This is a genomic window from Nocardia rhamnosiphila NBRC 108938, from assembly GCF_000720425.1.
Classification (GTDB): Bacteria; Actinomycetota; Actinomycetes; order Mycobacteriales; family Mycobacteriaceae; genus Nocardia; species Nocardia rhamnosiphila.
Genome location: NZ_JOAJ01000010.1, coordinates 1 through 56,365, shown reverse-complemented (window position 1 = coordinate 56,365; position 56,365 = coordinate 1). Strand labels below are relative to the sequence as shown.

Genomic DNA, 56,365 nt, shown 5'->3' with positions numbered 1-56,365 from the left:
GGAGTGACACCCCCGACGATGAACACGGTGCTCACCAACCTCGTCGACCGCGGCCTGATCGAACGCACCCCGCATCCGTGGCATAAGAACATGCTGGAAACGCGGCTCACGGAAAGGGGTGAATCGGTGATGGGGGAGGCCGACGCCCGCGCGATCGCAGTGGAGCGAACCGTCGGCGACGGGTTCACCGATGCCGAACGGGAAACGCTGTGCCGGCTGCTCACCCGCTGCGCCGATCTGTTCGATACCGCTCGGGTGGACGTACCGGCGGCTTTCGCCGTCGACCGCACCGAGAAGTAGGTCCCGCGATCACGATTCGGACGGCGGTGACCGCCGTTCCATCCCGGGCGCCCGGCGGGGCGTCGACAGTTCGACAGCCCGGTGAGGCCGAGTGCTGCTCACCGACGAACCGGCGGCATGGATCTCCGCGCCCCCCACCCGGCCTTCGGGCTTTCCGTACCGATCAGAGCGGGACGACGTGCGGCCGACCTTCGGTCGGCTCGGCGACCACCTGCGCGGCGAGACCGAATACGTCCCGCAGCACGTCCGGGCGCACCACGTGCTCGGGGGTGCCCTCAACCACGATGGCTCCGTTCTTCATCGCGACGAGATGGTCGCTGTATCGGGCGGCCAGCGAGATGTCGTGCAGCACCATGAGAACGGTCCGGTTGTGTTCGCGGTTCATCCGCACGATCAATTTCAGCAGATCCACCTGATGCGCCAGATCCAGATAGGTCGTCGGCTCGTCCAGCAGCATGATGTCGGTTTCCTGGGCGAGTGTCATGGATATCCACGCCCGTTGCCGTTGGCCCCCGGAGAGTTCTTCGAGCCTTGCGCCGGCCAGGTCGAGCATTCCGGTGCTGTTCAGGACGTGCCGCAGCGTTGTCTCATCGAGGACGGAGAACTGTTCGTACCAGCGTTGCCTGGGATGGCGCCCGCGCGAGACGAGATCGGCGACCGTGAGACCGGGTGGCGCGATGGGCGATTGGGGCAGGATGCTGACGTGCCGGGCGACCTGCCGGGTGGGCAGTGTGCCGATCGGCCTGCCGTCGAGCAGGACTCGACCGGCCCGGGGAGTGATCAGCCGGCCGAGGCCGCGCAACAATGTCGACTTCCCGCAGCCGTTGGGGCCGATGATCGACGTGACCGATCCGGTCGGGACATCGAAGGTCAGATCGGTGACGATATCGGCGCCGTCGTAGCCGAGGGTGAGATTTTCCGCGCGTAGTACGGACATCGTTTCCGGGTGACTCACGTCAGCTTCCTTTGGTTCCGCAGGACCAGAAAGAGGAGATACGGTCCGCCCAGCACCGCGGTGGCCACACCGACCGGTAGCGATACCGGCAGCGCGTTCGCGGCCAGGGTGTCGGCGACCGAGACGAATACGATGCCGACCAATCCGGAAGCCAGGATCGGTGGCACGGTCGACCGGGTGAGCAGCCGCGCGATCTGGGGACTCGCCAGCGCGACGAAGACCAGCGGACCCGCGACCACGACACCGGTGGAAGCCAGCAGCGTCGCGAGGGCCAGGGCGTACAGCCGAAGGCGGCCGATCCGGATGCCCAGTCCGAGCGCGATATCGTCGTCCACGGTGAGCAGCGTCAGCCGCCGCCCCAGCAGCAGCGCACCCACCAGCAGGACCAGCGCCAGCAGTCCCATCGGCCGGATCAGCGGCCAGTCCTTGCCGTTGAGTGAACCGGACATCCAGGTCAGCGCCTGGGCGGCGTTGCTGACATCACCGAGGGTCAGCATCCAGGTCGTCAGGCTCACCGCGAGGCCGTTGATGCCGAGCCCGACGAGCACCAGGCGGTAGCTGTCGAGAGTCGCGGAAAAGGCCAGCAGGAAGAGCAGGACTCCGGCCAGGATCCCGCCGCCGAACGCGGCGGCCGGCAGACCGACGCGGGCGGCGAACCCACTGAGCCCGGCGGCGCCACCACCGGCCAGCACCAGCACGGAGACCGCGCCGAGCGAGGCGCCGGCCGTCACGCCGAGGACATCGGGGCTGGCGAGCGGGTTGCGTGCGACGGTCTGGGTGATCGCCCCCGCCATGGCCAGACAGCCGCCCGCGATGACGGCCCCCACGGCGCGCGGCGCCCGGAATTCCGTCACGGCAAGGTGGAGGCGGGAATTCGAGTCGTCGCCCAGCAGTGCCCGGACGACCGCGTCGAGCGGTAGCGCGGACCCGCCGTTGGCGATATGGAACGCGGTGGCCGCCAAGGCCAGCAGGGACAACGCCACACCGACCCACAGTGTTCGGGGCGTGACGCGCACCGAGACCGGGCCCCACCGCACGACACGGGTGGGCGCGAGCAGGTTCGGGGCCGTGCCGCTCATACGGTCACCAGCCGGCGGCGACGAGCGAGAAGTACGAAGAACGGGGCCCCGATGACCGCGAGCACGACCCCGACCGACAATTCACCCGGCCGGGCGATGACCCGGCCGGCGGTATCGGCGATCAGGACCAGGAATATGCCGAACGCGGCCGCCGCGGGCACCGAACGACGGTAGTCGGCACCGACGAGTGCCCGGGCGATATGGGGCACCAGCAACCCGGCGAAGGCGATCGGCCCGGACATGGTGACCGCGGAGCCGGCCAGCAGCGTGATCGCCACGATGCCGGCACATCGCGCGATCGGTATGGAGGTGCCGAGCGATCGCGCCGCGTCCTCGCCGAGAGCGAGCGTGTTGAGTGCGCCGATATTGAGCACGGCGAGCACCAGGCCCGCGACCGCGAAAGGCCAGATCGCCTCGAGCGTGTGTGGACGCGCCGCGAGTGATCCCACCTGCCAGAACCGCAGCGTGTCCAAGGACGCGCTGTCGAGCAGTACCAGTCCGGTGACCAGGCCGCCGCACAGTGCGGTGACGGCCGCGCCGGACAGCACCAGCGTGATCGGCGTCGCCCCGTGACGGGCGGCGGTACCGACCGCGAAAACCACCACGCCGGCGATCAGGGCGCCCACGAAGGCCAAACCGGCCTGGGCATGCACCGGCAGGGCGCCGAACAGGAATGTGGCGGAGACGATCGCGAGCGCCGCGCCCTGGTTGATACCGAGCAGTCCCGGCTCGGCGACAGCGTTGCGCGTATGCCCCTGGGTCAGGATTCCGGCTACACCCAGGCACGCTCCCGCGGCGATGCCGACGAGGGTGCGCGGCCAGCGGAGTTCCCGGATCGTCACGTCCATATCGGTGCCGGTGGGGGTGAAGATCGCATGCCACGCCTCCGGCAGGGTCGACGGGCTGCTGCCGACGCAGACGCTCACCAGAACGGCCGCCACCACCGCGGCGACCGGCACGACCACCATGACCAGCGGCGAGCGGCCGAGACGAGGTGTGGCCCCGCTGCGCGGCGAGACCGACGATCCCGGCACCTTCGAGGTGGTATCGCCGGTCACCGGTTCGCTCGCACCGGCACCTGTCGCCATCTCGGTTCTCCTTGCTAAGGTTCAGCAACGCATTGGGCAGCCTATCCTTACCGGGATGTCGCGTGGTAGCCCACCTGAAGGAAAGGTGACCTCATGCGAGTGATGTCCCCGCGGTCGATAGCCCAGCGATCACTGGCTCCCCTGGTGGTGGGCGGACTGCTGTTCGCCACAGCGTGTGGTTCGGGCGAGCCGAGTTCGAGTGCGCCCGTGGGTGCGGAGGGCGCCCCGATTTCGATCGAGCACGCCATGGGAACCACGACCATCGAGGCGCCGCCGGAACGCGTTGTCGCACTGGATCCGAGCTTCTCCGACGCCGCGCTGCTGCTCGACGCCCCCCTCGTCGGTTACGTCCAGTATCGCGAGGACCGGGACAATCCCTTCCCGGACTACCTGGGCGATATCGACGATGTGGTGGCCGATTCGGTCAACGTCGGCACGATAGCCGAGCCGAACCTGGAACAGATTCTGGAACTCGAGCCCGACCTGATCATCTCGGCGAAAGTGCGCCACGAGCCGCTCTACGATCAGCTGTCCAAGATCGCGCCGACGGTGTTCTCGGAGACCACCGGCCCCACGTGGAAGCAGAACGTCGTACTCCTCGGCGAGGCGCTGGGCCGGAAGGACCGAGCCGAAGAATTGGTGACCGGCTATGAGGAGCGCGCCGCCGCGGTGGGTGAACAGATCCGGGCCGCGCATCCCGGCGTCACCTATTCGCTGGTCCGATTCGCCGGTGAGAACACCGCCCGGCTCTACTCCAGCAGTTCGTTCATCGGCGAGATCATGGCGGATATGGGTATCCCACGCCCCGCCGGCGCACCCGACACCGACGACAAGATCTTCACCCCGCTGTCGGTGGAACAGATCCTCGCGGCCGACGCGGGAATCGTCATGGTGTCGGCCTATACCCCGCCGGGCGCCGAAGGGGATTCCAGCCGGGATCAGCAGAGGTCCTTCGAAGCCAATCCGCTGTGGCACCGCCTCACCGGCGATGTCGTCCACGTCGACGACGAGCCGTTCGTCCTCTCGGTGAGTGTGCAGGGCGCCCACGCCTCGATCACCACGCTCGCCGAGCACTTCGGCGTCGATCCACGCAAGGACCTGATCCCCTGATCGATCGGGCGTCGATCATCGACTGCTGGGGAGTCGTAGGCACAAGGTCAACTCGCAGCGGCCTTGCCGAGGCGCCAGAAGCCGCTGAACATGATGTCGGACTTGTCCATTCCGCGGTCGCGTACCAGATGGCGGCGGACTCCGGACACGAGTTGCTGCTCACCCGCGACGAAGGCGTAGCCGGGCCCGTGCGGGAGGTCCGCCTCGCGTACGGCCTCGGTGGCCGGCGCGCCGATCCGGACGCGGGAGTCGGCGCGGGGCAGCCAGTGCACTCGCACGCCCGCCGGCTCACCGAGATCCTGGATGTCCGTGTGGTGGGGGACTTCGATATACGCCGCGCCGCACAGATCCCGCGGCGCCGATCGCAACACGCCGGCGATCGCGGGCAGTGCGCTCTCGTCGCCGACCAGCAGTGACCAGCCGGTATGCGCCGGGGCCTGATACATGATGCCTTCGTCGAGCAGGCCGACGGGCATGCCCGGGCGCACCCGGCCGGCCCATGCGGAGGCCGGGCCGGAATCCCCGTGGGCGACGAAGTCCACATCGATCTCGGCGTGCTCGCCGAAGAATCCGGCGCCGGCGGGGCGGAATCCACGCACGGTGTAGTTGCGGATCAGCGGCCGGGTAGCACTGCTCATCGCCAGACATTGCGCGTACCAGAGGGTGTTCTCCGCCGCGGTGGGCAGGCGCAGGCCGGTGCGCCGGTCCCGCGGCAGGAAGAGGCGTAGCCACTGGTCGTAGCCCATCGGCGCGAAATCGGCGAGGTCGGGCCCGCCCACCGTGACCCGGATGAAGCTGTCGCCGATACGTTCGGCGGCCAGGGTCTCGGCGGTGCAGATCCGCCGCTGCTCCGGTTTGACGTATTTGGTGCGCGTCGCCATGTCGGTTAGGTTAGCAAAGCCTAACCATCGGTAGTGGCGCCCGATTCTCGCGCATCCCGACCGGTCGACTGCCCGAAGGCGGCTACCTCGTTCAGTGCCCGGCATCGATCTTCGTGGTTAGATGAGGCCCCGGTTTCCCAGGGTTGTTTCCCAGTGTTGTAGAGGTGTGGGTCGATGTCGACGTGGAAGTTGTCAGCGGTCGGCTGTAGCGGTTCTTCCTTCGCTGAGATCGACCGGTCCACACCGGTCCCTCCTGGTTCGCTATCCGATACGAAGTTCGCCGCAGTCCAGGTCACGGCTGGATGCGGTCGAATTCGTGCTCGGAGATAGCCTTCAGAATCTGTGTGCGGCTGTTGGCAATAGATTGCGGGCAGTCACCGGCGGTTACGCGACGATATTCGCGACTGCGTCCGGGTCCGTCGGGCATGCTCTTCCGTCCGCAGTGTCCAAGCACATCGGTGCCGATCGATTCCGAAAGCCCACCCCCGGTGACCTCGGCGCGTCGCGCAGCGTGTCGCCCATGCATAGCACCACGAACGTCAGCGGTGGCCATGGCCACCGGAACGAAATGTCCGGTGGCTCCGGATCCGGTGGTGGTCCGCCAAGCCCAGGAATGCGGGGCGGGGATCGGCATCCTGGAGATTTCGTTGTCACTCTCCCCAACGGGAGCAGGTTGCAGTGCCGTGCCGAGGGGCCGGAAGGCGGAATACCGATAATCCAGATCCACGGAACGCCGGGCAGCCGAGTGGACACCGCTCCACCCGAGCTACTCGATCGTTTGGACGTCCGGCTGATCACCTACGACCGCGCGGGTTACGGCGGCTCCGATCTACAGCCGGGAGCGAGAATCGCCGATTCCGCCGAGCATGTCCGAGCGATCGCAGACCATCTGGGAATCAGGGAATTCGCTGTCGTCGGTAGGTCCGGCGGCACTCCCCATGCGGCGGCTGTAGCGGCCGGCCTGCCCGACCGGGTCACCAGGCTCGCGCTGCTCGTCCCACTCGCACCGCCTGCCGTGATGAAAAATGACTACTTCGCGGGCATGACCCAGCAGGCCGGATTGGATATATCGGCCAAGGGCATAGATACCAAGGTGGGGCAACTCATCGACGCGTGTGATTCCAAGATCATGAATTTTCGGGCCGCTCCGACCGATCCGACAACGATCATCGGTATTCCGAGAGATGAGCTCGGTGCGGCCGACAGAGAAACCGTGGAGAGAAACGCCGAGCATCTGTGCGCTGTGTACACCGAAGCCTTGACGAAGGGCGAGGTGGCATGGAAGGAGGATCTTACGACTTGCATGGGCAAACCCTGGGGTTTCGAACTCGGCGATATCAGCTGTCCGACGATGATATGGACCGCGAGCGGAGACGGACTCACACCTTCCGCCCATGCGCACAGAATCGCTGAACAACTACGGCCGGAGCAAGTTCGGATGTATACGGTGCCCGGCGGCGAGGTGGGGCATCTGGGTGCTATGGAGACCAAACCCGGCGCCTATGCATGGCTGTCCGGGCAGGAAGATCTGGCCCTCTTCCCGGCCAGTGCATCCTCCGATCATCCGCCCGGTGCCGCCATCCCCACCGGACTCGACCAGTGGACGAAGCTGGCCGAGCCCGGGGCCGCGTGAGTACGGAAGAGTAGCGCGGGCGGTGGCCTTCGCCGACCTGCGCGACGGCCGTGCGCGTGGGTGCGGCCGTGTGGGATCCGCCACGGTTCCGTACCGCCCGCCCGGTTGGGTGACAATGGTCGGATGAGTGGCGTACAGGACAGCGAAGCCGATCCCTACCTCTGGCTCGAAGAGGTCACCGGCGAGCGGGCACTCGATTTCGCCCGGGCGCACAACGAGGTCGTCATGGAGCGGTTCGCCGCGGCCGACCGGTTCGATGTGCTCCAGCGCCGGATCCTGGACATGCTGGATACCGACGCCAAGATCGCCTTCCCCGGGCGGCGCGGGCAGTGGCTGTACAACTTCTGGCGCGACGCGGCACATCCGCGCGGTCTGTGGCGGCGCACCACCTTCGCCGAATACGTGAAGGCGGAGCCCGAATGGGATGTGCTGATCGACCTCGACGCGGTCGCCGCCGCCGAGGACGAGAACTGGGTCTGGGGCGGTGCCGGAGTACTGCGCCCGGCCCAGAGCCGGGCGCTGATCAGTCTGTCGCGGGGTGGTGCGGACGCCAAGGTCGTCCGTGAATTCGATATGGAAGCCCGCGAATTCATCGCCCCGGAGAACGGGGGCTACTTCCTGCCGGAAGCGAAGTCGCGGATCAGTTGGATCGATATCGATTCCGTATATGTAGGAACCGATTTCGGCCCCGGCTCGCTCACCGGGTCCGGATATCCGCGGATCGCGAAACGCTGGCGCCGGGGTACCGCGCTCGACGCCGCGGAAACAGTTTTCGAGGGCGCGGTAACCGATGTCTCCGTCTCGGCGGGTTACGACCGGACCCCCGGCTACGAGCGGCACTACATCGCACAGGCGACCGATTTCTTCCACGAAGAGGTCTTCCTGCTGGAGGACGACGGTTCCCGGACCCGCCTGGAGACACCGTCGGACGCCGACGAGTCGTGGTACAAGGAATGGCTGCTGGTCCGGTTGAAATCGCCGTGGGAGGTCGGGGGCAACACCTATCCCGCCGGCGCCCTGGTCGCCACGAATTTCACCGATTTCCTCGCCGGCGGGCGCGATTTCGATGTGCTGTTCGAGCCGGACGCGCACACCTCGCTGCACGGATACGGCTGGACCGAGAACCATCTGCTGCTGGTGACCCTCGAGGATGTGCAGACCAAGCTGTACGTGCTCACTCCGGGTGCCGATGGCTGGCGCACGGAACCGCTCGCCGACACTCCCGCCATGGCCACCACCGGCATCATGAATCTCGACCCGCTCGAGGGCGGGGACGACTACATGCTGATGACCAGTGGGTTCACCACACCCACGACACTGCTCGCGGGGTCGGTCGGTGCGCCGGTGACCGAATGGAAACAGGAGCCCGCGTTCTTCGACGCGACCGGTATCGAGACCGAACAGTACTTCGCGCGCTCGGATGACGGAACATCGATCCCGTACTTCGTGATCCGGCACCGCGATACCCGGGATACGCCGGCGCCCACGGTGATGTCGGGCTACGGCGGGTTCGAGGTGTCCCGGACCCCCGGCTACGGCGGCGCTTCCGGTATCGGATGGCTGGAACAGGGCGGCACCTATGTGATGACCAATATCCGCGGCGGCGGGGAATACGGGCCGCAGTGGCATACCTCGGTGCAGAAGGAGAACCGGTACAAGGTGTACGAGGATTTCTCCTCGATCGCCCGCGATCTGGTGGCCCGCGGAGTAACCACCGCCGATCGGCTCGGCGCCGTCGGCGGCAGCAACGGCGGTCTGCTGATGGGCGTGATGCTCACCCGCTACCCGGAATTGTTCGGGGCGATCGTCTGCCAGGTGCCGCTACTGGATATGCGGCGGTACCACCGCCTGCTGGCGGGTGCGTCCTGGGTGGCCGAATACGGTGACCCGGATGTGCCGGAGGAATGGGCCTATATCAGCCGGTACTCCCCCTATCAGCGGGCCGCGGAAACCGGTGCGGGCGCGACCTACCCGCCGATCCTGCTGACCACCTCCACCCGTGACGATCGCGTGCATCCGGGGCATGCCCGCAAAATGGCGGCGCTGCTGGAGGATCAGGGACACCGGGTCTGGTACCACGAGAACATCGAGGGCGGGCACGGCGGCGCCGCCGACAACAAGCAGTCGGCATTCCAGGCGGCTCTGATCTACGAGTTCTTCACCCAGATGCTCATCGAGGGCCGGACCGCGAAGTGATCCGGCCGGTCACCGATCGTGTAACCACTTCTCGATACGGTCGACCACGTCGGCGGGTTCGGAGATCCAGCCGTTGTGGCCGAGCGGCCGGGGTGCGTGCCAGGTCGTCTTGTCGGCGTTCGGCAGTTTGTCCAGCAGATGCCCGGCCGACGTCTGCGGGGCCAGTTCGTCGCCGGTCAGGGTGATCGAGAGTACGGGCAGTTTCAGCCGGGAGAGACGTTCCTCGTAGTCGATATCGGCACCGGCCGGGTCGAACCGGCCGGTGCGGGCCAGCCGGGCCCAGTCGGAGACGAGCACCTTCGACTGGCGGCCGAAACCGTTGGGGCCGAGTTTGTCACCCGGCCACACCCCGGCCAGTCCGGCGGTCAGCGAGACCGCGGCGGTGCCGACCAGCATGCCCGGTGCGAGCAGGCCGCGAAAACCCCGGTAGTAGGGGGTCCCGGACGCGACGAGGATCAGTCCCGCGAGGCGGCCGCGGGCCCGCGCCGCGTACAGCGCCGACAGTTGCCCGCCCATACTGTGGCCCAGCACGTACGGGGTGCGGTCGGGAAAGCGGGTGCGTACCACCTCGAAGATCGCCGGGAAATCCACCGCGGCGAGTTCGTGGTATCCGTAGGTGCTGGCCGCACTCGGTTTCGGTGAGCTGGCGCCGTTGCCGCGCAGTTCGCCCACCGCGACATCGATGCCGCGCCGGGCGAGCGCACGAGCGAAATAGAGGTAGTACTCGCCCGGAACGCCGAGCCCGGGTATCAGTACGACCACCGGGCGAGGTGTATCCGGGGTGACCGGATGCCCGTCCGACCCCGTGGCGGGGACCAGCCGCACCGGGACGGTACTGCCGTCGGGCATCTGGATCGCAACGGTCTCCACCGGGTCAAGGCTAGCCGCCGGACGCCCGCGCCCGGCGGTGTGGTCAGGCCCGGATCGCGCCCACGATGATCCGGCTCAGCACCCGGATCACCTCGTCGAGCGGTTGCCGCGGTTCGGCCCCGCTCCATTCGTCCACCACATAGTTGACCGCGCCGATGATGGCGAGCATGCGCAGGTCGTAGTCACCGGTCGGGATTTCACCGTGCAGTGCGGCGTCCTCGGCGGCCTTGGCGAGCACCGAACTCCAGGCCCGGCGCGACTCCCCGCGCATCTTCTCGACTTTGGTCCCGGCACCGACCACTTCGACGAGCACGACCCGAGCCCGCCGCATATCGGTGCCGATGGATTGCACATAGGCGCGGATGGCGCCGTCGATCCGCTCCAGCGCGCTCTGGTCGGTGCTCTGGTCGAGGGAGGCGAGTACCGCGGTCCGCGATTCCCGGTCGATGAGAGCGAAGAGTTCGACAAGGAGCGATTCGCGGCCGGTGAACTCTTCGTAGAACTGGCGCGAGGACAACCCCGCGTCTTTGCAAATGGCCCCTACCGAGCTATTGGCATACCCGTCTCTCGCAAAAACCGTCAGGCCGGATTCGAGAAAACGAGCGCGTCGCTCGCGTTGCCGATCTTCTACGGGCTGCCCGGCATACCGTCGTCCCGAATTCGCTTCCTGTGACATCGCGCAGAACAATACCGAAAAGCCCGATCCTCACGTCATCGATCGTGCCTTTCGTAGCATACCGGTAGCACAGTACGGGTTTGCCGAAAGTTGGCTGCCCGCAACTCGGGTCACCGGCGAAACTGTCAAACCGGACAATACCCGGATCCCCGCTGGTCCAGCGGATTTTAGAGGGAATTTCTAGAATAATTTCCATCGGCCGGGCATGACCATTGCAATAACCCGGCAACACATAGGGTTCACCTTATGGGAACCGCACTGCTGTATGGGCTGGGTACGGCAATTCCATTGCTGATCGGTGCGGCCATCGGTTTGCGAACCACATTGCCCCAGCCATTGCTCGCTTCGCTGATGGCGTTCGGTGCGGGCACCATGATCGCCGCCGTGACCAACGAACTGTTCGAACCCGCCTTCCTGCAGGCAGGGGCATTCACCGCCGGCGCCGCGTTGTTTCTCGGCGCCGCCGTGTACGTGGTCGCCAACCGGCTCCTCGAACGCCGGCAGGGCACGGGAGCGGTCGGCTGGGCACTCATGCTCGGAACAGTTCTCGACGGTGTTCCGGAGAATACGGCCCTCGGGGTATCGCTCGGGTCGGGCGGCGGGATCGTGCTGCTGGTCGCCATCGCCGCGGGCAATGTACCGGAGGCGATCGGGGGATCGGCCCTGCTGCACCGGCAGCGAAACGTCGCCCGCGGCAGGGCGTTCACCCTGTGGCTTCTCACCGGCGCGGTCCTCGTCGTGGTCACCGTCGCCGGAAACCTGCTCTCCGACCATCTCGAGCCGACCCATATCAGTGCGATCCAGGCCTTCGCGGGCGGCGCCACCATCGCGGTCCTCGCCGATTCGCTCATGCCCGAGGCGTACCGGGAGGGTGGCTGGTGGGTCGGCATGGCGACCTCGATCGGTTTCCTGGTCGCCTTCCTGCTGGGATGACCGGCCGGACAGGCGGATAATCGGTTTTCCCGCCCGGCCGGTCGGTGCAGGATGGCAGCGGTATGGCTGCCGACGCATCCCGCCCTGTATTCCCCCGCGACCTCCGGCTGCTGCGGGACCGGTCCTTTCGCGGAATCTTCCTGGGTGCTGCGTGCTCGGGTGCGACCGACGGAATCGTGCCCGTGGCCTTCGCTGTTCATTCGATAGACGTGTTCGGTTCCGCCGGATCCCTGACCGTCATCCTGATCGCGCTCTGGGCCGGGCGGTTCGTGTGCACACCCGTCGCCGGGATCGCCGCCGCCCGCCGCGACCAGTTCGCGATCATGATCGGGTCCGATCTGGCCCGCATCCTCGCCCAGGCCGGGCTGGCGCTCGTGCTGGTGGGCACCGGCCGGGATTCGCTGCCGGCCATGGCGGTGTCGGCCGCCCTCTACGGCGCGGCCACCGCTTTCTACGCTCCCGCCCTTGCCACGGTGCTGCCCCGGGTGGTGCCCGGACCCGGACTGCCCCGGGCCAACGCCCTGATCGCGCTGGTTGCCGATATCAGCGTGCTCGTCGGTCCGGCAGCGGCCGTGGCGTTATCGGCGACGGTCGGATTCGTCTGGATTCTGGTGCTGGATTCGCTGACCTTCGGCGCGAACCTGCTCGCCCTGGTCCACGCCCGGCGCGCGGCCGGGCTTGCTCCCGGTCCGGGCGGACCGGTGGGGGTCGGCGGAGCGCGGGGGATGGGCGGGCCGGCGGTGCGCGCCGGGTGGACATCGATGCGCGGGATCGTGGCCCGTGCGCCCTGGCTCGGCTGGTCGGCCGGGCTGTGGTTCGCGGTGTCCTTCGCGATCGGACTGGTCGCGGTGGCCGGCCCGGCGCTGACGGTCACGGCGACCGGCGGCGGTGGGCTGTGGGCGGCGCTCGCGACCGGTATGGCCCTGGCCGCCCTGGCCGGATCGCTGTCGGTGATAGCCGGTGCCGCGCGGTTCGGCTGGCGCACGGCCTGCGCCGCGCTGGCCGCCGCTGTCGTCCTGGAGCTGGCCGCGCTGGCCGGTTACGGCCGGGAGGTGAGTGGACCGGTGTTGCTGTTCGCCGGTTGTCTGATCGCCGGGTTCGCGGTCTCGGTCACCGGCATCGTCTGGCAGTCGCTGATCCAGGCGGAACTGCCGACCGAGGAGCTCGGGGTGTTCGGTTCGGTGGAAGGTTTCCTGGGTGCCGCGGGTGTCCCGGCGGGGATGATCGCGGGCGGGTGGGCGCTCACCGGAGTCGAATATGTGGCGGTAGGGGTCGCGGTGGCACTGCTCGGCTGTACCGTCGCCGTCCGGGTGACCATGCGCACATCCGCGACCCCCCGGCGGGGGCCCGCGGCGGACCCGGTCGAGGCGTCGTAGCACCGTCACGGCCCGTCAGGGCCCGGTGGGGCCGTCGGCGCGGCATCGGTGTGCTCAGCGGCGGGAGGCGGGCGGGTGGCCCCGGCCGGAGCCGGGAGAGTTAGGCTCGACACCGTGACTTCCCACTACGATGTCGTCGTTCTCGGTGCTGGTCCCGGCGGTTACGTCGCCGCGATCCGCGCCGCTCAACTCGGCCTGCGAACAGCGATCGTCGAGCAGAAATACTGGGGTGGCGTGTGCCTGAATGTGGGCTGCATCCCGTCCAAGGCGCTGCTGCGCAATGCGGAGCTGGCCCATATCTTCACCAAGGAAGCGAAAACCTTCGGTATCAGCGGGGAGGCGACCTTCGATTTCGGGGCGGCCTTCGATCGCAGCCGTAAGGTCGCGGACGGCCGGGTCAAGGGCGTCCACTTCCTGATGAAGAAGAACAAGATCACCGAGTACGACGGCAAGGGTTCGTTCACCGGCCCGAACGCGCTCTCGGTCGAGCTCGGCAAGGGCGGCACGGAGTCGATCACCTTCGACAATGTCATCATCGCCACCGGCACCAACACCAAACTGCTGCCGGGCACCTCCCTGAGCAAGAACGTCGTCACCTACGAGGAGCAGATCCTCACCCGCGACCTGCCGGGTTCGATCCTGATCGTCGGCGCCGGCGCCATCGGTATGGAGTTCGGCTACGTCCTGCGCAACTATGGCGTGGACGTGCGCATCGTGGAGTTCCTGGACCGCGCGCTGCCCAACGAGGACGCCGATGTCTCCAAGGAGATCACCAAGGCGTACAAGAAGCTCGGTATCACCATCACCACCGGTGCGGCCGTGCAGTCCATCGACGACGACGGGTCCAAGGTCACCGTCGCGATCAAGGACAACAAGTCCGGCCAGGTGGAGACCGTGACTGTGGACAAGGTGCTGCAGGCCGTCGGCTTCGCGCCCCGGGTCGAGGGCTATGGCCTGGAGAACACCGGTGTGGCGCTCACCGACCGCGGCGCGATCGCCATCGACGACACTATGCGCACCAATGTGCCGCATATCTACGCTATCGGCGATGTCACCGCGAAACTGCAGCTCGCGCACGTGGCGGAGGCCCAAGGCGTGGTCGCGGCCGAGACCATCGGCGGTGCGGAGACGCTGCCCCTGGGTGACTACCGGATGATGCCGCGCGCCACCTTCTGTCAGCCGCAGGTCGCCAGCTTCGGTCTCACCGAGCAGCAGGCGCGCGACGAGGGCTACGACGTGAAGGTCGCCACCTTCCCCTTCACCGCCAACGGCAAGGCGCACGGCCTCGGCGACGCCACCGGTTTCGTCAAGCTGATCTCGGACAACACCTACGGCGAACTGATCGGTGGCCACCTGATCGGCCCCGATGTCTCCGAGCTGCTGCCCGAACTGACCCTGGCCCAGAAGTGGGACCTCACGGTCAACGAGCTGGCCCGCAATGTGCATACGCACCCGACGCTGAGCGAGGCGCTGCAGGAGGCCATCCACGGCCTGGCCGGGCACATGATCAACTTCTGATCCCGCTCGAATCCTTTCGCTACCCGACCCGGTGTCGTGCCCGCCACGGTGCCGGGTCGGTTCGTTTCCGGACGACGTGCCGGGCGAGCTTGGTGTTCTCGTTGGTGCCGCGCTGCCAGGGCTGCGAGGTTTGCAGAGATAGATCGGTGTCTGCGTCGCCGCAGTGATCGCTCGGTGGCCGGCGATCTCGCGGCCGCGGTCCCAGGTCAGGGTCCGCCGCATCGGCGCGGGCAGCCCGAGTAGGACCCGTGTCAGGTGCGGTGTGACCTGCTCGGCTTTGATGCCGTCGGGCAGCGCCACCAGGACAGTGAACCGGCTGGTCCGCTCCACCAGCGAGGCGATCGCCGACGGGCGCGAGCCCATCACCAAATACCTCCCCAGTGACCGGCGACCTGCCGGGTTTCGACCTCGGCCGGACGCTCACTGATGGGCACGAGTTCCCGGATCACGCCTCGCCCGTCGGGTTTGCGGGCCCGTTTCGGGTGTAGAGCGACTCACCGCCCGCCACCGTCTCCACAACTCATCCTGACCAGCAGGTACAACCCGTAGTCCCGCACCCAACCCGTCACTGGGCGCCTGGTGTTCCACGTCTTCGCCGCGCTGGCCAATTTCATCCGCGAGCTCATCGTCGACGGCACCCACGAACGACCCAGCCGCCGCCCGGGCCGGTACCTGCCGGAGCTCACCGACAGCGCTCGGGTGCTGCAGGGTCGAACCAGCCCGCCCGGAGTCGGTGATGTTCTCCGGGTGGGCCCGTGACGCGTGTCTTCCGGCGTCACCGGGGTTGCGTGCTCCGGTGACTCGGGAAAGTATACGCGGCGGCGGCGGTGGTGGTCATGCCAGTGATTGCCGCATTCGCTGGCCGGCGAGGCGTAGGTCGGTGTCGGAGGCGACGATCAGCAGGGTCAGGCTGGTGCCGTTCGTGCCGAGCAACTGCATGACATCGGGTGGTTGATCGGGTGCGGGGCCGTGGATGCCCACGCCGTCTTCGGCGTCGATGCGGCGTTGCGCGAGACTGATCGCGTTCCAGGCGAACTCTATGCGGGCGAGGATGCCCAGCCGTGGCGTGAGCGCGCTGATCAGGTCGTGCAGTTCGGTGGTGAGGTTCTGGGTCCACGGCCACCAGGCTCCGTCTACCGGTGCCGGTCCGGTCCCGCGGTCTCGGAGCAGCAGGCGCGGCGTGCGGGTCGGGGCAGGGAAGGGCTGGTGGTTACCGACGGGCGGTGTCGCCGCGCCCATGGCGGCGTGGTTGGTGATGGGGCGCGATCGTGGTTCGTGGCTCATGACCTTCACCTCGGCATCAGGTCGGACCGGGCTGGTTCCCCGGACGCCGCGAGCATGGACGCCGCCAGGGCGTCGCCGGTGCCCGAGGGGATGGCCTGCAACACGATCACCGTGCCGTCGATGCCGCACAGGTACATGGTGCCGAACAGTTCGAACGGATACGGGTCCAGCCGGATGGTGCCGTCGGTGATCCGGTGCCGATCGGCCGGCGACCAGGCGCGCGGATCGTAGACGATACGCCCTATCGGCCCGGTCAGCGCCCGCAGTGCCGGGATCAGATCGCGCAGTTCGGTCGCGAGGTTGCTCGATCGTGGCCACCAGGCCGCATCGATGTAGCCGCTCGCCTCCGAATCCGGACGCAGACGTAGCCGTGGCGTACGCGTGGAGGTGCTGTCGAACGGTGCCCGAGGCACAGTCTTCGATCGTGGCGTCATCGGACGCTCCTGTCACGCCCCGGGAAAGAAGCCGGGTCGGATGAACTCGGGGACGGCGCAACCTCTGCTGGTCAGCGCGCGTGTTGCCACCGAATACCGTCGAGCCTACACGCAGGGGCACCCGTGTGGCGTCACAGCGGCAGAGCAGTGCGCGGCCACCAGGCGCCGTCGGCAGGGCCGGGACAGGGGAGGGCCGCCGGTGGGTGCGGATGAAACCGTGTCGCCGGCCAGGGCGGGTGGTTGCCGAGAGGACGCCGCGCTGTGGTCGATCATGATCGACCTGCGTTCCGTGTACCCGGCACCGCCGCCAGCGCCGCGTTCGCCTTGCTGCTGTTGGTGGTGGAGGCGATAACCCGCAGCACGACGGCGATGTCGTACACACTGCACACATACATCGTGTTGAACAGCTCGAAAGGATAGGGATCCAGCCGGACCGCACGACTGCCGAACTGCAGGCGCCGTGCCGAGGGCGACCATCCGGCAGGGTCGTACACAACCCGCCACACCGGCCCCAGGTGCGGCCTCAAGACGGTGAACAGTCCCGGGACTTCGGCGACGAGGTCCTGCGTGCGCGGCCACCACACACCGTGGACACCACCGGTACCGTCACCGCGCGGACACAACCGCAACCGCAACTGCGGTCCCAACCGTGGCGCATAACGCGGTAGGCGACGAGACGGTACGGAAGGCAAGCCGATCGATCGTGGCGTCATGAGACGCTCCTGTCACAGCCCTCACCGGAGCCGGAATCGAATCCGAGACGACGCAACCCTGGCCGGTCGGCGTACGAGGTGCCTGCGGATAAAAACCAGCCTACTCGCCGACAACGGCCCAGCGACCTGCTCGAAAGGAATCCGGGGACCGAACCACCCAGCACCCCGAAATGCCGCATACCAGCGGAAACAGCCAAATTCTTGCATCAAGTACACAACCCCGACGCAACACAGCACACAAAGGACATGCGTCGGCCAGTAGCGCGTTCACCGGTCGGTGGCACCGAAACGCACCCGACGCAACCCTTTACGCTCTGACCGCCTCACGGACAAAGCGGATGCCATCAACAGCCCTGAACGCCCACACGCTGCGCCCTGTGGCAATTCCAGGACCCGGACACCTTCCACTGGGTCCTCGGCGACGCCCGGCCCTTCGAGATCCCGAACCCGGGCCCGGGACGACTCGGGCTCTACCGCGCCCCGGACCACCTCCTCGATGCGGTCACCGCGACAACCCTGCCCGCTGGGCAGAAAGGCATGTGAAGCCGCCCAGGGCAAGCAGCCCGGCCGGCCACGCAAGCTCAGCCCCGCCCAACTCGCCATGGCCCGCGCCGCGCTGCGCGAGGACCAGCCGGTCGAGCAGGTCGCCCAGGCGTTCGGGGTATCGCGGGCCACCTTGTACCGCTACCTCGCGGGAGCTGCCGACGCCGAATCGAGCGCCGGTGAACCCAAGGGAAAGAAAGAAGAGAGATGAGCTGGAGACACGACGGCCGCACGTCCGGATCGGGGGAGGCCGCGGTGATCCCGCGCTTCCGCGACGAACGCTTCGATATCGAGCTGGGCCCCGACGAACCCCTCGCGGCACCCGCGCCCGGCCCCGCCGGTGGGCTATTCGATGGTTACATGTCGGACGATGGTATCGACCACTTCGCTGTCCCCGATCTTCGGGGTTTTCAGGAGTTCTACAGTGAGCCAGAGCTTTTGGCCCTTCCGGTAGCCGGGCGATGGATCAAGCTCGCTCTCCCGCGGATCGCCCCCAGCCTCCGCAAACGACGGCACCTCGATCGTTTGCGGTCCGAATTCGCCGTCACAGACCGCCTCCGTCCATCCCCGACTCACCTCGCCTTCATCGTGATCGACCTCGGCCGTGACCATCACTTCGTTTGCCTCACCGGGTTTACACATGTAATTGACCCTGACAACCAGTGGCGAATCCGGTTCGGTTCCTGCTACGTGTGCTGATTCGATCGAGAGCGTCGTATCAGCGGCGGCGGGACCGGCCACGGCGATCATCAGGACGCCGGTCAACGCCACGGTCGAAGCGAAAAATGTTCCACGGACCACTGTTTCGGGCCTTTCGATATGGGCAGGTGGTGGGACAGATCCTTCGAGCGGACAGCAGCCTATCCCACACCACCCATTAGTTATTCGCATGACCGATAAAAAGGTGCCGCGGTGAAGACCGCCAGGTCCGGCAGCTCATCCTCGTCGGAGGCATCGGGGATCGCGCAGCGGCCGGTGTGTTCCCCTGAATCACCAGCTCAACACAGGATTCGGCCAGCCTGCTTAGCGTGGTTCCACCCGGCTGAACCTCAGCCCCCGCTCCGCGACCGCACCGACGGGCCGGGCCCGGTAAGCACCGCGCCGAGCGTGACCTGCTCGATGCCGCCACCGCAGCCAACGGACCCGGAACCGGCTGGGATCTACACGAACTCAGGCACTCGAGCCGGACCCTCGATGCTCGAGCCCGGGAGCCGACCGCCGCCACTGACCAGCAGCTCCGCCATATCCGTTGGTTTTCGGCGGCTATTACCGGGACCTCTCGTTGCCGGGTCGCCGTGCCAGGAGTTCGGCGCACTCCGCCGGCGCGGCGTCCTGCAACGCGCCGATCCCGGAGGAGGAGCGGGCGCGGATCCGCACCGAGGTCGCGGCGGTGATGTTCGCCGAGGAAACCGGGCGCCTGCCCCTCGATGAGCATGAACTGTCGTCGTGGGTCGCGCGCGCCGCGCAACCGCGACCGAACTCGGTGGCCGGGTTCGACTCGACTTTCACGCCGGTCGAGAGGGTGTCGGTGCTGTGGGGTCTGTCCGAACCCGAAGACGCCGCGGTGATCGAGGCCGGGCACCGGGCCGCGATCGGTGAGGTGGTCGAGTTCCTGGAGAACGAGGTGGTGTTCACGCGCCGTGGTGCCGGTGGTGTCCGCCAGATCGAGCGGCCAACCACAACCCCGAATGCGTCGATATCCACTCGCCGAACTTCCCGACCGCCGACCACCTCCCACCGGGAGAGTGGAGGATATCGACCTGGCGAAACTGCCCTACAGCGAACTGTTCTGGGCTTCGCCGGCGTGCCCCGCCTGGACCGACGCCAAGGGCAAGAAACGCTATTTCGACAAGTCCAACCAGTACAGCCTCATCAGCGACGACGAACTCGGCTGTGTCACCGAGGACCCCGACGAGAGCCGGTCCCGGGCACTGATCGAGCTGATCCCGCGCTACCTGCGGTCGATGGCCGGCCGCGGCACCCCGGTGCTCGCCGGAATCATGTGTAGCGCGACCGGTGACAGAGCCCCTGGGTACCGTGACCACCCGCGACCGACACGGGCTTCTCGGTGTCGATCCGGAGCGGATCATCGAGGCCTGCATGTTCCGGATACTGGAGACCTCGGAGATCCGGCGCGGGATGGCCTATATTCCGGCGGTGAGCCCGCAACCGTCACCCGGCCGAGCCCGAATGCCCGGAATACGCCTGCTTCTCGGCGCGGCGGCGGCCCTGCTGCTGTTCGTGCTCCTGCTGATCGCGGTCTTCGTCGACACTCGGATGGTGCGCACCGAGGTGCTGCGCACCGAAACCCGGTCGGCCACCGTCGAGTACGACGGTGCCGCCTATTACGCGGGCCTACTGCGCCGGGAGAGCCTGCTGCTGCACCGGCGGCTGCCGGATGCGATCGTGGTCGGCCGGGATCCGGGTATGGGATACGGCCACCCGGTGTACTTCGAGATCCTCGGCAACCGCGATCCCGAACTCGCCTCGGCGCGCTGGAGCCCGGAGGGAGTGGCGATCCGCCTCGACTCCGGACACGAGATATTCGTCCCCGCGGATGCTTTCACCGGTGGCAGGTAGCCACACCCGACGAAGTGAGGTCATGTCGTCAGTGGCACAGCTGTTCACCCAGAATGTCGGCCCGCAGTAACTCATCCGGCGCAATGTCGCAGAGAGCGGGTCCTCGCGCACTACTCACACCGCGGATCTCACCGGCCCGGGCGGTGTGGTGATCGCCCGGCACGAGCAGGAGGCCTACGCGGGCTTGCGGCAGTTCGGGTCACGCGGGCGATCAGAAATCGTCGCGGCGGATGCGGAGGGTGGTGATGGTGGCGGCCAGTCCCTCGTATTGATTGACCAGCAGCACGATTTCGATGAGACGGCGGTCGTCGTAGTAGGTGGACAGGTGTTCCCAGGCGGCATCGTCGATATCGCGGGTGCGGACCAGCTGATCGACCGCGGTGAGCAGGGCCCGGTGCTTGTCGGTCCAGCCCTCCGCGCCGGCTCCGGCACGGATCCGCTCCAGGATCTCCGGTGTCACCCCGGCCCGCCGGCCCAGACGGATGTGGTGGTCGGTCTCGTACGCGCAGTCGCGCAGATGGGCCACACGCAGGATGACCAGTTCGGTGTCGTGCCGACGCAGCCGCCCACCCGGCATCAGAGTTCCCGAGAAGTGCAGCCAGCCGCGGAACAGCCGCCCGGCCCGCCCCAGCGTGCTGAACAGCTGCGCGTCGGCCGTACCCGAGGCCCGCGAGAGCACCTGCCAGGCCGCCCAGTTGACCGGACCCAGCTCGCGGAGCCGGCCGGGGGTTATCCGTGGTCGCTCCTGCGAAACCATGACATCGTCCTCTCCGGTGCGTCGTACGGCCACGGTGCCCGCCGGGCTCTCGTGGCGCGGCACCGCTCCCGAACCTACCCGCCGGTGTGCCGCTCGAACAGGCGGCTTCTCGGCCTGTGTATCACGAGCGCGCGGAGTCGGCGTGCTCGAGCAGTTCGGAGACCGTGACGAACCGGTAGCCCTGCGCGTGCAGTTTCGCGGCGATCGGGACGATGGCGGCCCGGGAGGCCGCCCCGGTGGCGTACATGGTGTGCAGCAGAACGATCGACCCCGGGCGCACCTGGTCGACGGCGGCGTCGACGATGTCCTCGGTGGTGGTGTTGCCGTCCTCGGGTTCGACATCCCAGGTGACCGTGGTGCGGTCGTGGTCGGCGAGGTAGTTGGGCAGGGTCCACAATTTCTTGCCGTAGGGCGGGCGGAAGGTGATGTCGCCCTGGTATCCGGCGGCCCGGATCTCGGTATCGGTACCTTCCACCTCGTCGGCGACCGTGCCGGACGAGACCAGCACCATCCGCCGGTGGTTGTAGGTGTGGTTGCCCATCTCGTGACCGGCCGCCACGATCGCCCGGCCCAGCTCGGGGCGGGCGGCCAGATCACGGCCGTTGAGATAGAAGGTGGCGGGGATACCGGCGGTGGCGAGCAGGTCGAGCACCTCGGGGGCGCGCTCGGACGGTCCGTCGTCCAGCGTCAGGGCCACCACCTTCTCGGTGGTCTCCACGCGGTCCACCAGCCGTCCGGCCAGCTGGTAGGTCCGTGAGTTCATCAGGAAATAGCCGCCGACCGCGACGATCAGTACTGTCACCACGGCGACTGCCGACCCCGCCAACCACTTTCGCATCCCAGGTGTATATCAGGTGCCGGGCGGCCGGCGTAGGAGTGCGCCGCAGACCTCGGGCGGCGTCACGTCCGGTGGTCCGGTCCACGTCAGTGGTGCAGCGGAATCGAAGCGACCGTCAGGCGGTGCGGTCCGTACGATCCGTTCCCGTTCCAGTGCTCGTCCCACGGCGTTCGCGTTTGCCGCGGGCGACCTCGGTCGCGAGGGCGTCGAGGGGCTGGGCGAACCGGGTCAGCGGATCCACCAGTTCGGCGAGCCATTCCCGGGCGTCGGCGAATCCCTCCGGGTCCAGGGCGTAGTACCGGCGATTGGCTTCCGACCGCACGCGGACCAGCCCGGCGTCCCGTAATACTTTGAGGTGCTGGGACACCGCGGGTTGCGAGATCGGGGAGTGCCCGCGGATCTCCTCGACCAGGGTGCCGGCGGACCGTTCACCGCCGGCCACCAGTTGCAGTATCGCGCGGCGCACCGGATCGCCGAGTGCCTCGAACACGCCCGCCGGGGAAGGCCGGCTCATCAGGACCGCTCCTCCTCCTCGGGGGTGACGGTGTAGAAGCCGGTGGTCGCCTCGGCGCCCGCGTGGGCCTGCGCCGGATCGTCACCGTCGGCGATCGCCGCCTCCGCCCAGCCGGTCGCCGCGGCCCGGACGAATTCCAGACCCTCCGGGGTGGCCGGGAATTCCAGCGCCACCGCCGGGTCGACTCCCGCACCGGTTTCCAGGTGCAGGCCGAGTCCCATGAGTGCCAGATCCCAGCCGACACCCACCGCGCCAGGACCGAATTGTTTCCACATATCCGGATCGACCGGTGCTTCGTGTACCAATTCGAGTGTGGTCCCGCCGGCGCCGGGTTCCAGCCGGATTTCGAGCCAGGAAACCATGGGTCCCATCTCCCAGGTCACCGCGAACCGTTTCGGTCGTTCACATTCTTCGACCACACCGCCGGCATTTCCTTCGAGCTGGTACCTGCCGCCGACGGCCAACTCGCCGGTGATCGGCAGGAACCAGCGCGGAATCCGTTCGCTATCGGTGAGTGCCTCCCACAGATCGTCCGGATCGGTGGCGTAGGTGCGCCGCGCCACGGCGATCCGGGTGACCGCTCCCTGTCGTTCGGCGGTGCGGACCTCCCGGGCGACCAGTCCTGCGATGGCGGTGGGATCGGTGAGCAAACCCATGTCTTCCTCCCTTTATAAGTTTCAACTTATATTAGCGCGGTGTGGCGGGTTGCGCCAGGCCGGAAGCGCCGGGCGGGCGAGGCGGTCCGGAAACGCAGACCCCGCAACCGTTTCGGGGCGAACGCGCGGACCCGCGGCGGGAAATCGACCGTGTTTATCCGGGCACTCGTCGGGATAAAGTGGCGGGCGGACCGCGGGGTGGGATTTCGCGGCGGAATTCGGTATCGCCGGAGCCCGCGCGTGGTCCGGTCCGAGGCGACTGCGCCCGGCTCGGGCGGGTAATGGATCAATTCGCTACTCCAGTGGTAGCGAAATACTGGTTAGCATTTCGTGAAGAGCTTGTCGTCCTACGATCAGTCACAAGCCGGAGTCGCAACGAAGGAGCCGGATATGCAAGAACTGGTGCCCCGCTTCGATATGCACACCCCGACGGGCGCGGCAGTACTCGACCCGGCGACGGGAACCCGGCGGCGCGCATTGCGCCGGGGCATCGCACGGCCGGGCCCGGCCGCGGCCGAAGGTGCGCTCGGCTGATGGCGGAGCACGATTCCGGGATCGGCCGCAAGATCGCCTACTACCGGGCGCGGAAAGGTCTGTCCCAGCGGGATTTCGCACCGCTGATCAAACGGTCGGAGGCCTGGGTCTCCCAGGTGGAACGCGGCGTGCGCCCGGTCAAGGCGCTGGATGTGCTCGAACGTATCGCCGATGTCCTCGAGATGCCCGTCGCCGAGCTGGCGCCGTCGGCGCCCACCGCGCAGGCCGAGCAGATCCCGGCGGACGCGGTACGGCTGCGTCTGCTGCTCACCGGTAACCACGCCCTGCGGGCGATGGCGGCCGGCGGGGGCACGGGCCCGGATATCGACCGCCTCGCCGAGGGTGCCGACGCGGCGTGGACATTCACCCGGCTGGGCCATTACACCGAGCTGCGGGAGCTGCTGGAATCGCTGCTTCCCGAACTGGCCGCGGCGGTCGTGCACGCCGGCTCCCGCCGTGCCCAGATACTGCTCGCCCACACCTGTCAGGCCTACGCCGTCGCGCTCGCCGATCTGCAGCAGTTCGATGCCGCCTGGGTCGCCGCCGAGCGCGCGATCACCGCGGCTCAGCAGGCGGGCGATCCGATTCTGATGGCGGCGGGCGCTTTTCGTCTCGCCCTCGTCTTCCAGCGCGCTCACCGCCTCGACCAGGCCGAGCGCACCGCGGAAACCGCCCGTGCGGCACTCGGGAAGCTCATCGGCCGGGGCGAGCCGCAAGCCGCGAGTGTGTACGGCGCGCTGACCCTGCAACTCGCCCTGATCGCGGCGCGCACCGAAGAGGCCGAACAGGCCTACGACATGATCGCCGCCGCCCGCGCGACAGCGGACGGTCTCGGCGTGGACCGCGACGATCACCATACGGAATTCGGCCCCACCGCCGTGGATCTGCACGAGGTCGCGGTCGCGGTGGAACTCGGCGACGCCGGCACCGCGATCCGGCTCGCCGAAAAGATCGACCGGGAGCGGCTCTCACCAGCACGCCACGGCGGACTGCTCATCGATACCGCTCGCGCGTGGGCCCAGCGCCGCAGTCCCGAACGCGCACTGGCCCTCCTGCTCGAGGCCGAAGTACTCGCCCCGGAACAGCTCTACCGGCACAAGTCGGTCCGGTCGACGACCGCGGACCTGCTCAGCATGGACCGGGCCACCCCTGGCCTCGGCGTCTTCGCGCAGCGGATCGGGGTGGACGCGGCACTCATCCAACCGGTGCCGGCCCGTGCCGGTCAGGCGCGCGGCGGTCTACGCGCCGCCCGCGGTCCGCGCGTGATCTGACCCGGACCGACCGGTGGCCGGTGCGGCGGGCCAGAATTCTTTCAGCTCCGCCGCCGCTGCCGCCGCCTGCCGGACGCCGGATTCGTAGGCCGGATAGAGGGCGGTGTCGGCGAAGAGGTCGGTGCCGAACGCGGCGACGGCGATATCGTCCGGGCGTATCGAGATTTCCCGGGCCGGTCCGAGTTCCCGGTCGGCGCGGGTGCGCGGATACACATGTGCCAGCGGTTCCAGGATCACGATCACATCGTGGCCCACGGCGAGGTCGGCATTGACCGTGGAGCGGACACCGCCGTCGATGTAGTGCCGGCCGGCGATCTCGATCGGGGGGAATACGCCGGGCACCGCGGTACTCGAGGCGAGCGCCTCGACGAGGGTGGCAGCGCCGTCCCTGGTCCAGGCGGTGAGCGTCCCCGATCCGATATCGATGGCGGCGATCCGCAGATCGTGCTCGGGCCATTCGGCGAAGCCGACGAGTGAGCCGATGCGGTCGATGTGTACCGCCGGGTCGCCGGTGCCGGCGCCCAGTGCGAGCTCGCCGACCCGTTGGAGTACCAGGTCGCGATCCTGGTCGACGGCGCGCAGCAGCGAAGCGATCTCCAGCAGCGGTGCGTAGTCGTGCCGGGCCGGCTCGGCGTCCCGCGGTCGTGGGGTCAGCAGCGTGGCGATATCGATCCCGGAGGCGAGGGCCGAGCCGACAACCGCCCCGGCGGAGGTGCCGATGATGCGGTCGGCCAGCGCCAGCTCGATTCCGGCGTCACGTAGACCGATCGCCAGGCCGCTCAGCCAGGCGATGCCGACCGGGCCACCGCCTCCCAGTACCAGCGCGATCGTGGGCGTTGCGGTGGGCCGGGCATCAGGCATGGCACGAGATTAGCGCCACGGGGCGGGTTCCGCCCGGCGCGACCGGTCGGTATCGCCGAAGGCCGGTGGTCCGCGCCGGGAAGTCTCCGGCGTGCGGCGGATCACGGTGCGGTGCACGATCCGATCCGGTACAAATACTACGTACACCATACGGTGTTTTCGGAATACGGAGGTCAAATGCGCATCACCGGATCTGCCATCTCGCTGAACGTTGCCGACCCGGCCGCATCGGCGGAGTTCGTCACCACCCATTTCGGCTTCACCGAGCAGATGGCGGCCGACGGTTTCGTCTCGCTCGCCCACCCGGAAGCCGGGATGAACCTCATCTACCTGCGCACCGGCCTGTCCACCTTCAAACCCGAACGCGCCGCCGGCTCCGCCGGGGATGGACTGCTCGTGGTGTTCGTGGTGACCGATATCGACACCGAATACGCGCGCCTGCAGAAGGAAGGTGCCCCGATCGTCACCCCCGTCGAAACCGAGGAATGGGGGGAGCGCTACTTCCAGACGACCGATCGGAACGGGATCATCTACCAGCTCGTGCAATGGGTCTGATACCCGCACGGGTGCCGTAATGGGTGTCAGCGCCCCTGGGTCCGGGGGCGCTGATTCCCGATTCGCCTGAACCGCAGGTCATATGAGTGGTACGAAAGTGGCTGGCGGGCCATGATCGACACGGGGGTCGGTGGTGGCATGAGGGGCAACGACACACGGCAGAGGTAGAGCACGATGCTGGTGAAGGTCGACGATCGGGCGGAACTATCCGCGGCCGAAAAGGAATTCGTGGAATGCCTGCGGCAGTTGCCGACGACCGGCCTGGCCATCGTCGACCTGCGAATCGGCACCCAGCGCGGAACCCGGCAGATCGGGGCGGTGATCTGGACGCCGCAGGGTGTTCTCGTGATCGAGGTGGTCGGGTTCCGTAGCCGGCAGAGCGGTGTGCTCACGGTTTCCCAGGACCGGCCGTGGCAGGTGGGCGCGGCCGCCGCGGATCTGGAAGTGGAATTCGGCGCGAATCCGATCCGGCAGCTGGAGAGCGCGGTGCGGGAGGTCGAGCTCACCTTCGAACGCGCCACCTACGATCCCGGACAGCTGTGCGGGGCGGTGGTGCTGGTACCCATGCGGGGCGTGGTGCTGCGGCCGGGCCGGGAAACTTTGCGGCCGGGACTGGATGTGGTGGTCGGGAACGCGGTCGACTCCACCGAATTGCGGATCTTCCTGGAGAATTTCGCCCCCGGGCCACCCCGCTGGACGCTGGGCCGGGTCTGTGCGGCCACCCGGGCACTCACCGGCTGGGCGCCGGATCGCGCCGAACTCATCGCCGCCGGCTTCGAGGACAAACTGCCGGAGCCGCCGCGGAAACCGCGGGAGCGGCCCGGCTGGCGCCGTCCGGATTCCGGCCGCACCCAGGACCTCCTCGGCTGGGCGGTACTGGGGGTCGCGGTACTGGGCGTATTGATAGTGCTGGGCGCGATCGCCGGTTCCCTGCTCGCCGACGGTCCCGCCGCCGAACCGGCGGCCCCCAGCACCACTGTCGCGCCGGCCGTACCCGCGCCCGCGGGCCCGGTGGAGTGCTGGCCGTTGCAGCCGGGTTGCTGAGGCGATAAAGCGCGCCGTCCCGGACACTGCCGGCGGAGAGGGGCCGGGCCCGGTGAGGCTACGGTTGCGTACCCGGCGCCGGGTCCGGCACCCTTCAGTTCGTACGATGTCAAAAAGCCTGTAACCAGGCGGTCGGCCCGGCCGCCCACCGTACCGACCAGGAGGACAGCCGTGGGTCACTACCAGGCGAATCTGCGTGATATCGAGTTCAACCTCTTCGAGGTGTTCGAACTGGGCAAAATTCTCGACGCCGGGGCGTACGGGGATCTGGACACCGATACCGCGCGGGAGATCCTGGCGGAGGTGAAGCGCCTGGCCGAGGGGCCGGTGGCGGAATCCTTCGCGGCAGCCGACCGGGATCCGGTCGAGTTCGTCCCGGACACTCATTCGATCACCGTCCCGGAACCGTTGGCCAAGACCGTGTACGCCGTCCGGGAAGCCGGGTGGAACCGTCTCGGCAAACCCGAGGCGATGGGGGGGCTGCCCGCACCCGCCGCGCTGTGCTGGGCGGTGAGCGAGATGATCACCTGCGCCAACCCGGCCGCGGTGTTCTTCGATATGGGTTCGGTGATGGCGCAGGTCCTGTTCGGCATCGGTACCGACCAGCAGAAGCACTGGGCGGCCGCCGGTTTCGAGCGGCACTGGCAGGGCACCATGGTGCTCACCGAACCCGACGCGGGTTCGGATGTGGGTGCGGGCCGGGCCAAAGCCGTCGAACAGCCCGACGGCACCTGGCATATCGAAGGTGTCAAACGTTTCATCTCCGGCGCCGATGTCGGCGAGACCGCGGAGAATGTCTTCCACCTGGTGCTGGCGCGGCCCGAGGGTGCGGGACCGGGCACCAAGGGCCTGTCCCTGTTCTACGTACCGAAATTCCTGTTCGACCCGCAGACCCTGGAACTGGGCGAGCGCAACGGCGTGTACGTGACCAATGTCGAACACAAGATGGGCCTGAAGTCCTCGCCCACCTGTGAACTCACCTTCGGTGGCGCGAAGCCCGCCGTGGGCTGGCTGGTCGGCGACAGTCACGACGGAATCGCCCAGATGTTCAAGGTCATCGAGAACGCGCGCATGACGGTCGGCGTCAAATCCAGTGGGACGCTGTCCACCGGGTACCTGAATGCGCTCGCCTACGCGAAGGAGCGGGTGCAGGGCGCCGACCTGACCCGGATGACCGATAAGTCCGCGCCCCGGGTCCCGATCACCCGGCATCCCGATGTGCGGCGCAGCCTGGCCATGCAGAAGGCCTATGCCGAGGGGATGCGCGCGGTCTACCTCTACACCGCGATTCACCAGGATGCCGATGTGGCGCAACTGGTTTCCGGAGTGGATGCCGAAACGGCGCACCGGATCGACGATTTCCTGCTGCCCATCGTCAAGGGCGTCGGCTCCGAGCGGGCCTACCAGTACCTCACCGAATCGCTGCAGACCCTGGGTGGTTCCGGCTACCTCCAGGACTATCCGATCGAGCAGTACATCCGCGACGCGAAGATCGACTCGCTCTACGAGGGCACCACCGCCATCCAGGCGCAGGACTTCTTCTTCCGCAAGATCATCCGGGACAAGGGCGCCGCGGCGGGGCAGATCTTCGGCCAGATCACCGCCTTCCTGGATGCGCCCACGGGCCGGCTGCACACCGAGCGCGCCCTGCTGCGCACCGCACTGGCGGACGTCCAGGCGATGGCGGGGTCGCTGTCCGGCTATGCCATGGCCGCGCAGTCCGAACCCACCGAGCTGTACAAGGTGGGGCTGGGCTCGGTGCGGTTCCTGCTGGCGGTGGGCGATCTGCTGATCGGCTGGCGGCTGCTGGTACAGGCGGAGGTCGCCACGGCGGCGCTGGCCACGGCGGACGAGCGCGATCGGCCGTTCTACACGGGCAAGGTCGCGGTGGCGAGCTTCTTCGCGAAGAACGTGCTGCCCACCCTCGCCGCGACCAAGGAGATCATCGCGGCGATCGACACCGACATCATGAGCATGCCCGAAGAGGCATTCTGATCCGACCCGTATGACCCGCCCGGAAACCGGGTGGGTCATACGGGTGTATGCGGGCGGTAGCGGCGGTCAGCCGGTGCGCGGGCGGGTCGTCCGCGCCGGTGTCGCGCCGGTGAGCGCGTCGGCCAGGGCGCGCAGGCCGCCGATGGCCGCGGTCAGACTCTGCTGATCGTCCGGAGCCAGGGTGCCGAGGGCGTCGAGGACGAGCCGGGTACGTACCGCTTCTATCTCGCGGGCGTGCGCGATGGCCTTTTCGGTGGGCAGGATCCGGCTGCAGCGCCGGTCCGCCGGGTCGGGTTCGCGGTCGATGAGGCCGTATTCGCCCAGTTGGCGCAGCGTCGCACTCATATTGCTCGGCTGCATACCGGCCAGCGCGGCCAGTTCGCCCGCCGCGGCGCCGGGGTTGTGCACGATGATCCGCAGCGCTTCGAACTGGGTATCGGTGAGCGGTTCGGCGCCGGTGAGACGCGGGGTGGCTTTGCGAACCGCCCGCGCGACCTCGCGCAGCGCGTGGTCCAGCGCACGAAGATCGGAGGGGTAACTGCTCACCCGGCCATGATAGCTTATGTATGTATACATAAGTATCTTGGAGGAGGCACCGTGCTACCGATCCGAACGCGCCCCGGGGTATCCGGGCTGCTGCTGGTGGTGCTGGCACTGCTCTCGGCGGCCGCGCCGTTCGCGGTGGACATGTACTTGCCGGCGTTCACCGACCTCGCCGCCGATCTGGACACCAGCGCGGCGAGCGTGCAGCTCACACTGACGGCATTCCTCGTCGGACTGGCCGCGGGTCAGTTGCTCATCGGCCCGCTTTCCGATCGGTACGGCAGACGCAGGCCACTCGTCGTGGCCACCGCGATCACCGTCGTCGTCACCGTGATCTGTGCGCTGGCACCCACCATCTGGCTGCTCGTCGCCATGCGGTTCGTGCAGGGGCTGACTGCCTCCGCCGGCCTGGTCATCGGCCGCGCGGTCGGCGCCGACCGCACCGAAGGCGCGGCCACCGCCCGGATCTTCACCCTGTTCTCCGCCATCGGCGGTATCGCGCCGGTGGTGGCCCCACTGCTCGGTGGCGTGCTGGTGAGCGCCGGTTGGCGGGCGGAATTCTGGGTGCTGAGCGGGATCTTCGTGCTGATGTTCCTGGGCGCGCTGATCGTGGTGCCGGAATCGCTGCCTCCGCAGCAACGTCACCCCGCCGGAGCCGGTGGGACCCTTCGTACGCTGCGTGGTATCGGCTCCGATCGCGGCTATCTCGGCTACATCTTCGCCTTCGCGCTCGGATTCGCCGCGATGATGTCCTATATCTCGGCCTCACCGTTCGTGATCGAGAACGTGCTCGGTATGTCCAACCGGGCCTACACGATCGTCTTCGCCACCAATGCCGCCGGCATGGTGGCGGCCGGAGTGGTGGTCTCCCGGCTCGTCGGCCGGTTCGGCCCGGCGCCGATCCTGCGGATCGGGCAGCGGGTGATCCTGGCGGCCGCGACCGTATTGCTCGTACTGCTGGCCACCGGCGCGCCCCCGGCGCTGGTGCTGCCCGTCCTGTTCGTGATGGTGGCCGCCACGCCGACGGTCATGGGTACCGCCAGCGCACTGGCGATCGGCCGGGCGCGCCATGCCGCCGGTTCCGCCTCGGCGCTCATGGGCGCGCTGCAGTTCGGGCTGGGTGCGGTGGTGTCCCCGCTGGTGGGTCTCGGCGGGCCCGCCACCGGCGTGCCGATGGGGGTGGCGATCGTGATCTGCGCCTGCCTGGGCATCGTCGCGCGGCGAGTGGGGGACACGGCGGGTGCGGTGGTGCGGCCGGAACCGGAGCCCGCCCACGCGTGATCCGGCCGTCCGATACACGCAGGTGACCGCTATCTTTCGGCGACCGGCCGATCCCGCCGGAAGAGGACGGCCGGGGTATGACGCACAATGCAGGGCGTGACAGTTGAGCTGCTCATTCTCTTGGTCGTCATTGTCACGGCGCTGGCCTTCGACTTCACCAACGGTTTCCACGACACGGCCAATGCCATGGCGACCTCGATAGCTACCGGGGCGCTCCGCCCCAGAGTCGCGGTCACCTTGTCCGCGGTCTTGAACCTGGTGGGCGCGTTCCTATCGGTGGCGGTCGCGGCGACAGTGGCCGAGGGAATCGTCCGGCTCGGCGAGGTATCCGGGCACGACCTGCTGCTCATCGTCTACGCCGGATTGGTCGGCGGCATCCTCTGGAACCTGCTCACCTGGTTGTTCGGTCTGCCGTCGAGTTCCTCGCACGCACTGTTCGGCGGATTGATCGGCGCGACCCTGGCGGCGCTGGGCTGGAGCGGTGTGGTGTGGATCTCCGCGGAGGGCGGGGTGATCAACAAGATCGTGATCCCGGCGCTGCTCGCGCCGGTCGTCGCCGGTCTGGTCTCCGCCATCGGGACCTGGTCGGTGTACCGGATCACCCGCGGCGCCGACCAGGGCAAGGTGACCACCGGTTTCCGGTGGGGCCAGGTCGGGTCGGCATCGCTCGTGTCGTTGGCACACGGCACCAACGACGCGCAGAAGACGATGGGCGTCATCTTCCTGGCCCTGATCGCCTACGGCGAGCTCTCCCCGGACTCGGCCATGCCGCTGTGGGTGATGGCCGCGTGCGCGTTCGCGATCGCGGCCGGCACCTATCTCGGCGGCTGGCGGATCATTCGCACCCTCGGCAAGAAACTGGTCGATATCGATTCGCCGCAGGGGTTGGCAGCCGAATCGGCGTCGGCGGCGATCATCCTGACCTCTGCCCATTTCGGGCTGCCGCTCTCGACGACCCAGACCGTCACCGGCGCGATCCTCGGTACGGGCCTCGGCAAGGGGGCGGAGGTGCGCTGGGGGGTGATGGGGCGGATGGTCGTGGCCTGGCTGCTGACCCTGCCCGCCGCCGGCATCGTGGGCGCCATCTGCTGGACGCTCGCCTACTACATCGGCGGCCTCGCCGGGGTGCTGGTGGTGTTCACGTTGCTCATCGCGCTGGCTACCGTGATCTATCGGCGCTCGTTGCGGGACAAGGTGTCCAGCGGCAATGTCAACGCTGCCCCCGACACCGGCCTCGGGCCGGGGGATCCCTCGCCCGCGCAGCAGCCACGGGTCGCCGGGTCGACATCCGAGGAGGCGTAATGGAAACCGTGTTGACCAATCTGCGTTCGCTGGGGGAGGTGACCCTGGCGGCGCTGGTGCTGGGCGCCGGCCTGCCCATGGTGTTCGCACTCGGGGTACGGCTGTGGTCGGCGGCGGCGCCGGCCGGGCCCGGCGGAACGGTACGGCGTAACCCGGTCGCCCTGGCCGGTGCGTACCTCTGCCTGATCGCCGTGCTGGCGGTGGTGGTGGTCGCGGTGCTGTTCGTCGCGAAGGCGTTTCTGGCCGACCGGCTCGGTATCCACCTGTTCGGGCAGGCGTGATGACCACCGGGAGCGAGTTGCCGCCGGAGCGGTCGGGACTGCTGGCACGGGTGCTCGCGTGGCTGCGGGCCGGGTATCCGCAGGGTGTGCCCCGATCGGACTATGTGGCGCTGTTCGCCGTACTGCACCGGGACCTGACCGAGTACGAGGTGGTGCTGGTCGCCGAGGAGTTGGTACGCGACCGGGGGGACCGGGAGATCACCCACGCCGAGGTCGAGGACGCGGTCAGCCGGCACGCCCGGGAGCAGGCGGGTCCGGAGGACATCGCGCGGGTGGCCTCGCATCTGGCCGCCGGCGGCTGGCCGCTGGCCTCGCCGTTGGCCGAGATCGCGCAGCCGGACGGGGAGCGGTGAGAGTGCCGCACCCGCTGGATTCGATCGTGGACCGGCCGCGGCGGGATCGTCCCGGGCGTGCCGGAGTCGGGTCTCGGAAGCGAAATTCTTGCTAACCCGCTTATCGCATCGTGCGAACGACCCCTAAGCTGGACATATGGCCAAGACTTATGTCGGCGCCCGGTTGCGGCAACTGCGGACCGAACGCGGGCTCAGCCAGGTGGCGCTGGCCCAGCAGCTGGAAATATCGGCCAGCTATCTCAACCAGATCGAGCACGATGTCCGGCCACTCACCGTGCCGGTTCTGCTGCGGATCAGTGAGGTCTTCGGTGTCGAGGCCACCTTCTTCTCCCCGCAGGACGACACCCGGCTCATCGCCGAGCTGCAGGAAGTGGTGATGGACCAAGAGCTCGGTATCGAAGCCGACGCCCGGGAGATCGCGGAGATGGTGTCGGCCCATCCGAGCATGGCCCGGGCACTGGTCAATATGCACAACCGCTACCGCAACACCAGCGCCCAGCTGGCCGCGGCCACCGAGGACCGATTCGCCGACGGCTCGGGCAGCGCCACCATCAGCAAACCGCACGAGGAAGTACGCGACTACTTCTATCAGCGGCAGAACTATATCCACGAGCTCGACACCGCGGCCGAGGAACTGGCCAACCGTATCCGCTTCCACAACGGCGACGCGCACAGCGAGATCCCCAAGGTGCTGCGCAGCTACGGCGTGCGGATCATGGAACGTATCGATCTCGGTGAGGGCGTACTGCACCGGTACGACCCGGAGAACCAGCTGCTCGAGATCGCGCCGCATCTGTCCGGTGGCCAGCGCCTGTTCAAACTGGCCGCCGAACTGGCCTATTTCGAATGCGGGCAACTGCTGGAGAAGCTGGTGGACGAGGGTAATTTCTCCGGTCCGGACGCGCGCAGGCTCGCCATGCTCGGTCTGGCGAACTATTTCGCCGCCGCCACCGTGCTGCCCTACACCTACTTCCACGAGGTCGCCGAAGGCTTCCGCTACGACATCGAACGATTATCGGCGTTCTTCGCGCAGAGCTACGAGACCATCTGCCACCGCCTGTCCACCTTGCAGCGGCCGGAACTGCGCGGGGTGCCCTTCTCGTTCGTCCGGGTGGACCGGGCGGGGAATATGTCGAAACGACAGTCCGCCACCGGTTTCCACTTCTCCTCCAGCGGCGGTACCTGCCCGCTGTGGAATGTGTACGAGACCTTCGCCTACCCGGGCAAGATCATGACGCAGATCGCGCAGATGCCCGACGGCCGGAAATATCTGTGGGTGGCGCGCACCGTGGAACGCCGCGCGACCCGGTACGGGCAGCCGAGTAAAACCTTCGCGATCGGGTTGGGTTGCGAGATCCGGCACGCGGCGCGGGTGGTGTACGCCGACGGTATCGATCTCCGGGAGGCCAATGCCACCCCCATCGGCGCGGGCTGCCGGGTCTGCGATCGCGCCAACTGCCCCCAGCGCGCCTTCCCCCCGCTCGGTAAAACGCTCGATATCAGCGAACACCGGAGTTCGGTTTCCCCGTATGTCCTGAAATAGGCGATGCCGCCGCGACGTGCGGTCAGGCCGATTCCCGGCCCGGTGTCTCCAGTTCGGAGATCAGCACGGTCGGGGCCAGGTGACCGCGCAGCCGCCGATCGATCTCACCGGCCACCGGAATGACCACCGAGGCGGCCGAGGTGGCGACCGCGTCGACCAGGATCGCCGGCCAATCCGGAGTCTGCGTGGTGGCCAGGGCCGCGATCACGGCGGCGGTCACCGGGTCCCCCGCGCCGGTCGGATTACCGGTCAGCGGCTCCGGCAGCCGGGCCTCCCAGGACCCGTCCGGGGTCACCGCGACCATGCCCTGTGCCCCCCGGGTGATGATCACCGCGCCCACCCCGCGATCCACCAGCGGCCGGGTCGCGGTGACCAGCGCCTCCGGGGTTTCGGGGCGGCAATGGGTGAGCGATTCGAATTCGTCGAGGCCGGGCAGCAGGACCACCCCGGGCACCCGTGCGGCCATTCGCAGGGCCGGTCCGTGCAGGTCACAGACCGTGGGCACCCCCGCGTCGAGGGCGGTTCGGGCGATGCGGGCGGGTAGGCCGGGATCGATCCCGTCGGGTAGGGACCCGGCGATCACCAGGCCCGAGATATGCGTCAGCATGCCTGATACGCGGACCTCGAGTTGTTCGGAGGCGTGCGGGTTCGATATCCGCGCTCCCGGTTCGCGTAACGCGGTCGCGGTGCCGGTATCGGATTCACTGATCACCACGGTGCGCCGGACCCACGGCAGCGCGTGCACGAAATCCACCGGCATCTCGGCCTCCGCGGCCGCGGCGAAGGCGTGATCGGCGAAACCGGTGGCACGGGCATAACGGCCCAATTGGTTGAGCACTCGGGTGACGTTGATGCCCTTACCGCCGAGGCGCTGCTCCACCGAGCGAACCCGGTGGGCCTGCCCGCAGGTGAAATTCTCGACGCGGTAGGTCACATCGTAAGCGGGATTCATTGTCACGGTGAGGATCACGAGAACCACTGTCCACGAGAGTCGGCACGGCACAAGATCGAGGGGCGGGATTGCGAGGGTGATTCCGGTCGCCCTCGGCCGGGCCGGGGCGAGGGCGCGCCGCGCTCAGATCGCCGCCTCCGCCGGGAACGGCACGGTGATCCGGCCCAGCCGCCCGTTCCGCGCGGCCACCATCTCCGCGGTCACCGCCAAAGCTGTTTCGGTGGCCGTGGCCGCGCCGATATCCATTCCGGCGGGAGAGTGCAGCCGGGCCAGCTGTGTCTCGTCGAACCCGCTCGCGCGCAGGTCGTCGAGGCGGCGCGCACTGGATACCAGCGAGCCGACCGCGCCGATGTAGCCGATCTCGGGTAGCCGGAGCGCGACCGTCAGCAGCGGGATCTCGAACTGCGGGTCGTGGGAGGCCAGCACGATACCGGTGGAGGAATCGACCTCCCCCTCGGAGACCAGCATGTTCAGATAGCGGTGCGGCCAATCGCAGACGACCTCGGCCCCGGGGAAGGATTCCGGCACCGCGAACGTGGGGCGCGGATCGCAGATGGCGACCCGGTAGCCGAGCAGCCGCGCCTGCGCCGAGAGCGCCGCGGCGACGGTATTGGCGCCGAACACCACCAGCAGCGGGGGCGGGGCGAACGAGGCGACGAAAATATCGGACTGCGGTAGCGAGACCAGTTCCGTCGCGTGTCTTTTATCGGTGATCAGATGCTGCCCGATCATTCCCGGCTCCGGATTCCACACCACGGTGAAAAGCGTGACCCGCCGATGCTCGGCTATTTCGGCGGCAATGGTCGGGAATTCCGGAAAATGTCCGCGGGAGAACGGTTCGGTGAACACATCTATCACCGCGCCCTCACCGCCGGGTACCGGAAGCCGGTGCAGAGCGCGCTGCCCGGTCCGGGCCGACTGCAGGGTGGATTCGTAGACGGTGTCCTCGATCCCGGTGGCCGCCATGGATCCGTAGATCATGCCGTCGGGATCCACCAGAATCGCCGTACCCACCGGAATGTCCACCTGACCACCCGTGCGCACGATGGTGGCCAGCCCGCCGGTCCGGCCCGAACGCCACACCTGCAGCAGGTCGTCGACGATGTCGCGCATCAACAGCTCCGATCCCACCGTGCGACGGAGGGCAGGCGCTCACCATCGGCACCCGTCACCGATGACCGCGCACGTGACGGACACCCTAGCGCTGTTCTCCGTGAATTTGGCACGCCTGCGAAAATCTCGTCGGGCGAGAACATGAATGGTTGGCCAAGTGTTGTGTGCCGACACTGTCCCTTTCTGGGCATGTTGTGAAATCTTACGCAACCCGCATGCGTCGAGTTTTACGAGACACCTCGAAGGGTTGAGGCCCGTCTCGCCGTTTCGGCCTCGAAAGCGCAGGAGCCGAAGGCTCGAGTCCCGAGGCCGAAACGGCGAGACCAAGGGGGCCTCAACCCCGCGACGCCGCAGGCGGCGCCAAAAACACAGCACCTTCACGAGCGAGCTCGCCTGTCGCCTTTGCCGGCGAGCCCAGCGTCTCTGCCTTTCGGGGCGGGCCCACTCACCTCACGCCTGTGCGAGCGAGCCCCCTGGCGCTTTCGCCGGGAAGCCTGCCTATCGCTTGCGCCAGGAAGCCCGACACAGACACACGTCACATCTGAAGGCAAACGCCGTCAGTTATGAACGTCCTCACAGGGTCGAAACGTGACGAGTGGGTTTGCCCCCGATCCCCGCCCCCGCTAACAGTACAAGCGTTACGCTAAAACCCCATGTCAGAGCTACTGGTGAGTAGACTTGACGGTGGTTACGCGCTGGCAACTTTCACAGGCTTAGCAAAGTCGTGGCCGATCCTAGCTCAGATTCACAGAAGCAACAGGTAGACGGCATTTTGATGGTGTGCCATGGTGTGGAAGTACACCCACCGGGCATTGCAAGCCTGCAAATCGTCGTTCCAGCAGTGCGACGCGGAAACGCTTCGTCGACGCGGACACGGCGGACCGACCGACCAAGGAAGTGGAGTCGCAAGATGTCGACCACCGGCACCCCGAAGACCGCCGAGGAAATCCAGAAGGATTGGGACACCAACCCGCGCTGGAAGGGCGTCACCCGCAACTACACCGCCGAGCAGGTTTCCAAGCTGCAGGGCACCGTTGTCGAAGAGCACACCCTCGCGCGGCGTGGCTCGGAGATCCTCTGGGATCTGGTGAACAACGAGGACTACATCAACTCGCTGGGCGCCCTCACCGGCAATATGGCGGTGCAGCAGGTCCGCGCCGGGCTCAAGGCCATCTACCTGTCGGGCTGGCAGGTCGCCGGTGACGCGAACCTCTCCGGTCACACCTACCCCGACCAGAGCCTCTACCCGGCCAACTCGGTGCCCGCCGTGGTCCGCCGCATCAACAACGCGTTGCTGCGCGCCGACGAGATCGCCAAGGTCGAAGGCGATACCGCCGTCGAGAACTGGCTGGCCCCGATCGTCGCCGACGCCGAAGCCGGCTTCGGTGGCGCGCTCAACGCCTACGAACTGCAGAAGGCCATGATCGCCGCCGGCGCCGCCGGTGTGCACTGGGAAGACCAGCTGGCCTCGGAGAAGAAATGTGGCCACCTCGGTGGCAAGGTGCTCATCCCCACCCAGCAGCACATCCGCACCCTGACCTCCGCGCGCCTGGCCGCCGACGTCGCCGAGGTGCCCTCGGTGATCATCGCCCGCACCGACGCCGAAGCCGCCACCCTCATCACCTCCGATGTGGACGAGCGCGACCGTGAGTTCCTCGACGGCACCCGCACTGCCGAAGGCTTCTTCGGAGTGAAGAACGGCATCGAGCCCTGCATCGCGCGCGCCAAGGCCTACGCCCCCTACGCCGACCTCATCTGGATGGAGACCGGTGTGCCGGACCTCGAGGTCGCGCGCAAGTTCGCCGAATCCGTCCGCAGCGAATTCCCGGACCAGCTGCTGGCCTACAACTGCTCGCCGTCCTTCAACTGGAAGGCCCACCTGGACGACGCCACCATCGCGAAGTTCCAGCGTGAACTCGGCGCCATGGGCTTCAAGTTCCAGTTCATCACCCTGGCCGGCTTCCACTCGCTCAACTACGGCATGTTCGACCTGGCCTACGGCTACGCCCGCGAGGGTATGACCGCCTTCGTCGACCTGCAGGAGCGCGAGTTCAAGGCCGCCGCCGAGCGTGGCTTCACCGCCATCAAGCACCAGCGTGAGGTCGGTGCCGGTTACTTCGACACCATCGCCACCACCGTCGACCCCAACACCTCGACGGCGGCGCTGAAGGGCTCCACCGAAGAAGGACAGTTTCACTGAGTTGTCTGCGGCGCCTTCGGCGCCGCGGGGTTGAGGCCCCCTTGGTCTCGCTGTTTCGGCTTCGGGACTCGAGCCTTCGGCTCATGCGATGTGCGGTGGGCCGTCCATAGAGGGACCATTGAGCACCTTCGGCCAAGGGGCGAGACGGGCCTCAACCCTTTATAGGCCTCGTAAGACTCGGCACCAGGTGGTGGTTGCGGTGAGGATCGGTGTTCTGCGGTCCGGGTTCCGGTTGTTATCGGAACCGGCGCGGGGAACGGGTCTGTCGGCCGTCCGCGACAAGGTGCCGGAAGTACGGCCCCGGCTCGGGGTTTCTGCTCCGGGCCGGACTCGGGCCCACGGGGCCGAGTCCTCCGGGACCGATCGTGGTACTCCGTCTTCCGACGGGTATCCCGGACCCACTACCTCGGTAGGGGTGTACCGCCCCCTCGCAACAGCCCGGCGAGGGGGCTTCGGTCTCTCCGGCGAGCCGGAAGCGCCGAACCCGACCGCCGTCGGCGCTCACCCTCTTGCCGGGCGGTCGGCATTGTCGACGGGGTCCCGAGGGCTCCGAGCCCGCGCTGCCGGATGCGGCGCCGATGAACACAGCCCCGCGCCGCCGAAGCGGCGCCACGAACACAGGAGTGGGACGTGAACGAGAAGATTCAGCGTGTCGGTGTCATCGGTGCCGGCCAGATGGGCGCGGGTATCGCGGAAGTGTGTGCTCGCGCGCATGTCGATGTGCTCGTGTACGAACAGACCCGGGACCTCGCCGCGGCCGGTCGGTCGCGGATTCTGCGGTCCCTGGACCGGGGTGTGAGCAGCGGCAAAATCACCGAGCGCGAGCGGGAACAGGCGGCCTGGCGGCTGCGCTTCACCTCCGACCTCGGCGATTTCGCCGACCGGCAGCTCGTGGTGGAGGCCGTCCTGGAGGACGAGAAGGTCAAAACCTCCATCTTCGCCGAACTCGACAAGGTGGTCACCGATCCCAGCGCGGTTCTGGCCTCCAACACCTCCTCCATTCCGATCATGAAGATCGCGGTGGCCACCAACAACCCCGAACGGGTCGTCGGTATGCACTTCTTCAACCCGGTGCCGGTGCTGCCCTTGGTCGAACTGGTGACCACGCTCAAGACCAGTGGCGCCGTCACCGAGCGGGCCGAGAAATTCGCGGCCGAGGTCCTCGGCAAGGAGATCGTGCGTTCCTCGGACCGCTCCGGCTTCGTGGTCAATGCGCTGCTGGTCCCGTACCTGCTCTCGGCCATCCGGATGGTGGAATCCGGTTTCGCCACCAAGGAGGATGTCGACAAGGCGATGGTGCTCGGTTGTGCCCACCCCATGGGCCCGCTCGCACTCACCGACCTGGTCGGCCTGGATACGGTGAAATCGATCGCCGACTCGATGTACGGCGAATTCAAGGAGCCGCTGTACTCGGCGCCGCCGCTGCTCATGCGCATGGTCGAGGCGGGGCTGCTGGGCAAGAAGTCCGGTACGGGCTTCTACCAGTACAACAAGGCGTAGGTAGTCGGTGGTCACCGAGATGAGCGGCGGAGTGAAGAACCGGGGTTAACAGGGCCCCGACCCGCCCTGCCGAAGGCGGGGCAAACAGACACGGAGGTCGGCAATGGTCAACGTCGGTGAAGGGTTCGGCTCGAGTGTGCTCGGGTATCCGCGGATCGGTACGCACCGGGAGCTCAAGCGCGCGCTCGAGGCGTACTGGCGGCAGGCGATCACCCGGGAAGAGCTGCGCGCGGTAGGACGCGATATTCAGGAGCAGCAGTTCAACGAGCTCGCCGCCACCGGGCTCACCCAGGTCCCCGGGAACACCTTTTCCTTCTATGACCATGTCCTCGACAACGCACTGCTCTTCGGCGCGTACCCATCCCGTTTCGCCGAATACCGCGCCGATCTGGACCCGCTGGATTTCTATTTCCTGATGGCGCGCGGCCGGCCCGATCTACCGCCGCTGGAACTGGTGCGTTTCTTCGGTACCAACTACCACTACCGGCAGCCGGAACTCGATGCCGATACGGAATTCTCCCTGCACGCCGAGGCGCTGCTGGACGAATGGGACCGGGCGATGGCGGTGGGCATCGAGCAGCGGCCGGTGGTGCTGGGGCCGGTGTCGCTGCTGCTGCTGTCGAAGGCGGGCAGTGTGCCCGGTGAATCGGCCGGGTTCGACACCATCGATCTGCTGGATCGGCTGCTCCCGGTCTACGAGCAGCTGTTCGAGATCCTGGCACGGCGCGGTGCCACCTGTGTACAGCTGGACGAACCCTGTTTCACCGCCGAACGCTCGGCCGCCGAACTCGCCGCCTTCGAACGCGTCTACGACCGGCTGTCCAAAGCGCCGCTGCGGCCGCGCATCCTGGTCACCGGACAGTACGGCGATTTCGGGGAAGCGCTGCGCATTCTCGCCGGTACCGGGGTGGAGGCGATCGGCCTCGATCTGGCGTCCTACCGGATCCGGCCCGAAGACCTGGCGCAGATCCCGGGTATCCGGCGCAAACGGCTCTACGCGGGCGTTATCAGCGGCACGAATGTGTGGCGGGCCGACCGCTACGTCACCCTGGAATACCTGAACGAACTCACCAAGGTCTGCCCGGATCTGGTGGTCTCCACCGGGACCACACTGCTGCATGTTCCCTACGACGTACTCGCCGAATACGATATCGACGGAAATGTGGCCGATCGGCTCGCTTTCGCGAAACAAAAGGTCGGCGAGGTCGTCTCACTGGCCAAAGCGCTTACCGAAGGTCCCTCGGACAAATGGCGTAAACGCCCCGGTGAAGTGCATTTCAAGCAGAAACACGCGGTGCGCCAGCGGGTCTACGCGATCACCCCGCAGATGCGGGAACGCGCACCCTATGCCGAGCGCCGGGCCGCGCAGCAGGAGAAATTGCAGCTGCCGCCGGTGCCCGCCACCACGCTGGGGTCGTATCCGCAGAGTGTCGAAGCCCGGCAGGCCCGCCACCAGCTGGGCGAGGGCCGGTTGTCCTACGACGAATACCGCAAGAAGATCGAGGCGGAGATCGCCGCCACCATCGCATTGCAGGAAGATATCGGTCTCGACGTGCTGGTGCACGGCGAGCACGAGCGCAACGACATGATCCAGTATTTCGCCGAATTACTGGACGGTTTCGCCACCACGCATTTCGGTTGGGTGCAGGTGTACGGATCGCGCTGTGTGCGTCCGCCGATCATCTACGGCGACGTGTCGCGGCCGGCGCCGATGTCGGTGGAGTGGATCACCTATGCCCAATCGCTGACCGACAAACCGGTGAAGGGCATGGTCACCGGCCCCGTCACCATGGTGGCGCGTTCGTTCGTCCGGCAGGACCAGCCGCTCTACGAGACGGCCGACCAGGTGGCGCTGGCGATCCGCGACGAAGTCGTGGACCTGGAACGCGCGGGTATCGGCATCATCCAGGTCGACGAACCGGCGCTGCGGGAGCTGTGGCCGGCCCGGCCCGAAGGCCGCGCCGAATACCTGCGCTGGGCGATCGGGGCATTCCGGCTCGCGACCTCCGGTGTGGCGCCCAGTACCCAGATCCACACCCATATCCCCTACTCGGGCCGCACCGAGATCGTCCAGGCCATCGAACAGCTCGACGCCGACGTCACCGCGATCGTCGCCACCCGGTCCATCGAGTGGGTGTTGAAAGCGCTGGAGGAGGACTACGCCTCCGGCCACGGTCTCAGTCACGGGGTCGGCCCGGGCGTGTACGAGAGCCGTTCGGCCCGCATCCCGGATATCGACGAACTGGACGAGCTGCTCACCGCGGCTGCCGCGGCGGTCGGCCCGGACCGGCTCTGGGCCAACCCGGACGGCGGCCTCAAGACCCGCCACCACTGGCAGCTCGACCCCGCCCTCCGCAATATGGTCGCCGCCGCCCGCCGCGTCCGCCGCCGCCTGGAAACCGAGCAGGACCGCGATCCCGCCCCGGAATGAGCGCAGAACGCTGCGCAACTCCCGGGAACGGGGCCGCGTGCGCCTCCTCGTGTCTATCCGCACGGTCTCCAAGACAACCAGCAGCGGGTGGACAACGGGTGGCCTACTTCTGCCGCGTCGGCACCCGAACTCCACCTGCGGAAGCGATCATCGAATGCCGACGCAACCTCATGCGTCGAGTTTTACGAGACACCTCCAAGGGTTGAGGCCCGTCTCGCCGTTCAGGCCTCGAAGCGCATGCGCCGCAGGCGCGAGTCTCGAGGCCTGAACGGCGAGACCAAGGGGGCCTCAACCCCGCGCCGCCGCAGGCGGCGCCAAAAAACACAGCAGGCCCAGACCCTACCTTCGCGGTCGGCGCCGAAAGTCACACCACCTTGGCAAATCCGGTATGCGCCGGTAGGCATGGACGCATGAGTACTGCTGTAGCCGCGTACGCGATGGCCGGTCCCGACGCCGAGTTCGAGAAGGTCACCATCGAGCGCCGGGAGCTCGGACCCCATGATGTCCTGATCGATATCGCGTATGCCGGGATCTGCCATTCCGATATCCACACCGCCCGTAACGAGTGGGGTGGCGCGGCCTATCCGTGTGTGCCCGGGCACGAGATCGCGGGGACTGTCGCTGCTGTGGGCTCGGCGGTGAGCCGCCACCGGGTGGGCGACCGGGTGGGTGTCGGCTGCATGGTGGATTCCTGCGGAGTGTGCGAGCCGTGTCTGGCGGGCGAGGAGCAGTTCTGTACCCGCGGCGCGGTGATGACCTACAACTCCCGGGTGCCGGAGGAGGTGCAGCCGGGTGGGCACACCATGGGCGGATACGCCACCCGGATCGTGGTGACCGAGAACTTCGTGGTCGCCATCCCGGAGGGAATCGATCTGTCGGTGGCCGCGCCGCTGTTGTGCGCCGGAATCACCCTGTATTCGCCTTTACGACAATGGGGTGCGGGACCCGGGAAAAAGGTCGCGATCATCGGAATGGGCGGGCTCGGCCATATCGGTGTGAAAATCGCCGCCGCGCTGGGCGCCGAGGTGACGGTGCTCAGCCATTCGCTGAGCAAACAGGACGACGGAAAGCGATTCGGCGCGCACCACTACTACGCCACCAGCGATGCCCAGGTGTTCCGGGAGTTGCGCAGCAGCTTCGATCTCGTCATCAACACCGTATCCGCGGACCTGCCCATCAACGACTACATGAAGCTGCTGCGACTGGATGGGACACTGGTCGTGCTGGGGTTGCCGGAGGCCCCGCTCCAGGTTCAGGCCCGGGTGCTGGCCGGTCGCCGGCGTTCGCTCTCGGGTTCGATGATCGGCGGTATCGAGCAAACACAGGAGATGTTGAATTTCTGCGCCGAGCACGGAATCGGGGCGGAAATCGAGTTGATTTCCGCGGACGAGATCGACAGCGCGTACGAGCGAGTGGTGGCCAGTGATGTGCGGTATCGGTTCGTCATCGATACCGCGACCATCTGAGTGTTTCCGCCGGCATCATCCGGCGGACTCCCGGTCCGCGAAGTCGATTCGATCGGTCGTCGTCGAATAATCGGTCACCGTCGAACAAAGGGATTCCGGCTCGTACCCGTCGATTATCCACACTGTGGAGAAGGCTGTGGAAAACCGCGCTCCGCAGTGTGGATGAAGGCCGAGCGGCTGTGGATGGATTTCCTGGTGGCCGGGCCGGGGATACGGAATTCTATTGATTCGGTTTCCGCCGGATAACGAGCGGGCCGTATTTGCGATCGCACCGGTCGGCCGGTTCGCGCGGGCAGACGCCGACATCCAGGGCGGTTTTCGCGCGGACGGTGTAAAGGGCCGCCGCGGGGGACGTGACACGGATGTGACCGCATCGGGCCGGTGGTAACGAATCAACAGGTATCCGGCCGGTGTTTCCCCAGGCCCGCGCCGGCCTGTGGATAACTAGGGATGCCTGTGGATAACTTGCGGTAAGGGGAAGAAACTCGACTGTCGCGTGTTGATCCGGGCGACAATGGTCGTGATCGGCTGCGGCAGCGGGAGGCTCCTTGGACAACCAGTGGCAGAGCACCGGCTCCCGCGGGCCCACCGGCGGGGGCCGCGTGCTCGTTACCGTCTTCGCCGCGGTGCTGGCCCTCGGGGCCCTGTTCGGCTACCGGGGCGAACTGCCCGGGCTGGCGCAGCCCGGCCGCAGTGTTGTCGCCACACCCGTCCGTCCCGCGCCGCGGCCCCCGCTGAACGCGAGCGAGGTGACGCGCGGTATCTCCCCGGTACTGGTCAACATCACCGCCGCCGCCCGTCCGTTCGGCGCCGCGGCGGCCGGATCCGGAATAGTCCTCACCGGAGAAGGACAGGTGCTCACCAGCCACCATGTCGTGAAGGGCGCGAAGACGGTCCGGGTCAGCCGCGTCTCCGACGGTGCCGTGTACACCGCCGAGGTACTCGGCTACGACGCCCACGCCGATATCGCCCTGCTCTCCCTTGCGGGCGCGCGCGGGCTGGCCACCGCGCGGATCGGCAGTTCGGCCGGGCTGCGGGTACGGGACGAGGTCCTGGCCATCGGTAACGCCGGCGGCAGCGGGACGGCCACCGCGGTCACCGGCGAGATCAGCGATCTGGACAGCACGATCATGGCCCTGAACCAGCAGGATCTGTCCCGGCAGGCATTGACCGGAATGCTGGAGATCGAGGCGGCGGTGAGCGCGGGCCAGTCCGGCGGGGCGGTGACCGATTCCACCGGCGCGGTCGTCGGGGTGATCGCCGCGGCCTCCGGCAACCGGGACCCGCCACCCGGCGCGGCCGAGGACCCACCCAACGGTTACGCGGTGCCCATCGACGCCGCCATGCGGATCGTGCGGCAGATCCGGTCCGGTACGCCCACCGACTCCGTGCACATCGGCCCCACCGCCACCCTGGGGGTACTGGTCTCCGATGCCCGACCGCCCGGCGCCCGCATCGATATGGCGATCCGCGGGCTGCCCGCGCAGGTGGCGGGCCTGACGGCCGGGGAGATCATCACCTCGCTGGACGGTCGCGCCATCACGAGTGCGCGCGCGCTGCGCGCGGCGATCGACACCCGCAAGCCGGCCGAAACGGTGCGGCTGGGCGTGCGGGCACCGGACGGCGGCGAACGGTTCGTGGCGGTGCGGCTGGTCGCCGGCACACCGGGCTAGGGCGGGCCGGCGACGCCGGTCAGAACAGCGACAGCCAGTAGTCCTGGAAGCGCAGGAACACCAGCACCAGCACCACGGCGTAGAAGACAGCGACGAAGGTCCAGCGCCATTCCGCGACCACCCGCAGCGCACCCCGGTCGTTACCCCACAGCTGTTCGGTGAGTACGGCGAGCAGCGGCGTGATGATGGCCCACACCACCATGCAGTAGGGGCACAGCGCGTTGATGCGGTACAGGCTCTGGAAGATCAGCCAGCAGATGAACAGTGTTCCGGCGACCGTCCCCAGCCACAGACCGGTCCAGATCCAGCGGGGCAGCACCACCCCCGCGACCGAGAGCACACCGAGTGTCACCACCACCGAGAAACCGACCAGCCCGATGATCGGGTTCGGGAAACCCAGCACCGCCGCCTGATCGGTGGCCATCACCGAACCGCAGGACAGCACCGGATTCAAGCTGCACGAGGGGATGTAGCCGGGCTCGCTGAGCAGTTTGAAGTCTTCGACCAGCAGGACGAATGCGGCGATCCAGCCGGCCAGACCGCACAGCAGCAGCGTCCAGGCGGCAGGCGGCGAAGTCCGGGTCACCGGCCCGCAGCCGCCTGGATCGCGGCGGTCAGCGGCGCGGTGTCGAAGCCCGTCCGGTCCTGCTTCAGCGCGAGGTCGACCTTCTCACCGTTGACGAAAACCGTCGGAGTGCCGTCGATGCCCTCGTCCAGCGATTCCTGGGATTTCGCGCCGACGAAGCCGTCGTATTTGCGGTCGGTGATGCAGTCGGCGATGGCGGGGTCGGTATAGCCCGCCTGCTGCGCGATGGCGATGAGCTGCTCGTCGGTCAAGCCGGCGCCGCCTTCGGACGGCTGCTGCCCGAACATCAGCTTCAGCCAATCCTGGTATTTGTCGGTGCCCGTATCGGCGACACAGTAGGAGGCGTTCGCGGCCCGGGTGGAATATTCGGTGCTGGACATCTTGTCCAGGTAGGCCACGATGTTGTATTCGATCGCGGCGGTGCCGTCGGTGACCGATTTGCTCAGCAGTTCGGCGTGGTCGGCCTCGAACTGTTTACAGACGGGGCACTGCATATCCGCGACGATCCGCACGGTCGCTTTCGCGTCGGGCTGTCCCACCCGGATGGCGCCGTTATCGGTTGCCACCGCCGGGACGGCGCCCACCTCGTCGGAGCCGGAGTTGCGCACGGCCAGGCCGATACCGATCGCCGCGACCAGCGCGACCAGTACGGCGGCCACGCCGACCTGTATCGCGATCTTGCGGTTGCGGTCCGCGCGCGCGCCCGCCGCCAGCGGATTCGGCCGCCCGGGGTTTTTGCTCACCGTGCGTTCACCACGCCTTTCCCTCGCCTCGCCTGCCCCGGCCACTCGGAGGTTCGCCGGGGGGCGCCGGGCTGCCCGGCGCACCGCCCATCATTGTCCGGCTTGCTGAGAGTTTCCATAACTCACCGGTTCGCGCCGGTCAGGCTGTGTCGAGCCGGCGCAGTTCGGCAGCCGGGTCGAAATTCGCCGGCGGCCAGCTCAGGTCCAGTTTCTCGAACGCCTCGATCAGTAGTTCGGTGACGGCCAGGCGGGAGAACCACTTCGCGTCGGCGGGCAGCACATACCAGGGTGCGTAATCGGTGGAGGTGCGGTCCAGCACATCCTGATAAGCCTGCTGGTAGGCGGGCCAATAGGCGCGTTCGTCGATATCGCCGGGGCTGAACTTCCAATACTTGTCCGGCCGTTCCAGCCGCTCCCGCAGCCTTTTCTTCTGTTCGTCGAGCGAAACGAACATCGCGACCTTCACCAGTGTCGTTCCCGCTTCGGTCAGCTCCTGCTCGAAATCGTTGATCTCGGTGTAGCGCTGCTGCCAGACCGCTTCGGGCACGAGCTCGTGGACCCGGGCGACCAGGACATCTTCGTAATGTGAACGATCGAACACCCCGAGTTGCCCGCCGCGCGGCAGGGCTTTGCGGATCCGCCACAGGAAGTGATGCCGCTTCTCCTCCTCGGTCGGCACGCCGAACGCGGCGTGATCGACGCCCTGCGGGTCCACCGAGCCGATGACATGGCGCACGATTCCACCCTTGCCGGCGGTGTCCATACCCTGCAGGACCAACAGCACGCTGCGATTGTCACCGGAGCGGCCGTTGGCGTAGAGCTTCTCCTGCAAACCGGCCAGTACCTTGCCGCGTTCGGGCAGCAGCGTGTCCCCGTCCTTCTTGCGGCCGCGGAACCCGGGCCGGGCAGAGGTATCGATATCGGTGATACGCAGGCCGTCGGCGCGCAGGGCCCGGCTCGCGGGGGCTTTCCATAGCTCGGACATCGGACAGACCTATCACAGTCCGGGAGTGCTGCCGCGGATGCGGGCCAGGCTCTGCAGATTGTCGGCGAATTCGGCGTCGCTGACCGGTGCGAGAGTCAGGACATCGGCGGTGGTGAGCAGATAGCGGCCGTCGTCACGGATATCGAGCCAGCTGCGGTGCAGCGTGGGTGGTGACATGGGCTCGTCCGGCGCCACCGTGACGGTGATGAAGCCGCGGGCGTCGACGGGTTCGCGCAGCGCCGCACGAAAGCGGGCGGCGTCTCCGTCTCCGTCGCAGGTGGACAGGGGGGCGTCGGTGAGTACCGCGTCCTGGGGCTGGTGGAACGGGCCGTGGGCACCGGGGCGGGCGGAACCGATCAGCTGGACCAGCCGGCCTCCGAGGTCCCGGGCATGGCACATGTGAACGGTGACCTTCGTGGGCGTGGCGTGCAGGACGGCGGCGTGATGATCGATAACGGCGGCGAAGCCGAGGATCTGCTCGGTATGCGGCTGGTCGCCGTTGCGGGGGAGCGCCGGGCGCTCTCCGGAAATCGTGACTGCGGTGGCGTCCGGGCGGGCGCAGAGCATGAGCGCGGCTGCCAGATCCGGGTCGGCCTGTCTGGCGAACCGCTGTGGTAATCGCAGCGCATCCAGTTCGGATTCGGTGCGCACGGCGCTGGCCGGGGCCAGATTCACCGGGTAGGGCCGGCGGTCCAGGCTTGTCTCATTGGCCCAGACGTAACTGAACTCGTCCGGGGTCAGGATCCACTTCACCGGCGCGGGCTCCCGCCGCCGGTACCGGTGGACGTGCCGGGGAACCGGGGCACCCGGTCGCCGGAAGCCGGGAGAGTGGGGTTGTAGATGCTGTTCATCGCGTCCTGCGCATCGGCGGCGGCCGCGGCGGCGGCGATATCGTGGTCCATCCGGCGGCGGCCACCGTGTACGGCCTCGGCCGCCGGATCGTCGAGCGGCCGATAGGGTTGCGGTGGGGCCAGCGCGGACCGCAATGTCTGTGCCGCTTCGGTATTGCCCTCCATCAGGCGCTGGAGCGCACGGCACGCCTCATGGGTTTCGTCACCGCCGGCGATGAACTCCCGTGTCGCCTGCCGGGCCGCGTTCGCCGAATACCCCGACCAGCGCTCGAATTCGCGCCGGGTGTTGTCGGTGAACACGGCGAAGGCATCCGCCACGGCGTCCGCGTTCGACTGCCACGCCGCCGCCGCGGCGGCGAGCGCACCGGGATCGAGGACCTCGTGCACCCGGTCCCAGATCTCCTGATGGGTGAAACTGCGGAAACATTCGCGTTCGGGCGCGTAGGGCGGATCGGTGCCGGCGGGTTCAGCCATGGCTGTCCTCGTCGTGGTGGTCGGGGCCGAGGCCGGGATGCGCCGCCACCACCGCGAGGGCGGCGCGGTTGGCGAGATCGGCCTCGGCGAGCCGTCCGCCGGCGGCGAGATAGGCGGCTTTGAAGCGGAGCGCCGCCTCCTGGAGCGCGGTGAGGGTTTCCAGGTACTGCACCGCCTTGCCGCGGAACCCCGCGGCGAGGGCGTGCCCGGTGGGCAGATCGGGGAAACCGGCGGTGCCGTGGGTTTCGGCGATGCGGTGGCCGCCGTCCCGTGCCGCTTCCAGATCTGCGACCAGGGTGTCGCATGCCTGGGCCAGGCGCAGCGCGACGTCCTCGGCAAGGGTGAAGGAATTCTCGCCTCCGGCCGTGGCCGCGGTGTAGAGCTGCCGAGCCGCGCTCTGCCCCACCTCCGGTACCGACATCTGGAATCCCCCTTCCGGCCCGTGGGTACGCCAGCCGACTCTACCGACGAGTAGCCGCGCCCGCGGGGGAAAACCCGCCGGTCATGGGGATTCGGCTGTGAATTGGCGCACGCATGGCGGGCCGCGGGCAGCAGTGTATCGAGGGGTGGCAACGGGTCGAGCACTTCTCTCGCGGAACCCGTCAGACGCCGGACGTCGCCGGCCGGCCGGCCGCGCGCCCCGCCGCGCTCGCGGTCGGCCGGGTGGCGGTCACGTATTGGAAGAAGCGGTGTACCGATTGGTCGATATCGACCAATCCGGCCGTCGCGAACAGCTCCGGGAAGGTCCGGCCGCCGAACATGCGCAGTCCGCTCACTCCCGCGGTCAGCCGGGTCAATTCGCCGACCGGGTTGTCCGGGCGATGGCTGGTGGTGACGGCGATCCGGCCGCCGGGCGCCAGCACGCGGATCATCTCCCGGGCCGCGACCAGTGGGTCGGGGATGAGGTACAGCGCGCCGAAACAGCAGACCGCGTCGAAGGTCTCGTCGGCGAAGGGCAGATAGCGCGCATCGCCGCGTACATATCCGACGCGCGGCCCGGCATTGTCGGCGCGGGCACGCGCCAGCATGGGCGGCGAATAGTCGATCCCCGTGACGTACCCGTCGGCCGGTACGTGCTCGCTCAGGAAATGGGTGAAATTACCGGGGCCGCAGGCGATATCCAGGACCCGCCGCGATCTGTCGAGGTGTAGCGACTCCACCGCGAACCGGCGATCGGCGGCGGTGGTGCGGCCGGTGGCCAGATAGAACACCGTGGGCCGCCAGACCCTTTCGTAGACCGCCGCCAGTGCCGGGGCGTTCATGGTGCGCCGAGCGAGGTTCATCCCAGCGGCTCGACATCGATCGTCATCCCGGCCGCGCGCAGCCGCGCGGTCAGCGCGTCGCCCATGGCCGCGGCGGGCGTCAGCACACCGGCGAGCTCGGGCTTGTCGTCGAAGGCCAGTGCGAGACCGCTCTCGCCGAGCATGACCGCGGTCGCCTTGTACCCGGGGTCACCGAGACCGGCGAAATCGGCGCGATACCGGGCACCCGAAGAGGTACGGGTGTAGGTGCGCATGCGGAACCAACCGCTCTCCCGGGTGGCCTCGCTCGGGCCGGTGCCCGGCGCGGGCAGCACCCGGTCGAGCACCGCGCGACCGGCGCCGAACCGGGATAGCAGACCGCCGACCGCCATCCCGGCGACGACACCACCGGTGATACCCGCCGCGATCACCGGCGCCAGGGCCGAGTTCCCGGCACCCATGGTCTCGCGGTAGCGGAAGTTCTTGCCGTACACCCAGCCGAGCAGGCCGTTGCTCCGGCGCACGATCTTGGTGTTGTGCGAGGCCATGACGAAGGTGCCGACCCAGCCGTCCAGACTCGGGTCGATCTCGCGTCCCCGCTGCAGGGTGAGGTCGGACTGGCGGCCCACCTCGGGGTCCATGGACCTGTCGGGACTCAGCGAATAGGGGTGGCCGAGTACCGCGCCCTTCGATCTGTCCGCCGCGACCGCCTCCATCATCGCCCGGCCGGAATCGATGGTGCCGCCGCTGACTCCGCCGCGCAGGGTCGCGACCAGGGTGGTGTCGCCGAGTTCGCCGGTGTTGTCCGCGACCGACCGCCGGTAGAGCTGATAGACGCTCAGATCCGAGGGGACCGAGTCGTAGCCGCACGAGTTCACGATCTTGGCGCCCGTGCGCGCGGCCTCGTCGTGGTAGGTGTCGATGGCGTCGCGGATGAACAGCGGTTCGCCGGTGAGGTCCGCGTAGTGGGTACCGGCCTTCGCGCAGGCCGCGACCATCGGCATCCCGTAGCGCAGATACGGGCCGACCGTGGTGATGACCGCGGTCGTGCGAGCGGCGAGGGCGTCCATCGACTCCTGATCGGTGGTATCGGCCACCACCAGGCCCCAGTCGGCGGCTCCGATCTCGTCGCGGACCGCGGCGAGTTTGTCCGCCGAACGTCCGGCCAGCGCGATCCGCGCCCCGGCCGGTGCCGCGCCCAGCAGGTACCCGGCGGTGAGCTTACCGACGAAGCCGGTGGCGCCGAAGATGATCAGGTCGAATTCGCGAGTGTCGGTCATGGATAGAACCCCTTGGATATGTCCGGTGCCGTGGCGCTAACCCGTACGCCGCTTACCGCGTTTGGCCGGCCGGCGCCCGGCCAGCCACTGTCGGTGGAGGCGCCCGAGTTCGGTGACCGGCTCTTCGCCGTACAACCATTCCCGGGCGATGCGATGCCAATTGGCGGTCGCCTCGAGCTGACCCAGCATGCCGAAGGTCAGAAAATCGGCCCGCCGCGAGAACAGATGCTCCGGCGGCAGATTCTGTTGTTTCATCCCGGAGAACTCACTGGATCGCGGGTCCACTGCCAGCAGGAATGCGCCACTGGCCAGTTCCGGGGTGATGGTGAGTTCCTGGTCCACCAGGCACCATTCCGAGGCCGAGAGCACATACTCCAGGCATTCCTCGACGCCGATCTCGTCCGCCGAATCGATGACCCCGCGCTGGATCATCAGCTCACGCAGATCCGCGCCGCGGTCCTCGGCGGCCGCACACAGACAGATCGCCTCGAATCGGACGTGTTCGGGATCCATCCGGTTGAACAGCCCGAAATCGAGGAATCCGACCCGGCCGTCCGCGGCGAGCAGCACATTGCCCGGGTGCGGGTCGCCGCAGAACTCGTTGAAATTGAACAGCGATCCCACATAGAAGCGGTAGATGATTTCGCCGACCCGGTCGCGGTCGGGCGGGGGCATCCGGCGGATGTCCTCGAACGCGGTACCGGCCAGATACTCGGTGACCAGCACCCGTCTGGTGCTGTGCTCGAGGACCGGCCGCGGGACCACGACGAACGGGTGGTCGGCGTAGAGCTCCGCGATATCGCGCTGGGTTTCGGCCTCGATGTGATAGTCGAGTTCGGCTTCCATGTTCAGCCGCAGTTCGTCGAGAACCGCCGGGGTGACCCACGGCATCGCCGACTGCAGGACCCGCCGGAACATGTTCAGGTTCTTCAGATCCGCCCGGACCGCCGCATCGATGCCCGGATACTGCACCTTCACCGCGACCTGGCGGCCGTCGTGCAACCGGGCGAGATAGACCTGCCCGATGGAGGCCGCCGCGATGGCCTCGGGTTCGAATTCGGCGAATACCGCGTCCAGCGGCTGCCCGTAATCCTCTTCGATCACCGCGCGCATGGCCTCGAAAGACACCGAGGGCGCGGCATTGCGCAGTACCGCGAGCCGTTTCTGGAACCGTTCCCGATGCTCCGGCGGCACCAGGTCCAGGTCGAGTACCGACATCATCTGGCCCAGTTTCATGGCCACGCCCTTCATGGTGCCCAGCACCATGACCAGCTGTTCGGTACTGCGCAGGATCGACTCCTCGGCCATCCGGGCCCGTACCGCCTCGGACCGGCCGCGCATCGAGAGCCGGGCGCGTTGTTTGCGCATCATCGAGCCGGCCGCCACCGCACCCAGCTTGGTGCCGCGGGCCAGCCTGGATGTCGGCACTTGTTTCGCCATCGAGGAACCTCCGTTGGTGCCGACGCCGCGCCTACGGCAACAGAGGAACACAGCCGGTTCCTCGTCACCGCACGGCAATCAGACTAGCCAACCCGGCCGGGTTGTCGAGCCAGGCGAGTCCGCCGACTCAGACGGCCTGGTCGTCGGGGGAGACCGGGGGCAGCACATGCTCCTGTTCGGCGAACTTGGTCCGCGAACCGCCGGCGCGCGCCATGCCCTCGATGGCACTCCACACCATCATCGTGAGGTAGTCGATGACCTCTTCCCGGGGCAGTGTCTTATGGGTGGTCCACCAGTGGGTCGCGAGCTGGATGCCGCCGACCAGCACATAGGACCACAGCATCACCCCTTCGGTCTCGATACCGCGGGCACTGCCGCGCTCGGTGATGGCGGCCGCGACGACCTCCGCGAACAGCCTCTCGAAATCGGCCAGCGACGACGGATCGCCCGAACCGGTGCCCATGATGAACCGGTACACCTCGGGATCCTCGTCGACCGCGCCCACGTATTCGGCCAGCGCCGACCGCACCAGCTGATACTCGTCGGCATCGAGGCTGATCGCGCCGTAGACGCGCGGCATCAGAGTGATCTCGATGAACCGCTGCATCGCGGCGTTGACCAGGTCGTTCTTATCGGAGAAATAGCGATAGAGAACGGTCTTGGACACACCGATCTCGGCGGCGATCTCGTCCATGCCGGCACTCCCGCCGCGGGTGCGCACCGCGGCCAGCGTGCCGTCGACGAGCTCCTCGCGGCGGTCGATCTTGTGCTGGCGCCAGCGTCGCTTGCGCCCGTCGGTCCGCGGGGTACGCACCGGCGCCGATCGATCGGCGGATGTCCCGATATCGAGCAGGTCTTCGGTGGACAGCGTGGGCTCCTCGGTCCGGACGGTTCACGTGCGTTCCACTCTAGGCCCCATCCCAGCCCAGGTGGTTCGTTTGGTCCTTGTGCAACCGATCCCACACTTCCCCGCGCGTCCCGTGGCCGGCGGGCGTGTGTGGTCGGCCGCGTGCCGGACGGAACCGTCGCGGTGGGCGCTGTGCCGCCGGCGCAACCAGGCCGACCAGAACACCTCCCCCGTCGACCGCTCGCGTGCCGCAGCCATCCTGAGTCCGGATCTCCGCGGGAACCGACGGCCCCCGCCCCTGTCCACGCTCCGCCGAGCGCACTTCCGTATCCGCCGGCCATCCGATCGACCCAGCGGTGCCCGACCTCCTCCCGTGCCGAGTCTTACGAGGCCCTGAAAGGGTCGAGGCCCGTCCCGCCGTTCAGGCCTCGAAGTGCATGCGCCGAAGGCGCGAGTCCCGAGGCCTGAACGGCGGGATCAAGGGGGCCTCGACCCCGCGGCGCCGGAGGCGCCGCAAATAAACACAGCAGAATGGGAGTATGCAGAAACCGACCGGTAGTAGTGCGGTGCTCGATTCCGCTCCCGGGACGACCGCCCCCGGCGGGCAGGCGGAACCGCCGGGTGTGTTCGCGACCCTCACCGATGACGCGGCCAAACGACGTGACCTGTGGCGGATGAAGGCGGTCGCCACCGGCCTGCTGGCCGTGGCCACGGTGATCTACCTGGTGTGCCGGTGGCTGGAGTCGCGCGGCGGCGCCGGCGACTGGGTCGGGTATGTGCGGGCGGCCTCCGAAGCGGGGATGGTCGGTGCGCTGGCCGACTGGTTCGCGGTGACGGCGCTGTTCCGGCATCCGCTGGGATTGCCGATTCCGCACACCGCGATCATCCGCCGGAAGAAGGATCAGCTCGGGGCCAGTCTCGGCGATTTCGTGGGCACCAACTTCCTGTCCCCGGAGGTGGTCACCGCGAAGGTGAACTCCGCGCAGATCCCGTGGCGGATCGGGCGCTGGATGGCCGCGCCCGGTAACGCGGCCCGGGTGGCCGACGAGAGTTCGACGATTCTGCGCGCGGTCGTGGGGGTGCTGCGCGACGAGGATGTCGAACAGGTCATCGACAACACCATCGTGAAACGGATCGCCGAACCGCTGTGGGGTCCGCCGATCGGCCGAGTCCTCGCCGAGTTGCTGGCCGACAACCGGCAGCTGCCGCTGCTGGATCTGCTCGCCGAACGCGCCCACCAGTGGGCACTCGGCAGCCAGGAGACGATCGACCGGATCGTCAACGGCGAGGCGCCGCAGTGGGCGCCGAAATTCGTGAACGTCCTGCTGTCGGAGAAGGTGTACCGGGAGCTGGTCGAGTTCACCTGGAAGGTGCGCTCCACCCCCGATCACGAGGTCCGGCTGGCCGCCAACCGCTTCCTGGAGGATTTCGCCCACGACCTGCAGTACGACGAGACGATGATCGCCAAGGCCGAGCGGATCAAAACCGAGATCATGGGCCGGGAGGAGATCACCGGCCTCGCCGAAGCGACCTGGCGGGCCGCCAAACGCCTGATCCTCGAATCCGCCGACGACCCGAACAGCACTCTGCGCCGCAAGGTCGCCGAAAATGTGCAACAGCTGGGCGAACGCCTGCGCGACGACACCGAGACCCGAGCCAAGGTCGACGGCTGGATCGAGCGCGGCGCCCGCTATCTGGCCGCCAACTACGCCGACGAGATCGCCACCATCGTCAGCGATACGGTCGCCCGCTGGGACGCGGAGGAGGCCAGTAAGAAGATCGAGGTCCAGGTGGGGCGTGACCTGCAGTTCATCCGGATCAACGGAACGGTGGTCGGCAGTTTGGCGGGGTTGGCGATCTATGCGGTCTCGCAGTTGATGTTCGGGGGGTGAGCGTGAGTACCGGGGATGGCGAGCGTGGGGTGAGTGTGAGTACCGGGGATGGCGAGCTTGGGCGAAGACTGGCGTGGGCTTGCTCGTGAAGGTGTGGATGTGGGCTTACTCGCGAAGGTGCTGTGTTTTTTGGCGGCGCCTGCGGCGCCGCGGGGTTGAGGCCCCCTTGGTCTCGCCGTTTCGGCCTCGAGACT

55 protein-coding genes and 1 pseudogene (1 of these 56 cut by a window edge) are annotated in these 56,365 nt (G+C 67.8%); 27 read left to right on the top strand and 29 right to left on the bottom strand.

Going from position 1 to position 56,365, the window contains the following annotated elements; translation table 11 throughout:
* Positions 1–300: the 3' portion of a MarR family winged helix-turn-helix transcriptional regulator gene (locus IG75_RS0129705; protein ID WP_063834212.1), read on the top strand. It extends 180 nt beyond the left edge of the window; 300 of the gene's 480 nt are visible here — the last part of the coding sequence; its start codon lies beyond the left edge, outside the window; its stop codon occupies positions 298–300.
* A 163-nt stretch (positions 301–463) separates the two neighbouring features.
* Here IG75_RS0129705 and IG75_RS0129700 read toward each other — a convergent pair whose 3' ends face one another.
* The 3 genes from IG75_RS0129700 to IG75_RS0129690 are packed head-to-tail and all read right to left on the bottom strand — an operon-like array spanning position 464 to position 3,422.
* A complete protein-coding gene (locus tag IG75_RS0129700) occupies positions 464–1,237 on the bottom strand; it encodes an ABC transporter ATP-binding protein (RefSeq protein ID WP_030524657.1) in 774 nt (257 codons plus the stop codon).
* Positions 1,238–1,251: 14 nt separating this feature from the next.
* Complete coding sequence (locus IG75_RS0129695) at positions 1,252–2,334, bottom strand: FecCD family ABC transporter permease (RefSeq protein WP_030524656.1); 1,083 nt, start codon at positions 2,332–2,334, stop codon at positions 1,252–1,254.
* Positions 2,331–3,422 (bottom strand): FecCD family ABC transporter permease, encoded by a 1,092-nt coding sequence (locus IG75_RS0129690; RefSeq protein ID WP_063834211.1) that lies wholly within the window; start codon positions 3,420–3,422, stop codon positions 2,331–2,333. Before IG75_RS0129690 ends, IG75_RS0129695 begins: the two co-directional genes overlap by 4 nt.
* Positions 3,423–3,515: 93 nt before the next feature.
* Between IG75_RS0129690 and IG75_RS0129685 the strand changes: the two genes are divergently transcribed.
* Positions 3,516–4,532, top strand: coding sequence for an ABC transporter substrate-binding protein (locus IG75_RS0129685; RefSeq protein ID WP_051715100.1), 1,017 nt, complete (start codon positions 3,516–3,518; stop codon positions 4,530–4,532).
* Between the two features lie 47 nt (positions 4,533–4,579).
* Here IG75_RS0129685 and IG75_RS0129680 read toward each other — a convergent pair whose 3' ends face one another.
* Positions 4,580–5,413 carry a siderophore-interacting protein gene (locus tag IG75_RS0129680; RefSeq protein WP_030524653.1) on the bottom strand — a complete coding sequence of 278 codons (834 nt, stop codon included), beginning with the start codon at positions 5,411–5,413 and terminating at the stop codon, positions 4,580–4,582.
* A 121-nt stretch (positions 5,414–5,534) separates the two neighbouring features.
* On the opposite strand from IG75_RS0129680, the gene IG75_RS39600 reads away from it, so the two are divergent.
* Positions 5,535–7,046, top strand: coding sequence for an alpha/beta fold hydrolase (locus IG75_RS39600; protein WP_081877232.1), 1,512 nt, complete (start codon positions 5,535–5,537; stop codon positions 7,044–7,046).
* Positions 7,047–7,169: 123 nt separating this feature from the next.
* Positions 7,170–9,242: a prolyl oligopeptidase family serine peptidase gene (locus IG75_RS0129670; protein ID WP_030524651.1), complete on the top strand. Its 2,073-nt coding sequence runs from the start codon at positions 7,170–7,172 to the stop codon at positions 9,240–9,242.
* 9 nt (positions 9,243–9,251) lie between these two features.
* Here IG75_RS0129670 and IG75_RS0129665 read toward each other — a convergent pair whose 3' ends face one another.
* Together IG75_RS0129665 and IG75_RS0129660 are read right to left on the bottom strand one after the other, a co-directional pair.
* Complete coding sequence (locus tag IG75_RS0129665) at positions 9,252–10,112, bottom strand: alpha/beta hydrolase family protein (RefSeq protein ID WP_030524650.1); 861 nt, start codon at positions 10,110–10,112, stop codon at positions 9,252–9,254.
* A gap of 43 nt (positions 10,113–10,155) precedes the next feature.
* Positions 10,156–10,788 (bottom strand): TetR/AcrR family transcriptional regulator, encoded by a 633-nt coding sequence (locus IG75_RS0129660; protein WP_030524649.1) that lies wholly within the window; start codon positions 10,786–10,788, stop codon positions 10,156–10,158.
* 246 nt (positions 10,789–11,034) lie between these two features.
* Between IG75_RS0129660 and IG75_RS0129655 the strand changes: the two genes are divergently transcribed.
* From IG75_RS0129655 to lpdA, 3 genes are all read left to right on the top strand, one after another.
* Positions 11,035–11,721 (top strand): ZIP family metal transporter, encoded by a 687-nt coding sequence (locus tag IG75_RS0129655; RefSeq protein ID WP_030524648.1) that lies wholly within the window; start codon positions 11,035–11,037, stop codon positions 11,719–11,721.
* A gap of 62 nt (positions 11,722–11,783) precedes the next feature.
* Positions 11,784–13,097, top strand: coding sequence for an MFS transporter (locus IG75_RS0129650; protein ID WP_156059234.1), 1,314 nt, complete (start codon positions 11,784–11,786; stop codon positions 13,095–13,097).
* A 114-nt stretch (positions 13,098–13,211) separates the two neighbouring features.
* Positions 13,212–14,615, top strand: a complete 1,404-nt coding sequence (lpdA, locus tag IG75_RS0129645) for a dihydrolipoyl dehydrogenase (protein WP_030524646.1) — start codon at positions 13,212–13,214, stop codon at positions 14,613–14,615.
* Between the two features lie 55 nt (positions 14,616–14,670).
* Here lpdA and IG75_RS40940 read toward each other — a convergent pair.
* Positions 14,671–15,097 (bottom strand): annotated as a pseudogene (locus IG75_RS40940) (IS30 family transposase); the annotation flags it as partial.
* 97 nt (positions 15,098–15,194) lie between these two features.
* On the opposite strand from IG75_RS40940, the gene IG75_RS39955 reads away from it, so the two are divergent.
* Positions 15,195–15,374 carry a hypothetical protein gene (locus IG75_RS39955; protein WP_030524645.1) on the top strand — a complete coding sequence of 60 codons (180 nt, stop codon included), beginning with the start codon at positions 15,195–15,197 and terminating at the stop codon, positions 15,372–15,374.
* Positions 15,375–15,449: 75 nt separating this feature from the next.
* Here IG75_RS39955 and IG75_RS0129630 read toward each other — a convergent pair whose 3' ends face one another.
* The 3 genes from IG75_RS0129630 to IG75_RS0129620 form a co-directional block, all read right to left on the bottom strand.
* Positions 15,450–15,899 (bottom strand): DUF5994 family protein, encoded by a 450-nt coding sequence (locus tag IG75_RS0129630; protein WP_030524644.1) that lies wholly within the window; start codon positions 15,897–15,899, stop codon positions 15,450–15,452.
* A 5-nt stretch (positions 15,900–15,904) separates the two neighbouring features.
* Positions 15,905–16,333 (bottom strand): DUF5994 family protein, encoded by a 429-nt coding sequence (locus tag IG75_RS0129625; RefSeq protein ID WP_030524643.1) that lies wholly within the window; start codon positions 16,331–16,333, stop codon positions 15,905–15,907.
* A gap of 269 nt (positions 16,334–16,602) precedes the next feature.
* On the bottom strand, positions 16,603–17,046 hold the full coding sequence (locus IG75_RS0129620; protein WP_156059232.1) for a DUF5994 family protein: 444 nt from the start codon (positions 17,044–17,046) through the stop codon (positions 16,603–16,605).
* A gap of 496 nt (positions 17,047–17,542) precedes the next feature.
* On the opposite strand from IG75_RS0129620, the gene IG75_RS38565 reads away from it, so the two are divergent.
* Complete coding sequence (locus tag IG75_RS38565; protein ID WP_036515558.1) at positions 17,543–17,800, top strand: helix-turn-helix domain-containing protein; 258 nt, start codon at positions 17,543–17,545, stop codon at positions 17,798–17,800.
* 134 nt (positions 17,801–17,934) lie between these two features.
* Here the strand turns inward: IG75_RS38565 and IG75_RS0129610 are convergent, their stop codons facing one another.
* The gene (locus tag IG75_RS0129610; RefSeq protein ID WP_030524641.1) at positions 17,935–18,360 is read right to left on the bottom strand and encodes a hypothetical protein; all 426 of its coding nucleotides are present in this window, start codon (positions 18,358–18,360) and stop codon (positions 17,935–17,937) included.
* 622 nt (positions 18,361–18,982) lie between these two features.
* Here IG75_RS0129610 and IG75_RS40935 point away from each other — a divergent pair.
* Entirely contained in the window at positions 18,983–19,597 is a 615-nt protein-coding gene (locus IG75_RS40935) for a relaxase domain-containing protein (protein ID WP_373863782.1), read from the top strand.
* A gap of 8 nt (positions 19,598–19,605) precedes the next feature.
* Positions 19,606–20,169, top strand: coding sequence for a hypothetical protein (locus IG75_RS37595; protein WP_156059230.1), 564 nt, complete (start codon positions 19,606–19,608; stop codon positions 20,167–20,169).
* Between the two features lie 211 nt (positions 20,170–20,380).
* On the opposite strand, the gene IG75_RS0129595 is transcribed toward IG75_RS37595, so the two are convergent.
* The 4 genes from IG75_RS0129595 to IG75_RS0129580 form a co-directional block, all read right to left on the bottom strand.
* Complete coding sequence (locus tag IG75_RS0129595; RefSeq protein WP_030524638.1) at positions 20,381–20,926, bottom strand: carboxymuconolactone decarboxylase family protein; 546 nt, start codon at positions 20,924–20,926, stop codon at positions 20,381–20,383.
* Between the two features lie 121 nt (positions 20,927–21,047).
* The gene (locus IG75_RS0129590) at positions 21,048–21,764 is read right to left on the bottom strand and encodes a polysaccharide deacetylase family protein (RefSeq protein WP_030524637.1); all 717 of its coding nucleotides are present in this window, start codon (positions 21,762–21,764) and stop codon (positions 21,048–21,050) included.
* A 115-nt stretch (positions 21,765–21,879) separates the two neighbouring features.
* Positions 21,880–22,278 carry an ArsR/SmtB family transcription factor gene (locus IG75_RS0129585; RefSeq protein ID WP_030524636.1) on the bottom strand — a complete coding sequence of 133 codons (399 nt, stop codon included), beginning with the start codon at positions 22,276–22,278 and terminating at the stop codon, positions 21,880–21,882.
* The gene (locus IG75_RS0129580; RefSeq protein ID WP_030524635.1) at positions 22,278–22,934 is read right to left on the bottom strand and encodes an SRPBCC family protein; all 657 of its coding nucleotides are present in this window, start codon (positions 22,932–22,934) and stop codon (positions 22,278–22,280) included. Before IG75_RS0129580 ends, IG75_RS0129585 begins: the two co-directional genes overlap by 1 nt.
* A 390-nt stretch (positions 22,935–23,324) precedes the next feature.
* Here IG75_RS0129580 and IG75_RS39360 point away from each other — a divergent pair, with 390 nt between their 5' ends.
* The gene (locus tag IG75_RS39360; RefSeq protein ID WP_156059228.1) at positions 23,325–23,468 is read left to right on the top strand and encodes a hypothetical protein; all 144 of its coding nucleotides are present in this window, start codon (positions 23,325–23,327) and stop codon (positions 23,466–23,468) included.
* Positions 23,468–24,739, top strand: a complete 1,272-nt coding sequence (locus tag IG75_RS0129570; protein WP_063834210.1) for a helix-turn-helix domain-containing protein — start codon at positions 23,468–23,470, stop codon at positions 24,737–24,739. The genes IG75_RS39360 and IG75_RS0129570 overlap by 1 nt, the downstream gene beginning before the upstream one ends.
* Here IG75_RS0129570 and IG75_RS0129565 read toward each other — a convergent pair.
* The gene (locus IG75_RS0129565; protein ID WP_051715090.1) at positions 24,707–25,600 is read right to left on the bottom strand and encodes a patatin-like phospholipase family protein; all 894 of its coding nucleotides are present in this window, start codon (positions 25,598–25,600) and stop codon (positions 24,707–24,709) included. The two genes, IG75_RS0129570 and IG75_RS0129565, sit on opposite strands and share 33 nt — an antisense overlap.
* 177 nt (positions 25,601–25,777) lie before the next feature.
* Here IG75_RS0129565 and IG75_RS0129555 point away from each other — a divergent pair, with 177 nt between their 5' ends.
* The 3 genes from IG75_RS0129555 (at position 25,778) to IG75_RS0129545 (ending at position 29,194) form a co-directional block, all read left to right on the top strand.
* Complete coding sequence (locus IG75_RS0129555; RefSeq protein WP_030524632.1) at positions 25,778–26,155, top strand: VOC family protein; 378 nt, start codon at positions 25,778–25,780, stop codon at positions 26,153–26,155.
* A gap of 174 nt (positions 26,156–26,329) precedes the next feature.
* Positions 26,330–27,199, top strand: coding sequence for a nuclease-related domain-containing protein (locus IG75_RS0129550; protein ID WP_030524631.1), 870 nt, complete (start codon positions 26,330–26,332; stop codon positions 27,197–27,199).
* A gap of 171 nt (positions 27,200–27,370) precedes the next feature.
* Positions 27,371–29,194 carry an acyl-CoA dehydrogenase gene (locus IG75_RS0129545; protein ID WP_030524630.1) on the top strand — a complete coding sequence of 608 codons (1,824 nt, stop codon included), beginning with the start codon at positions 27,371–27,373 and terminating at the stop codon, positions 29,192–29,194.
* A 66-nt stretch (positions 29,195–29,260) separates the two neighbouring features.
* Here the strand turns inward: IG75_RS0129545 and IG75_RS37590 are convergent, their stop codons facing one another.
* Positions 29,261–29,740 (bottom strand): MarR family winged helix-turn-helix transcriptional regulator, encoded by a 480-nt coding sequence (locus IG75_RS37590; RefSeq protein WP_162183815.1) that lies wholly within the window; start codon positions 29,738–29,740, stop codon positions 29,261–29,263.
* Positions 29,741–29,791: 51 nt separating this feature from the next.
* Between IG75_RS37590 and IG75_RS0129535 the strand changes: the two genes are divergently transcribed.
* From IG75_RS0129535 to ramB, 5 genes are all read left to right on the top strand, one after another.
* Complete coding sequence (locus IG75_RS0129535; RefSeq protein WP_281181644.1) at positions 29,792–31,018, top strand: multidrug effflux MFS transporter; 1,227 nt, start codon at positions 29,792–29,794, stop codon at positions 31,016–31,018.
* A 96-nt stretch (positions 31,019–31,114) separates the two neighbouring features.
* Positions 31,115–32,320 carry an inorganic phosphate transporter gene (locus IG75_RS0129530; RefSeq protein WP_036515600.1) on the top strand — a complete coding sequence of 402 codons (1,206 nt, stop codon included), beginning with the start codon at positions 31,115–31,117 and terminating at the stop codon, positions 32,318–32,320.
* Positions 32,320–32,601 (top strand): membrane protein, encoded by a 282-nt coding sequence (locus IG75_RS0129525; protein ID WP_030524626.1) that lies wholly within the window; start codon positions 32,320–32,322, stop codon positions 32,599–32,601. The genes IG75_RS0129530 and IG75_RS0129525 overlap by 1 nt, the downstream gene beginning before the upstream one ends.
* Positions 32,601–32,954: a DUF3349 domain-containing protein gene (locus tag IG75_RS0129520; RefSeq protein ID WP_030524625.1), complete on the top strand. Its 354-nt coding sequence runs from the start codon at positions 32,601–32,603 to the stop codon at positions 32,952–32,954. The genes IG75_RS0129525 and IG75_RS0129520 overlap by 1 nt, the downstream gene beginning before the upstream one ends.
* 136 nt (positions 32,955–33,090) lie before the next feature.
* Positions 33,091–34,497, top strand: coding sequence for an acetate metabolism transcriptional regulator RamB (gene ramB, locus IG75_RS0129515; RefSeq protein WP_030524624.1), 1,407 nt, complete (start codon positions 33,091–33,093; stop codon positions 34,495–34,497).
* A 22-nt stretch (positions 34,498–34,519) separates the two neighbouring features.
* On the opposite strand, the gene IG75_RS0129510 is transcribed toward ramB, so the two are convergent.
* Positions 34,520–35,467 (bottom strand): hexose kinase, encoded by a 948-nt coding sequence (locus IG75_RS0129510; RefSeq protein ID WP_036515596.1) that lies wholly within the window; start codon positions 35,465–35,467, stop codon positions 34,520–34,522.
* 105 nt (positions 35,468–35,572) lie between these two features.
* The gene (locus IG75_RS0129505) at positions 35,573–36,562 is read right to left on the bottom strand and encodes an XdhC family protein (protein WP_030524622.1); all 990 of its coding nucleotides are present in this window, start codon (positions 36,560–36,562) and stop codon (positions 35,573–35,575) included.
* 910 nt (positions 36,563–37,472) lie between these two features.
* Between IG75_RS0129505 and aceA the strand changes: the two genes are divergently transcribed.
* The 5 genes from aceA (at position 37,473) to IG75_RS0129480 (ending at position 45,832) form a co-directional block, all read left to right on the top strand.
* Entirely contained in the window at positions 37,473–38,762 is a 1,290-nt protein-coding gene (aceA, locus tag IG75_RS0129500) for an isocitrate lyase (RefSeq protein ID WP_030524621.1), read from the top strand.
* A gap of 630 nt (positions 38,763–39,392) precedes the next feature.
* Positions 39,393–40,262: a 3-hydroxybutyryl-CoA dehydrogenase gene (locus IG75_RS0129495; RefSeq protein ID WP_030524620.1), complete on the top strand. Its 870-nt coding sequence runs from the start codon at positions 39,393–39,395 to the stop codon at positions 40,260–40,262.
* A gap of 103 nt (positions 40,263–40,365) precedes the next feature.
* Positions 40,366–42,693, top strand: coding sequence for a 5-methyltetrahydropteroyltriglutamate--homocysteine S-methyltransferase (metE, locus tag IG75_RS0129490; RefSeq protein ID WP_030524619.1), 2,328 nt, complete (start codon positions 40,366–40,368; stop codon positions 42,691–42,693).
* A gap of 410 nt (positions 42,694–43,103) precedes the next feature.
* Complete coding sequence (locus tag IG75_RS0129485; RefSeq protein WP_030524618.1) at positions 43,104–44,159, top strand: NAD(P)-dependent alcohol dehydrogenase; 1,056 nt, start codon at positions 43,104–43,106, stop codon at positions 44,157–44,159.
* A gap of 548 nt (positions 44,160–44,707) precedes the next feature.
* On the top strand, positions 44,708–45,832 hold the full coding sequence (locus IG75_RS0129480; protein WP_051715086.1) for a S1C family serine protease: 1,125 nt from the start codon (positions 44,708–44,710) through the stop codon (positions 45,830–45,832).
* 19 nt (positions 45,833–45,851) lie between these two features.
* On the opposite strand, the gene IG75_RS0129475 is transcribed toward IG75_RS0129480, so the two are convergent.
* From IG75_RS0129475 to IG75_RS0129430, 10 genes are all read right to left on the bottom strand, one after another.
* Positions 45,852–46,418: a vitamin K epoxide reductase family protein gene (locus IG75_RS0129475; protein ID WP_030524616.1), complete on the bottom strand. Its 567-nt coding sequence runs from the start codon at positions 46,416–46,418 to the stop codon at positions 45,852–45,854.
* Positions 46,415–47,161: a DsbA family protein gene (locus IG75_RS0129470; RefSeq protein WP_036515556.1), complete on the bottom strand. Its 747-nt coding sequence runs from the start codon at positions 47,159–47,161 to the stop codon at positions 46,415–46,417. Before IG75_RS0129470 ends, IG75_RS0129475 begins: the two co-directional genes overlap by 4 nt.
* A gap of 139 nt (positions 47,162–47,300) precedes the next feature.
* Complete coding sequence (locus tag IG75_RS0129465) at positions 47,301–48,146, bottom strand: polyphosphate kinase 2 family protein (protein ID WP_030524614.1); 846 nt, start codon at positions 48,144–48,146, stop codon at positions 47,301–47,303.
* 12 nt (positions 48,147–48,158) lie between these two features.
* Positions 48,159–48,899: an ESX secretion-associated protein EspG gene (locus IG75_RS0129460; RefSeq protein ID WP_030524613.1), complete on the bottom strand. Its 741-nt coding sequence runs from the start codon at positions 48,897–48,899 to the stop codon at positions 48,159–48,161.
* The gene (locus IG75_RS0129455) at positions 48,896–49,471 is read right to left on the bottom strand and encodes a hypothetical protein (protein ID WP_030524612.1); all 576 of its coding nucleotides are present in this window, start codon (positions 49,469–49,471) and stop codon (positions 48,896–48,898) included. The genes IG75_RS0129460 and IG75_RS0129455 overlap by 4 nt, the downstream gene beginning before the upstream one ends.
* Positions 49,464–49,892, bottom strand: coding sequence for a hypothetical protein (locus tag IG75_RS0129450; RefSeq protein WP_030524611.1), 429 nt, complete (start codon positions 49,890–49,892; stop codon positions 49,464–49,466). The genes IG75_RS0129455 and IG75_RS0129450 overlap by 8 nt, the downstream gene beginning before the upstream one ends.
* Positions 49,893–50,073: 181 nt before the next feature.
* Complete coding sequence (locus IG75_RS0129445; protein ID WP_051715084.1) at positions 50,074–50,754, bottom strand: class I SAM-dependent methyltransferase; 681 nt, start codon at positions 50,752–50,754, stop codon at positions 50,074–50,076.
* On the bottom strand, positions 50,751–51,992 hold the full coding sequence (locus tag IG75_RS0129440; protein WP_030524609.1) for a saccharopine dehydrogenase family protein: 1,242 nt from the start codon (positions 51,990–51,992) through the stop codon (positions 50,751–50,753). Before IG75_RS0129440 ends, IG75_RS0129445 begins: the two co-directional genes overlap by 4 nt.
* Positions 51,993–52,028: 36 nt before the next feature.
* Positions 52,029–53,432: an ABC1 kinase family protein gene (locus IG75_RS0129435; protein ID WP_036515554.1), complete on the bottom strand. Its 1,404-nt coding sequence runs from the start codon at positions 53,430–53,432 to the stop codon at positions 52,029–52,031.
* A gap of 127 nt (positions 53,433–53,559) precedes the next feature.
* Positions 53,560–54,246 carry a TetR/AcrR family transcriptional regulator gene (locus tag IG75_RS0129430; protein ID WP_081877229.1) on the bottom strand — a complete coding sequence of 229 codons (687 nt, stop codon included), beginning with the start codon at positions 54,244–54,246 and terminating at the stop codon, positions 53,560–53,562.
* 707 nt (positions 54,247–54,953) lie between these two features.
* Here IG75_RS0129430 and IG75_RS0129425 point away from each other — a divergent pair.
* Positions 54,954–56,171: a DUF445 domain-containing protein gene (locus tag IG75_RS0129425; protein ID WP_156059268.1), complete on the top strand. Its 1,218-nt coding sequence runs from the start codon at positions 54,954–54,956 to the stop codon at positions 56,169–56,171.
* The last annotated feature ends 194 nt before the right edge of the window (positions 56,172–56,365 follow it).

Bases quoted from the DNA above. Each gene is read 5' to 3' on its own strand.
- ramB (WP_030524624.1), top strand. From the start codon at position 33,091: ATGGCCAAGACTTATGTCGGCGCCCGGTTGCGGCAACTGCGGACCGAA.
- aceA (WP_030524621.1), top strand. From the start codon at position 37,473: ATGTCGACCACCGGCACCCCGAAGACCGCCGAGGAAATCCAGAAGGAT.
- IG75_RS0129655 (WP_030524648.1), top strand. From the start codon at position 11,035: ATGGGAACCGCACTGCTGTATGGGCTGGGTACGGCAATTCCATTGCTG.
- IG75_RS0129620 (WP_156059232.1), bottom strand. From the start codon at position 17,046: ATGACGCCACGATCGATCGGCTTGCCTTCCGTACCGTCTCGTCGCCTA.
- IG75_RS0129670 (WP_030524651.1), top strand. From the start codon at position 7,170: ATGAGTGGCGTACAGGACAGCGAAGCCGATCCCTACCTCTGGCTCGAA.
- IG75_RS0129570 (WP_063834210.1), top strand. From the start codon at position 23,468: ATGGCGGAGCACGATTCCGGGATCGGCCGCAAGATCGCCTACTACCGG.
- IG75_RS0129700 (WP_030524657.1), bottom strand. From the start codon at position 1,237: ATGTCCGTACTACGCGCGGAAAATCTCACCCTCGGCTACGACGGCGCC.
- IG75_RS40935 (WP_373863782.1), top strand. From the start codon at position 18,983: ATGTTCGCCGAGGAAACCGGGCGCCTGCCCCTCGATGAGCATGAACTG.
- metE (WP_030524619.1), top strand. From the start codon at position 40,366: ATGGTCAACGTCGGTGAAGGGTTCGGCTCGAGTGTGCTCGGGTATCCG.
- IG75_RS0129550 (WP_030524631.1), top strand. From the start codon at position 26,330: ATGCTGGTGAAGGTCGACGATCGGGCGGAACTATCCGCGGCCGAAAAG.
- IG75_RS0129555 (WP_030524632.1), top strand. From the start codon at position 25,778: ATGCGCATCACCGGATCTGCCATCTCGCTGAACGTTGCCGACCCGGCC.
- IG75_RS38565 (WP_036515558.1), top strand. From the start codon at position 17,543: ATGCGGTCACCGCGACAACCCTGCCCGCTGGGCAGAAAGGCATGTGAA.
- IG75_RS0129450 (WP_030524611.1), bottom strand. From the start codon at position 49,892: ATGTCGGTACCGGAGGTGGGGCAGAGCGCGGCTCGGCAGCTCTACACC.
- IG75_RS0129625 (WP_030524643.1), bottom strand. From the start codon at position 16,333: ATGACGCCACGATCGAAGACTGTGCCTCGGGCACCGTTCGACAGCACC.
- IG75_RS0129650 (WP_156059234.1), top strand. From the start codon at position 11,784: ATGGCTGCCGACGCATCCCGCCCTGTATTCCCCCGCGACCTCCGGCTG.
- IG75_RS0129595 (WP_030524638.1), bottom strand. From the start codon at position 20,926: ATGGTTTCGCAGGAGCGACCACGGATAACCCCCGGCCGGCTCCGCGAG.
- IG75_RS0129520 (WP_030524625.1), top strand. From the start codon at position 32,601: ATGACCACCGGGAGCGAGTTGCCGCCGGAGCGGTCGGGACTGCTGGCA.
- IG75_RS0129680 (WP_030524653.1), bottom strand. From the start codon at position 5,413: ATGGCGACGCGCACCAAATACGTCAAACCGGAGCAGCGGCGGATCTGC.
- IG75_RS0129485 (WP_030524618.1), top strand. From the start codon at position 43,104: ATGAGTACTGCTGTAGCCGCGTACGCGATGGCCGGTCCCGACGCCGAG.
- IG75_RS0129695 (WP_030524656.1), bottom strand. From the start codon at position 2,334: ATGAGCGGCACGGCCCCGAACCTGCTCGCGCCCACCCGTGTCGTGCGG.
- IG75_RS0129690 (WP_063834211.1), bottom strand. From the start codon at position 3,422: ATGGCGACAGGTGCCGGTGCGAGCGAACCGGTGACCGGCGATACCACC.
- IG75_RS39600 (WP_081877232.1), top strand. From the start codon at position 5,535: ATGAGGCCCCGGTTTCCCAGGGTTGTTTCCCAGTGTTGTAGAGGTGTG.
- IG75_RS39360 (WP_156059228.1), top strand. From the start codon at position 23,325: ATGCAAGAACTGGTGCCCCGCTTCGATATGCACACCCCGACGGGCGCG.
- IG75_RS0129590 (WP_030524637.1), bottom strand. From the start codon at position 21,764: ATGCGAAAGTGGTTGGCGGGGTCGGCAGTCGCCGTGGTGACAGTACTG.
- IG75_RS0129525 (WP_030524626.1), top strand. From the start codon at position 32,320: ATGGAAACCGTGTTGACCAATCTGCGTTCGCTGGGGGAGGTGACCCTG.
- IG75_RS0129580 (WP_030524635.1), bottom strand. From the start codon at position 22,934: ATGGGTTTGCTCACCGATCCCACCGCCATCGCAGGACTGGTCGCCCGG.
- IG75_RS0129465 (WP_030524614.1), bottom strand. From the start codon at position 48,146: ATGTCCGAGCTATGGAAAGCCCCCGCGAGCCGGGCCCTGCGCGCCGAC.
- IG75_RS0129630 (WP_030524644.1), bottom strand. From the start codon at position 15,899: ATGAGCCACGAACCACGATCGCGCCCCATCACCAACCACGCCGCCATG.
- IG75_RS0129440 (WP_030524609.1), bottom strand. From the start codon at position 51,992: ATGACCGACACTCGCGAATTCGACCTGATCATCTTCGGCGCCACCGGC.
- IG75_RS0129505 (WP_030524622.1), bottom strand. From the start codon at position 36,562: ATGCGCGACATCGTCGACGACCTGCTGCAGGTGTGGCGTTCGGGCCGG.
- IG75_RS0129455 (WP_030524612.1), bottom strand. From the start codon at position 49,471: ATGGCTGAACCCGCCGGCACCGATCCGCCCTACGCGCCCGAACGCGAA.
- IG75_RS0129565 (WP_051715090.1), bottom strand. From the start codon at position 25,600: ATGCCTGATGCCCGGCCCACCGCAACGCCCACGATCGCGCTGGTACTG.
- IG75_RS0129585 (WP_030524636.1), bottom strand. From the start codon at position 22,278: ATGAGCCGGCCTTCCCCGGCGGGCGTGTTCGAGGCACTCGGCGATCCG.
- IG75_RS0129685 (WP_051715100.1), top strand. From the start codon at position 3,516: ATGCGAGTGATGTCCCCGCGGTCGATAGCCCAGCGATCACTGGCTCCC.
- IG75_RS0129445 (WP_051715084.1), bottom strand. From the start codon at position 50,754: ATGAACCTCGCTCGGCGCACCATGAACGCCCCGGCACTGGCGGCGGTC.
- IG75_RS0129660 (WP_030524649.1), bottom strand. From the start codon at position 10,788: ATGTCACAGGAAGCGAATTCGGGACGACGGTATGCCGGGCAGCCCGTA.
- IG75_RS0129435 (WP_036515554.1), bottom strand. From the start codon at position 53,432: ATGGCGAAACAAGTGCCGACATCCAGGCTGGCCCGCGGCACCAAGCTG.
- IG75_RS0129425 (WP_156059268.1), top strand. From the start codon at position 54,954: ATGAAGGCGGTCGCCACCGGCCTGCTGGCCGTGGCCACGGTGATCTAC.